Below are 57,180 nucleotides of genomic sequence, written 5' to 3' on the forward strand. Positions count from 1 at the left end.
CCGGCCTCCCGACCGGCCTCCCGACCGGCCTGTGGATAACTTTCCGAGGCAGTCCCGCGCGGGGTCGACAATGGCAGCGCACGACGAGCGAACCTGGGCCTCCGAGCTTGCCCTTTGGGCAGTGCCCCGAGGCCGGGCTTCTGGGCTGGGCCGGGTTTCCTGTCCGCTTCTTGGAGGCGGTGGGGCTTCGTCTCGCGTGTGGCCGGGAGTTCGCCTCAGGTCAGGGGCAGGCGGACTACGGCGGTGAGGCCGGGGGAGGCGTCGGTGAGGTGGATGGTGCCGCCGTGGGCGTGGAGGGTGGTGCGGACGATGGCCAGGCCCAGGCCCGCGCCGCCGTCGTCGCGGCTGCGGGCGGTGTCCAGGCGGGTGAAGCGGTCGAAAACGCGTTCGCGGTCGGCCGCGGGGATGCCGGGGCCATCGTCGGTGACGGTGATCTCGGCGATGCGGGGGTTCTGGGGATCGGCGCGGGTTGGGGCGATGGCGGTTAGGGCGACGGCGACCTTTGCGGTGCGGTGGCGTACCGCGTTGTCGATCAGGTTGGTGAGGACGCGGCCGAGGTCCATGGCGTCGCCGGTGACGGTCAAGGTGGCGGCGGGGAGGTCGGCGATGATGCCGTATCGGTCGGCGGTGCGGGAGACGAGTTCGTTGAGATCGACGGGTTCGCGGCGGGATGGGCGGCCTTCGTCCATGCGGGCCAGCGCGAGCAGGTCCTCGGCCAGGCGGGCCAGGCGCAGGGTGTCCTCGAGCGCGCCTTCGGCGGTTTCCCGCCAGTCTTGGCCCTCGGGGTGGTTGAGGGCCACTTCCAGCTGGAGGCGGATGCTGGCCAGGGGACTGCGGAGTTCGTGGGCGGCGTCCGAGACCAGGGCGCGCTGCCGGGCGCCGGCGTCCTCGAGCCGGGCCAGCATGTCGTTCAGTGTCATCGCCAGCGAGTGGACCTCGTCGTGCGCTTCCGGCACCGGCAGGCGTCGCGACCGCGCGGTGCCGGTGATCTCGGTGGCGCCCCGGCGCAGCGCGTCGATGGGGCGTAGCGTCCGGCCGATGACCAGCCAGGACGCGGCGGCCAGCAGGACCATGAGCAGTGGAGTGCCGATCAGCAGGACGTGGCCGGCGGCCCGGATGCTGCCCTGCACCTCCGCGAACGAGCGGGCCGCGATCACCGTCGTGCCGCTGTCGGCGCTCAGCACGGTCACTCGAAGCACCCCGGGGATCCCGTACGGGCGGCTGTCCAGGAAGCGTCCGCCGCCCTCGGCGAGGGCGGCGGCGCGGGACTCCGCCGACAGCAGGGGGACCAGCCGATCGGTGTTGCCGGTGGCGCCGATGATCCGGCCGTCCCGCGAGATCACCTGCACGATCGTGTTGTCGGTGGTCACGATCGGCCCGTCCAGCCGGTGCGCGTCCGAGAGCGCGACGGCTTCGCGGGCCCGCTGGTGTATGCCCTCGTCGATGGTCGCCACCAGCGCCCGGGTCAGCACGTCCACGAACACCCACGCCGAGAGTGCCAGCCCGAGCGCGAGCACGGCCGCCGCCACGACGGTCAGCCGGACCCGCAGGCTCCGCCGCCGCCACCACCCGGTCGCCCCCCGCCACCGCTCCGGAACGCCGGCAGGAGGGGGATCAGCCGCCATCGCTGACCAGACGGTAACCGGCGCCTCGCACGGTCTGCACGGCGGTGCGGCCGAACGGCGCGTCGATCTTGCGGCGCAGGTAGCCGACGTAGACCTCGACCACGTTCGGGTCGGTGTCGTAGGTGTCCCAGACATGTTCCAGGATCTCGACCTTGGACACGACCTCGTCGTGGTGGCGCATCAGGTATTCGAGCAGGGCGAACTCGCGGGGAGTCAGCTCGATCGAGGCCGAGCCGCGGGACACCAGGCGGCGGGCCGGGTCCAGGGTGAGGTCCCCGGCGCGCAGCACCGACGGGCGGCGGCCGCCGCCGCGGCGCAGCAGGGCACGGAGGCGGGCCACCAGCACGACGTAGGAGAAGGGCTTGGTGAGGTAGTCGTCGGCGCCCAGGTCGAGGCCGTCGGCCAGGTCGTACTCGCCGTCCTTGGCGGAGAGCATGAGGATCGGCACCCAGTTCTCCTCCGCCCGCAGCCGTTTGCAGACGTTGTAGCCGGACAGCCTCGGCAGCATGATGTCGAGCACGACCACGTCGTAGTCGCCGACCTGGGCGAGGTGCAGCCCTTCCTCGCCGTCGTGGGCCAGGTCCACGGCGAACCCCTCGGCCCGCAGGCCGCGCTGCAGCGCCGCCGCCATCCGCCGCTCATCTTCCACCACCAGAACCCGCATGACCCCCATTTTGGCCCTTACCTGCTGAGACCTGGCTGAGAGGGACGGCAGAGCGGGACCTGCGGAGCTGAGAGGGATCTCAGCGCCTCTCAGCTTCGGCACAGGGTGGAGCGCGCAGGGTGGGGCCGTATCCATCAGATTGGAGAGGTGAAATGCCCAAGAGAGCACGCGCCGTGAGGTGGGGGGTGCCGGTCGCCGCCATCGCCGTGGTGGCCGGAGCCGTCGGAGCGGGCCCTGTGATCGCCGCGGTCCAGGGGGATCCGGTGCTGCCCGAGCTCACCGCCCAGCAGCTGCTGGCCGACGTCGGCACCCGCTGGCAGTCCGGAAAGCTGCCGCCCATGTCCGGGACGATCATCGAAACCGCGTCCCTCGGCGTGCCCGGCCTGTCCTCGCTGGCCGGTGAGGGGAACACGCCGCTCGGCCTGCTGGCCGGATCCCACCAGGTCAAGATCTGGTACGGCTCCGAGTCGCAGGTCAGGATCGCGCTGCCCGGCCACATGAGCGAGCACGACCTGATCGTCAACGGGGCTCAGACCTGGTGGTGGGACAGCGCCGCCAACACGGCGACCAGGATCAAGACGCCGCCCGCGCCGGCCGCGCCGACCCTGCCGCCCAGCGTGGTCACGCCGCAGCAGGCGGCCGAGCGGGCGCTGGCGGCGGCCGACGGCGACACCGCGGTCAGCGTCGGCAACGACGCCGTCGTGGCCGGGCGGGCCGCGTACGAGCTGGTGCTCACGCCCACCACGCCCGCTTCGCTGATCAAGGACATCCGCGTGGCCATCGACGGTGAGACCCTCATCCCGCTCCGGGTGCAGGTCTACGCGAAGGGCGCCGCCGAACCCGCCTTCGAGGTGGGCTTCGACTCGGTGACCTTCTCCCGCCCGGCTCCGGAGAACTTCGCGTTCACCCCGCCGGCGGGAGCGAAGGTCCAGGACGGGGAGCTGCCCGCCCTGGGCGAGGGACGCGCCGCGCGCCCCGACCACACCGGCGGGGACGCGAAGGTGATCGGGTCCGGCTGGTCCACCGTGGTCGTCATGCCGATGCCCGACGGCGCGCTCACCGAAGGCGCCCTCACCGGGGGCGAGGACGAGCGGGGAATGGGCGCCGGGGCGCAGATGGGCTCGCTCGTCGACGGCGTGTTCAAGGCCGCGACACCGGTCAGCGGCACCTGGGGGAGCGGCCGGTTGATCAAGACCAAGCTGGTGTCCGTGCTGCTCACCGATGACGGGCGCGTCGTCGCCGGGGCGGTCACGCCCGAGGTTCTGTACGAGGCGGCCGGCCGGAAATGACCATGACGATCGATGCGGCGGGGGGCGCGCTCATGGCGTCCCCCGCCGAGGGGGCCGCGATCGTCACCCGCGGCCTGACCAAACGTTTCCGCGGCGGCCAGCTCGCCGTGGACCAGCTGGACCTCACGGTCCCCCGCGGCGCCGTGTTCGGCTTTCTCGGCCCCAACGGCTCCGGCAAGACGACCACCATCAGGATGCTGCTCGGCCTGGTCGCGCCGACCGCCGGGACCAGTTCCATCCTGGGATCCGGGTCGCCGCGCCAGGCGCTGACCAAGGTCGGGGCGCTGGTGGAGGGCCCGGCGTTCTATCCGTACCTGTCCGGGGCCGCCAACCTGCGGCGCTTCGACGCCGCCGACCCCAGCGCCGATCCGCGTACGGTCGAACGGCGGGTCGCGGAGGCGCTCGACCGGGTGGGGCTGGCGGCCGCCGCCAAGAAGCGTTACCGGGCCTACTCCCTGGGCATGCGCCAGCGCCTGGCCATCGCCGCCACCCTGCTCGGGCCCCGCGAGCTCCTCGTCCTGGACGAACCCACCAACGGTCTGGACCCGCAGGGCACCCGCGAGGTCCGCAATCTGATCAAGGACGTGGCCGCCGGCGGCACCACCGTCTTCGTCTCCTCGCATCTGCTCGCCGAGGTCGAGCAGATGTGCACGCACATCGGCGTCATGCGCACCGGCCGCCTGGTGGCCGAAGGACCGCTCGCCGAACTCCGCTCGGCCAACGTCCCGCGCATCCGCGTCGAAACCCCCGACGTCGCCCAGGCCGCCGCCGTGCTGGCCACCTTGGGCCTCACCGACGTCAGCCCCGGCTCCGGCGAACTCTCCGCCGAACTCGGCCACGCCCTTCCCGAACATGTCACCGCCGCCCTCGTCCGCGAGGGCGTCGCCGTCCGCGGCATCCACGTGGTCCGCCCCACCCTGGAGGACCTTTTCGTCGATCTCACCGGGGAGGGATTCGATGTCGAAGCATGACCAACTCACCAAGCCCGCGCAGGAGGTCCCCGAGGCTTCGCGATCGGAGACGACGGCCGGTGATGGCACCGAACTCACCCGGTCGGAGGAATCCCGCATGGACGTGGCCAGCGAGGGGTCCAGGATGAATGCCGCCGGACAGACTCCGTTGGGCGGGTCCAGGGCGGACGACGATGGTGGGAGGCCCAGGATAGGTCCCGCCGGCCATGAATCCAGCATGGATGCCGTCAGGCACCCTCCGTTGGAGGACTCCAGGGTGGACTCCGTTGGTGGGAGGTCATTGATGGGCCCCGCCAGCCATGAATCCAGGAGGGATGCCGCGGGACTCGCCCCGCTGGAGGATTCCAGGATGGACGGCGTCGATGGGCGAACCAGGATGGACTCCGTCGCCGAGAAATCGATGGGGAACCGTGTCGCGGAGGAACTGACGGGGAACCATGTCGCAACCGCTGCGGGGCATGGGGTGGAGTCCTTCTCGATGTCGGGGACTCGGGCCGTGGTCCGGTTGCTGAGGTCGGAGATCGGGCTGACCTTCCGGAGGCCCAGGAATCTGGCCCTGCTGGCGGTGCTCGCGGTCGTGCCGGTGCTGATCGGGGTGGCGATCCGGGTGGCGGCCGGTGATGGGGCCGACTTTGTCGGGCAGGTCGCGGGGAACGGGCTGGTGCTGGCCTTCGCCGCGTTCTTCGTGATGGTGCCGCTGGTTCTGCCGCTGGCGGTCGGGGTCGTCGCGGGGGATTCGATCGCGGGCGAGGCGAGCCTGGGCACGCTTCGGTATCTGCTGACCGCTCCGGCGGGACGTACCCGGCTGCTGGTGCTGAAATACCTCAACGTTGTCGTGTTCGCGGTGGCGGCGTGCGGGTTGGTGGCGGTATCCGCGCTGGTCACGGGGCTGTTGTTGTTTCCGGTCGGGCCGGTGACGTTGCTGTCGGGGAGCACCGTCCCGCTTGCCGAAGGGCTGCTGCGCATCGGCTTGGTCGCGCTGTACGCGGCCGCGGGGATGGCCGCGCTGGGGGCGCTCGCGCTGGCGATCTCGACGCTGACCGAGGCGCCCATCGGGGCGATCGCGGCCACGCTCGTGCTGGTCGTCGTGGCGCAGGTGCTGCAGGCGATCCCGCAGCTGGCGGTGATCGAGCCATACCTGCTCACGTCCTGGTGGAACAAGTTCGACGGAGCGCTGCGCGACCCGATCGCCTTCGATCAGATGGGCCAGGGACTGCTGGCCTTCGGGGCGTACATCCTGGTCTTCGGGTCGATCGCCTGGGCGCGGTTCACCAGCCGCGACATCACCGCCTGAGCCTGCGGATCGGCCGTGGCCGTGCGGAGCGCACGGTCACGGCCGGTGGGAGGTCAGGCCGTGGGGCGGCGGCGGAGGGCGACGATCGCGACGCCCACGCCGATGACGCCGATCGCGACGCCGATGCCGGCGATGAGGCGGGCGGTGCCGTCGGAGGCGGCGGCCGAGGCGGTCTCGGATTGGGCGTTGTTCACCGCGACCACGGAGGGGATGGCGGAGGCGGTGGGGGAGGCCATCGCGGCGGCGCCGTGGGCGTCGTCGCCGGTCGGGGCGATCAGCTTCAGGGTCGGGGCCGGGTGCTCGGCCTCGGTGCCGTCGGCCTTGGGCTCGTCGGCCCACTTGACGACCTCGCCGCTGGAGTATGTCTGGGTGGTCGGGAAAACGAGCTGGTCGACGTTGTCGGGCATGGCGCCCATCGACACCTCGAACTCCTGGAACTGCCCGGCCTCGACCTTCCCGCCGGACCAGGTGATCTTCGTGACGGCCTCGGTGATCTCGCCGTACTTGGACTGCACGGGGGCGGGCAGCTTGCTCTCGGTGACCTTGACGTCCCAGCCCGGCACGGGTCGTACGGATACGAACGGGAGCGGGTGGTCGACCGGCAGGGAGACCTCGATCTTGGTGGTCGAGGCGTCGTCGCGCTCGTTGGGCACCCGGAAGGCGACCTTGGCGAAGCCGCCCTTCTCGGCCGATCCGGGGTTGACGGTGACGTGGGCGAGCGCGGGGAGGGCGAGGCCGAAGGTGAGAGCGGTGGCACCGGCGGTGACGGCGATGGCGCGACGGAGGATGGACATGAGGTTCTCCACTGGCGATGTCGGAAGCATGAAATGCCGGGCGTGCGACTGGAGCACGCTCGACTGAACCGCGCTCACCGGAGATCGAAGGGGATCTCATCTAGCGATACGCAGCCCACAGGGGAAATGTCAGAAATGCGGTCCAGGACGGAGCGATGTCCACAACGGGACTAGGCCCCTGACCGGCGTCCCTGTAGCAGGAGTTCCCCGTGACAGGGGTCAACTCGCGACAGAGGGCGACGGATCAAGGGATCAGACGCCGTGGCAGTATCCGGTTCCGCGACAAGGGTCAGCGGGGATCAGGATCCGTGGCTGGTCAGCTGGGCAGTGGAGGGCCCCGTCTGACCACGATGTAGCGAAGTGGCTCGTTTATTCTCGGCAGCCCCAGGTGGCGCCATCCATGCGCGACTCGGCGGAGTGCCACCTGAGCGGTCGTGTCGGCAGGCGCGAACAGCCTGAGCAGCACCTGGACCGCGGCGATTCCGATTCGCCGGAGGACCGACCACAAGGCGGTCTCGCCTCGGGCCACCCACCACGCGGTGACCAGCGCCGCGGTGATGTGCGCGATCAGCATCCCCAGCGAGATGCCCAGCCCGTGCGCCTGGTGATCGCCCGCTGCGGCCGGAACGCTCGCCCACAGCCGCGACGCCAGGATCGCCTTGACCGTCGCGCCATGGTTGAACAGCTCATGCAGCCCACCCTGCGCCACCAGCAGCATGCTCGTGATCAGCACCGGCGACCGTTCGCACCCGGCAAGGGTGGCGGCTCCCGCGAAGACACCCGCCGCCGCGACGATCAGCGTCCACGCCGTGGGCTCGTCCCCACCGGCCAGCTGGTGCGCCATCGCCGCGAGCAACACACAAACCGCCGCGAATGCCGCAGACCTCACCAGCCGGAACGGAAGATCCGCCGTCCCGTGGGAACGTTTCCCGGCTGAGTCACGGCCGGAAAGCAACGGAAGATCCGCCGTCTCGTGGGAACGTTTCCCGGCTGAGTCACGGCCGGAAAGCAACGGAAGATCCGCCGCCTCACGGGAACGCATAGCTGCCGAGTCATGGCCGGAAAACACTCGAGGAGTCACGTGCTTCGCAGGGCGAGGGAAAGTGCTCGTCCGGGTGTCCGGCGTCCCCGAAAGCCGCACTGCCGCGAGGGCCGGGCGGGTGAGCTGGGGGAGGCGGGGCACCACGGTTGCAAATCTTCTCATGCCCATGGGGTGGTCTTGAAGGTGTGGCCCCGTTGAAGATCTATCCCGTGCGGGCGCGTGCCTTTTTTAGAGGTTTGTCGCTAATGTGGCCGCGAACCGCACGAACGCCTCCACCCTCTGGGCGTTCTCACACGAGGTGGTGATCATGCGGCACATATTCGGGCTGCTCGTCGGCGTCGTCGTCGCCGCTGCCCTGCTGTTCGGTGGAGGCTGGGCCTCCCGGGAGTCGCTCCGGGGCATGGTTGCGAACATCGACCCGCTCAGGGACACCCGGATGCTGATCGCCCTGGGCATCATGCTCGTGCTCGGCCTGCTGGTGGGCCTGGTGCTGGCCGGCCGCATCTCGCCCGTCGCCACCTTCATCCCGTCCATGATCCTGCTGGCCTGGACGGTCGTCTACATCATCGACGTCAGCCGCGCCGCCGCCCTGGCCCCGGTCGGCGCCTCGGTGCAGAAGGAGATCTCCGAAGCGGGCGAGGGCATGCTCACCCTGCTCGGCAACGGCGTGTACGGCATGCTGGGCATCGCCCTCTTCGTCCCCGTCCTCATGCCATCCCGCTGGGCGGGCCGCCCGCAGGAGGAAGAGGACGAATACGAGGAAACCCAGCCGGAGTACTACTGACATAAAGCCGCGTCACCACATCCTCGATCGACGTCTCCTCGGGCGCCAGCGCGCGCAGGCCCGCCACGCTCCCGTCGAAGGCCAGCCGCCCGTGGTCGATCAGCAGCACCCGCCGGCAGAGCTTCTCGATGTCACCCAGGTCGTGCGTGGTCAGCAGCACCGTGGTCCCGCGTTCCGCGTTCATCCGCAGCAGGAACTCCCGGACCCCGGCCTTGCTGACCACGTCGAGCCCGATCGTCGGCTCGTCCAGCACCAGCAGGTCCGGATCGTGCAGCAACGCGGCGGCCATGTCGCCGCGCATGCGCTGCCCGAGGCTGAGCTGCCGCACCGGCGTCTTCAGGAAGCTCCCCAGGTCGAGGATGGCGCACATCTCGTCCAGCCGCTCCCGGAAACGAACCCGATCTACTTTGTAAAGGAGCCGGATCAGTTCGAAACTGTCCCGGAGCGGCAGATCCCACCACAACGTGGTCCGCTGGCCGAAGACGACGCCGATCCGCCGCGCCAGCGCCTTCCGCTTCCTGGCCGGATCGAGCCCGGCCACCAGCACCCGCCCCGCGGACGGCGCCAGAATCCCGGTCAGCATCTTGATCGTCGTGGATTTGCCCGCCCCGTTGGGCCCCAGGCACCCCACGAACTCCCCGGGCCCGACCGTGAACGACAGGTCCCGCACCGCGTGCACGACCGCCCGCCGGACCTTGAACGTCCGCCCCAGCTCTTCGGCTTCGATCATTCAGGATCCTGTCGATCGATAACGTCGCAGTCCGGCGCGCCAGGCCAGCGCGGCGGCCCCGCCCAGGACGAGGGCCGCGACCGGCGAGGCGAATCGCAGCCAGCCGGGCAGTCCGAGCGGATCGTCCCGGTCCAGCACGTAAAGCGAGGGCTGCCAGTTGACGAAGGCCAGCGGCAGCACGAAGGTCACCCCGCGGACGAGCTGCTCGCCGTACACGCTGAGCGGGTACTGGGTGAGTTGTGAGCCGCCGTAGGTGAAGGCGTTGGCCACCTCGGGGGCGTCGGTGAGCAGGAACTGCAGCGCGCCGCCGAGCGCGAAGACGGCGGCGAAGATGGCCGTGCCGCACAGGATCATCAGGGGGATCATCCAGGCCCGGGAGCCGGGCACGGTCAGCTGGGCGAGGGCGATCGCGAGCACGGCCACCGCCTGGGCGGCCCGCCCGAGCCGGTGCAGGCCGAACCGGTCGGCGGCCATCTGGACGAACGGGCTGACCGGGCGGATCAGCATGGTGTCGAAGGTGCCCGCCCTGATGTGCTGGCTGAGCCGGTCGACGTTGCCGAACAGCAGGTCGGCGAGGGCGAAGGAGACGCCGGCGGTGCCGTACAGGAACATGACCTCGGGGAGGGTGAAGCCGGCCAGGGTCGGGGTGTGGGCGAAGATGACCCAGATGGCGGCGATGTCCAGGCCGTTGATGACGAACGAGCCGAGGGTGAGCAGGACGAGCGACGCCGGGTACTGCGCGGAGGCGCGCAGCCAGGTCCAGGCGAGCAGGACGTAGGCCCTAACCACCCTGGATCACCACTTTGCGGCGGGCCCGCCGGGTGAGCAGGGCGCCCGCGCCGAGCAGGACGGCCGCCCAGAACGCCTGGAACGCCAGGCCGCCGGCCGGGGACCGGGCGCCGAGGTAGATGTCTGCGGGGACCTGGACCATCGCGGCGAACGGGGAGGCGTTGGCCAGGGTGCCGAGCCAGCCGGGGAACAGGGTCAGCGGCAGGATCATGCCGCTGAAGAAGATGGTCAGCACCGACGACAGGGTCTGGGTGCCCTTGTCGTCGATGATCCAGCAGGCCGAGAGCGCGACCAGGTAGCGCCAGGCGAAGCTGACGCTCACGCCGAGCGCGAAGGACAGCGCGAAGAAGCCAGGCAGGGCGGGGGCGACGAGGCCGAACAGGAACGCGCCGATGATCGTCGGGGGCAGGCTGCGCAGCAGCGTCAGGTATGCGGCCCTGCCGAGATCGTCGGCCATCGTCCAGGCCAGCAGGGAAGCCGGTCTGACCAGGTCGAACGCGATGTCTCCTGTCCTGATCCGCTCGCTGATCGCCAGGCCGCCGCCGAACATCTGCATCGGCCCGATGAAGGCCTGGCTGAGGAAGCAGAACGTGATCGCGTCGGCGACGGTGTAGCCGCCGAGTCCCGGTCGGGCGTCCCAGAGGGCGATCAGGACGTAGGCCCGCAAAATGCCGAAAACGGTGTTCGTGAAGGCTCCGGCGATGGCGGCGGCCCGGTAGGCGCTGTGCCGGCGAAAGCCGTACCAGGCAATGCGGGCGTAAAGCGGGAAGGCGGCACCTCCGAAGCGTCGTCGGCCCTGATCGTACGCCTAGCGGTCGGCCAGGCGGTAGACGAAGCGTAACCCCGACCAGGTGGCGTCCACGGCGCAGACCTTGTTGTCGACGAGTTTTCGGGCCAGACCGTAGTCCCGGATGGGGTTTTCGGACAGGTCGGTGGGCACCCTGCTCGACTTCTTCGGCCAGCACACCCACAGCCCGCCGTTCTTGGCCAGCCGGGCCGCCGCCGGCGGGAATCCGGCGTGCAGCGCGGCCTGGTCCAGGCAAAACAGCAGGATCACGTCGTACGGCTCCGCCGCGCCGTCGTCGGCCTCATCCCCGAGAACCCCGTCGCCGGCCAGCGTGCCTGGCGCGCCCAGCAGCAGAACCCGATGGTCCTGCTTGATTCCGAGCTTTTTCGGCAACGGTGTACCAGAGTATCCGGACATCCTTTATGCTCCTTTTGTGAAGCCACCGTAAGCGTACGGTTACCTACCCGGGAGTAGGAATGGCTGTTTGGGGGAAATGTCCTGATAGGGAGGTCTGCATGCACGACGAGATCAACGTAGACGTTCACCCTACGTACCCCATCAGCTGGCAGGCCGCCGCGTGCAACGGACTGTTGCGCGGCACGATGAAACCCATCTCCACGGTTCTCCTGCGGAACACGGCGAGCCTGATGCTGACCCAGCGGCTGATCGCTCTGGGCGGGCGGGTGCCGGGGCTGCTCCCGGGCATGATGCCCCCCAAGGCCACCATCGTGGCAGAGGAGCTCGGCAGCTGCTCCGGCGAGTGGGTCCGCGGCGACGAGGGCCTGGACGAGGGTAAAGTCGTGCTCTACCTGCATGGGGGTGGCTATTTCGTCTGCTCCCCGGTAACCCATCGCCCGATCACCTGGCGGCTCTCGATGGTCACCGGCCGTCCGGTGCTGGCCCTGGACTACCGGCAGGGCCCGGTGAACACGCTGGCCGACTCGCTGGCGGACTCGGTGGCCGCCTACACGGGATTGCTCGATCGCGGTTTCAAACCCGAGAACATCATCCTGGCCGGGGACTCCGCGGGCGGGCACCTGACCCTCGCCACCCTGCTCGCCCTCCGCGACCGCGATCTGCCCGCCCCCTCGGCCGGGATCTGCCTGTCCCCGTGGACCGACCTGAGCGATGTGCAGCGCAGCGCCAACCGCTGGGCCGACCCGATGCTCTCCGCGGGCCGGATGGACTGGCTGGCCAGGCAGTGGACCGCCGGACTCGACTCTACCGACCCCCTCGTATCCCCTGTTTTCGGTGATTACACCGACATTCCTCCGCTGATGATCGTGACCGGTTCCACCGAGGTGCTCCGCGACGAGGCCCACCGGGTCGCGCTGCGCGCCCGCTCCGACGGGGTGGCCGTGCGCTTCGAGGAATGGACCCGAATGCCACACGTCTTCGCCATATTGGCCGATATCGTGCCGGAAGCCCGGATGGTCTTCCGGCACATTCAGACCTTCGTCCAGGCCGTCGAGGCCCGCGAGCCGGACGCGGCGGCGGCATAGCTCTGTGATTATTGGGGCCACTGCGACCTGCGGATTCTTACCTGCGGGTGCCAGTGGCCTTACCTGTTCATGCCGACTGTGACTAGTTAGCGGCATAGCGCGTTCCATCCGACCACAGTGGCCTTTGCGAGCACTTTGAGTCGGAGGGGTAGTTCCGGATGGCGCGAGACGGGACAGGGCTCCAGAGCGGCATGCCTCCGGGCGTCCGGCCGCTCACCGTGGGGGACCCGGTGATCATCGGGCGGTATCTGCTGCTCGGCCGTCTCGGCACCGGCGGGATGGGGGTGGTGTATCTCGCCGAGCGGCCCGAGGGCGGCCTGGTGGCCCTGAAGACGCCGCACGCGGTCCACCTCGGCGACCGCACGCTGCGGGCCAGGTTCGAGGAGGAGGTCGCCTTCTCCCGGCGCGTCGTCCCGTTCTGTACGGCCGCGGTGATCGAGGACGGGCTCGACCGGGACCGCCCCTTCCTGGTCACCGAGTACATCCCCGGCCCCGCCCTCTCCCAGGTGGTCGCCGCCCGCGGCGCCCTGACCCCCGATCTCGCGTACGGCGTCGCCCTCGGCACCGCCGCCGCCCTGCTGGCCACGCACGAGGCCGGGCTGGTGCACCGCGACCTCAAACCCGGAAACGTCCTGCTCTCTCCGCGCGGGCCTTTCGTGATCGACTTCGGCATCGCCAGGGATCTGGACACGGCCGCCGCCCACACCCAGGCCGGGCAGGTCATGGGCAGCCCCGGCTGGGTCGCCCCGGAACGCCTCACCGGCGGCCACGCCCTGCCCTCCTCGGACATCTTCTCCTGGGGCTGCCTGGTCGCGTTCGCGTCGACCGGGCACCACCCGTTCGGGTCCGGCGAGCCCGAGGTGATCATGCGGCGGATCCTGGTGGAGCAGCCGCGGGTCTCCGCCGTGCCGAAACTGCTGTGGGACACCGTGGCCGCTGCGCTGCGCAAGGAGCCCCTGGACCGCCCGGACGCGGCCGAACTGCTGTCGGCGCTGCTCGCCGCCGGGGGGATCGGGCTGCCGGTGGACAACCGGCAGGCGGTGGCGTCGGTGTTCACGGAGATCTGGCAGCCGGTGCCGTACCCGCCGATTCCGCGCGAGCCGGACTCGATGGAGTTCCCGCCGGTCGAGGAGGAGCCGGCGCCCAAGCGCCGCCGCAGGGAGCGGCCCGGCGTGCACGCCTCGCACGCGGGGTTCGCGGCGCTGGCCACGGCCGCCATCGCGGCGATCACCGTGGCGACCGCCGCGCAGACCCCGGCGCAGGTGGAGAAGGTGGCCGAGCCGCCGATCGCGTTCCCGATGCTGGTGCCGGGGGTGGACCGGACGGTCGGGCCCGGCCAGGTGCTCGGCACGGCCCGGCCGCCGACGGCTCCGGGAGCGACGGCGGGCGGGCCGGTGACGGTCACCACCACGCAAACCGTCGACCCGACCGGGGAGGCGCCGGAGGATCCGTGGACGTCGGCGCTGCCGTCCCCGCCGCCCGTGACGAGCCCGCCGCCGACGGCCACGGGAGCGCCGTCGACCCCGCCGGGTGGCACGCCGACCCCGACCGGGGGGATCAGCACCGAGCCGCAGTGGGGCGACGAGGAGTCCCCCCAGCCCAGCCCGTCCCCGTCGCCGTCACCGAGCCCGTCCCCGTCGCCCAGTCCGTCGCCGTGAGCTATTCGATGGCTCTCAGGTCGACGACGATGAGTTTGCCCTTGAGCTCGTAGGCGTACAGGTCGGAGCTGGGACGTGCGAAATCGTGGTAGGAGAAGCTGCCGTCGGCGTTCGGCCTGAGGCCCAGGTCCGCCATCTCGCCGCTGACCAGGTCGGTCAGAACCATGCCCACCGTGCCTGCGGCCGGATCGTCGATCGTGAGGAAGGTGAACCGGTCCATGGTGATCACGGCGTGCCCGCCCGCGTTCAGCGGCGGGAAGGTCCGCTGCTCCGAGCCGTCCCTGAGGCGGGTGACCGCCAGCCGCGGGGGACGCGCCCCATCGGATTCGCCCGGTAGATCGCCCACGCACCGGGTCAGACCGCAGGTCCAGGACGACTCGTCCTCCTTCACCACCGCGGTGCGGGTTTCCCCGGTCTGGACGTTGAGCAACTCCGTGTAGGTGGTTGTGCCGTATTCGTCGGGTTTGCCCACCCAGGGATAGTCGAACATGTGGTAACCCTCGGTGCCGGGCACCGCCGCCGGAGGCGAGCCTCCGGTGAGCGGCAACCGCCAGACTCCGCCGGTCCCGCCGGTGGACCAGTAGACGGCGTCGCCGGCCACGCTCAACCCGCGCACCGGCCCGCCTTCGGCCTCCTTCACGTCGTTGATCGAGCCGAGCACGCTCGCCTCGCCGCCCGTGACGGGCGCGGTCCAGATCTCGGCGATCAACTGCTCTCCGGCCCGGCGCGAGGTGGTCCAGGCGATCACCCCGGACCCGGCGGTGAACTCGCTGGCGAACAGCTCCGCGTTCGCGGGGGTGATGACGCGGACGAGGTCCAACGCCTCGCCGGTGGCCAGGTCGTAGGACGCGAGCATGTCGGTCTTCTCGAAGCTCGACTCGGTGCTGACCAGGATCGTGCCCGCGTCAAGGAAGAACAAAGGCCGAAATTTCCTGCCATTGGGGAGCTTCGTGGGAATCTCGTGAATCGCCTTCGGCCAGACCTCCTGGAGCGAGGGCGGGAACTCCACGCCGGAGAGATCCGGCGAACTCGACGGGGTCGCGTCCATGACCGCCGGGCGCACCGGTGCGGGATCGAGGAAGACGACGGGGGCCGCGACAGCCGCAACGACGGCGATCGCGGCGGCGGCCACGGTGAGGATCTGGGCGCGCCGGTCGCGCCGCCGGGCGGCCACCCTCCTGGTCAGGTCGACGGGGGAGTACGGCGCCTGCTCCGCGGCGGTCCTCAGCGTGCGCCGCAGCCGGTCTTCGAGGTCGTTCATCGCATGCTCCCCAGCGGCTGGAGGGTCCTGAGCTTGTCGAGCGCCCGTGAGGCCTGGCTCCGCACCGTGCCCCGGGAGATCTTCAGCGTGGCGGCGATCTCCTCGTCGGAGAGATCCTCGTAGTAGCGCAGCACCAGCACCGCCCGCTGGCGGGGCGGCAGCGTGGCCAGCGCCGACCACAGCGCGCCGTCGTCGGGGGAGTCGAAGACGGGCCGGTCAGGCGGCTGCCAGGCGAGCCGTTCGTGGCGGCGGGCGCGCCAGATGCTGATGTGCAGCCGGGACATCGTGGTCCTGACGTACGCCTCGGGGTTGCCCTTGCGGCGGACTCGTGGCCAGGCGGCGCGGAGCCGTACCAGAGCCTCCTGGACGAGGTCGGCGGCGTCGTGCGGATTCCCGCTGAGCACGTAGCCGAAGCGCGTCAGCGCGTCGGCGCGATCCGCCGCGAACTTCGCGTAGTCGTCGTCATCTTCCACATCCACACCCGCTCAGACGGTTCTGAACGGTCAACTGTTGCATGCGGCGGCCCCGCCATTGTGCCGTCAGGTCCTGGAGGGTGACCTGCGATGGCGGGGCCGCGCGATCAGGGGGGATCAAGAGGGGTCAGAACTGGGCTTCCTCCGTGGAGCCCTTCAGGGCGGTGGTCGCCGAGTCCGGCGCGATGGCCGTGCTCACCAGGTCGAAGTAGCCGGTGCCGACCTCACGCTGGTGCTTGGTGGCGGTGTAGCCGCGGGACTCGGCCGCGAACTCCCGCTCCTGGAGCTCGACGTAGGCGGTCATGCCGTCCTCGGCGTAGCCGCTGGCCAGGTCGAACATCGAGTAGTTGAGCGAGTGGAAGCCGGCCAGGGTGATGAACTGGAACTTGTATCCCATGTGGCCGAGCTCGCGCTGGAACTTGGCGATCGCCGAGTCGTCCAGGTGCTGCTTCCAGTTGAACGACGGGGAGCAGTTGTAGGCGAGCATCTGCTCCGGGTATTCGGCCTTGATGGCCTCGGCGAACCGGCGGGCCACGTCCAGGTCCGGCGTGGCGGTCTCCATCCAGAGCAGATCGGAGTACGGCGCGTACGCCAGGCCGCGGGCGATGCACGGCTGCAGCCCCTCGCGCACCCGGTAGAAGCCCTCCGCGGTCCGCTCACCGGTGGTGAACGGCTGGTCCCGGGGGTCGACGTCGCTGGTCAGCAGGGTCGCCGCCTGCGCGTCGGTGCGTGCGATGATCACCGTGGGCACGCCACAGACGTCGGCCGCCAGCCGGGCCGCGTTCAGGGTCTTGATGTGCTGCCCGGTCGGGATGAGGACCTTGCCGCCGAGGTGGCCGCACTTCTTCTCCGAGGCCAGCTGGTCCTCCCAGTGCACGCCCGCGGCGCCGGACGCGATCATGGCGCGCATCAGCTCGAAGGCGTTGAGCACGCCGCCGAACCCGGCCTCGGCGTCGGCCACGATCGGGGCCATCCACTGCGGCGGGTCGTCGACGCCGTTGTGGAACGACTCGGCCCAGGTGATCTGGTCGGCCCGCAGCAGCGCGTTGTTGATCCGGCGGACCACGGACGGGACCGAGTTGGCCGGGTAGAGGCTCTGGTCCGGGTAGGTCTGCCCGCTCAGGTTGGCGTCGGCGGCGACCTGCCAGCCGGACAGGTAGATGGCCTTCAGGCCCGCCTTCACCTGCTGCACGGCCTGGTTGCCGGTGAGCGCGCCGAGCGAGCTCACGTAGTCCTCGGTGTGCAGGAGGTCCCACAGGCGCTTGGCGCCGAGGCGGGCGAGGGTGAACTGTTCCTGCACGGAACCGCGCAGTTTCACCACGTCCTCAGGGGCGTACGTCCGCTCGGTGCCGGACCAACGGGGATTGCTCTCCCAGTCGTGCCGCAGTTGGGCGGCGGCGGATCTGAGGCGTTCGACCATCATCTTTTCACTCCCTTGTTGCGTGCTCGTCCGCGGCCCGGGGGCTCGCCGACGGCGGTGTCGTCACCTGGGTGCTTGGTCCGAGTTTGTGTCGACGTCAAGAGATCCGGCAAGCCAGGGAAGCTCGAAAGAAGGCCAAATTTTCTTGTGACAAAATACTGACGGGTATTCGCAGGAGAAGAATCGACGACTTTTCTCTTTGGACTAGACCAATCCGTGTGAGGTGGGTCACACGAACCTGGGTCGTTTTGTCTTGATATATGGTGTTTTACCCGGATTTCTTGGGTTGATGAGGGGTGGTGGTGTGGGGTGGCTCACACAGGGGTGGAAGAAGGCGTGAAATTCTGCCTAGGATCGCTGCATGCCCTCCTTGCTCGGTGAAGAACCGCTGTCTTTGACGCAGGAGCTCGATCTTCTGGCCTTCGGCCAGCGGCTGAAGCACCTGCGGCGGCAGCGCGGGCTCACCCTGTCCGAGCTCGGCGAACGGGTCGGGCGGGCGCCGAGCCAGCTGTCGCTGCTGGAGAACGGCAAGCGGGAGCCGAAGCTGTCGCTGCTGAAATCGCTGGCCGGGGCGCTGAACGTGCCGGTCGAGGAGCTGCTGCGGCGGCAGGCGCCGAACCGGCGGGCGCAGCTGGAGATCGCCCTGGAGGAGGCCCAGCGCGATCCGCTCTACGCCGACCTCGGTCTTTCCCGGCTGAAGGTGTCCGCCCGGGTCCCCAACGACGTGCTCGAACACATCCTGGCCCTGTTCGAGGAGCTCAAGGCGCGGCAGGCGAAGGGCACCGCCACCCCGGAGGAGGCCCGCGCCGCCAACGCCGAGCTCCGGCGCAAGCAGAGCGAGCTGGGCAACTACTTCGAGGACATCGAGCGGGCCGCCGCCGAGGCGCTGGCGGCCGTCGGGTACCGGAGCGGCGCCCTGTCGCAGAGCACGGTGCAGGCGCTGGTCGCGCATTTCGGGTTCACCGTGCACACCGCCCCGGACCTCCCGCGATCCGCGCGTTCCGTGACCGATCTCCGCAACCGGCGGATCTATCTCAAGCGCGAGCAGCTCGGGATGCACACGCCGCGGACCATCCTGCTCCAGACCATCGGGCACTTCGCCCTCGCCCACCACAAGCCGCGGGACTTCGCGGATTTCCTGCGCCAGCGGGTGGAGGCCAATTACTTCGCCGCGGCGGTCCTGGTGCCGGAGGCCGCGGCGGCGCCGTACCTGCTGGAGGCCAAGCGGGATAGGGCGCTGTCGGTGGAGGATCTGCGGGACGTGTTCGCGGTGTCGTACGAGATGGCGGCCCACCGCTTCACGAACCTGGCGACCCACCATCTGGACCTGGTGTGCCACTTCGTGCGGAACGACGCGGGCGGGATCATCTACAAGGCGTACGAGAACGACGGGATCATCTTTCCCGCCGATGAGCAGGGGGCCATCGAGGGGCAGCGGCTGTGCCAGCAGTGGTCGGGGCGGCAGGTCTTCCAGGCCAGGGATCGATTCTCGCCGTACCACCAGTATTCGGACTCGCCGACGGGCACCCATTTCTGCGTGGCGCACGTGGATCCGTCCCAGGAGAAGGATTTCGCGATCACCCTGGGGGTGCCCTTCCGGGAGTCGCGCTGGTTCCGGGGGCGGGAGACGACGGTGCGGAAGAAGTCGAACTGCCCCGCGGGCGAGTGCTGCCGCCGCCCGCCGTCGGAGCTGTCCCAGCGCTGGGACGGGTACGCCTGGCCGTCGGCGCGCGCGCACTCCCATGTGCTGGCGGCGCTTCCGCCCGGTTCGTTCCCCGGCGTGGACGAGGCCGACGTGTACGCCTTCCTCGAACGCCACGCCATCACAGGCTGACACCCGCATGTACGGGCAGGGTTTCCGGTACAAACCGGATATGGGATCTGAGATCGGCAGGGTAATGAAGCTGGGAGCCCGGACGTTCGACTTCTCGCGGCAGGTCGCGGTGATGGCCATCATCAACCGCACGCCTGACTCCTTCCACGACCGGGGCCGCACCTTCGCCCTGGACCGGGCGGTCGAGGCCGCGCTCACCGCGGTCTCCGACGGCGCCGACTGGCTGGACATCGGCGGCGTGCCGTTCGGGCCCGACGGCCCTCAGGTCGAGGCGGCCGAGGAGATCGACCGCGTGGTCCCGCTGATCGAGGCCGTGCGCGCCGCCACCGACGCCGTCATCTCCGTCGACACGCACCGCGGCGTCGTGGCCGAGGCCGCCCTCAAGGCCGGCGCCGACGTCGTCAACGACACCAGCGGCGTCAGCGACCCCGCCCTCGCCACGGAGGTGGCCACCGCCAACGCCGGCCTGGTGGTCACCCACAGCCTCTCCGGGCCCCGCGTCCGCCACCCCCGCCCCACCTACGACGACGTGACCGCGGAGGTCGTCACCTTCCTCCGTGACCGCGTCGCCTTCGCCCGCCACTCCGGCGTCGCCTCCGACAAGATCATCATCGATCCCGGTCACGACCTCAACAAGAACACCCTCCACACCCTGGCCCTGACCCGCCGCCTCCCCGAGATCGCCGCCCTGGGCCATCCGCTCCTGGTCGCCCTCTCCAACAAGGACTTCATCGGCGAAACCCTCAGCAGGGCCCAGCACGACCGGCTTCCCGGCTCCCTCGCCGCCGCCGTCTTCTGCATCCTCAACGGCGCCCGCATCATCCGCGTCCACGACGTCCGCGCCTCCGTGGACGCCGTCCGCATGACGGAGACCCTCCTCGGCTGGCACAGCCCCGACAACCTCCGTCACAACATGTGAGACCGGATCCGGTGCTGTTCGAGGTGGGCCAGGATCGTGTGGTTCGCGATCCAGCCGTCGGGGAACTTGATCGGCACGTTGAGCTGGATGCGGGGGCTGGAGGGGTGGTGGTCGAGCAGGGCGGGGATGCCCGCGCGGGCCACGACGACGCAGGCGTGGCGGTGGCGGGAGGTGAGGACGCAGAGGCGGCCGGATTCGAGGTGGAAGGCGGTGGCGTCGCGACGGCCGGAGAGCGGGTGCCAGACGAGGGTGATGTCGTATTCGCGGCCTTGGAGGCGGTTGGCGGTGTCGACGGTGACGCCCTGCGGGACGCCCGCGGCGCGGACGGCGGCCACCTGGTCGTTGTGGGCGCAGCCGATGGCGATGCGGTCGGGGGTGACGGGATGGGAGCCGTGCTCGTCGTGGGCGACGGTGCCGCGTTCCAGGATCCTGCGCGCCAGGGCGGCGAGCGCGTGGGCCACCTCGGGGTCGGTGCGGACGGTGTGGCGGTCGGGGAGTTCGTGCAGGGCCCAGCCGGAGACGGCGGCTTCCTCGATGGTGGGGTCGCGCGGGCCGGGGACGGTGAGTTCGAGGCGGCGGTCGCCGGGGGCGGTGCCGGGGGAGAAGCCCGCGGCGGGGTAGAAGGCGCGGGAGACGATCGGGGCCGCGCTGGCGGGGAGCCGCCAGGAGACGGGGAGCTGGTGGACCTTGAGGTTGTTGATGCGCTGGGTCACCGCGACGGCGCTCTGCAGGGGATCCCAGGCCATGCCGGTCCAGCGGTCGCTCTCGATCACCGAGAACGGGTCGAGCTGGCCGGGGTCGCCGACGAACAGGGTGTGGCCGGCGGCGAAGAGCGGGGCGACGGCGAGGAGCTTGTCCGACCGCATCTGGTAGGCCTCGTCCACGATCGCCCACTCCCAGGCGCGCCCGGAAATGTACGCCCATTTGTCGGCGGTGGCCACGACGACCTGACAGTTCTCCACATTTTCGATCTTGTTGTGGAGGGTGACTCCGGGGTGGCGGGTGACGCGGTCAGGGGGTTCGAAACCCTCGGCGTGCAGGCGGCCGATGGAGGCGCCGGGCGCGTTGCTCGCGAGCTTGTCGACCAGGTCGTCGACCTGCTCGTTGGTCTGGGCGACGATCATCAGCCGCTGGTCGGCTTTGACCAGTTCGATGGTGGCCGACACGACCAGGGTGGTCTTGCCCGCCCCGGGCGGGGAGTCGACGACCAGCCCGCGATGGGCGCCGCTGGTGTAGTCGGTGAGGATTTCGGCGGTGGTGGCCCTGGCTCGTTCCTGGGGTGTCATGACCACGCCTCCTGCGCGTCCTCGTCGGTCGGTACGTACGCGGGGGGCGGGCCGCCGTGGGTCCAGGGGGTTTCCGCCACGTCGGGGAGCGTTGGCCGCCGGGCGCCCGCGGGGTCGAGTTCGGTGTAGCAGACGATCTCGCCGGGCGCGGGCAGGGTCGCGTCCTTGGTCATGCCGCTGTTGACCTGGAGGGTCACGATATCGGCGTCCACGGACATGAGGACGGTGCCCTGTTTCGGGCGTGCGGGGGACAGGAGTTTCCGGCCAGGCGGGAGCCGTACCGGATCGCTGGTTTGGACGCTTACCAGCGGGCGGGCCACCATGCGCTTCTTGCCGGGCGGGATGATCTTCCGGTCGGCGTCGACGGCGATCACCCGCCCGGCGAAGGCGGCGCCCTCGGCCCGGTGGTCGGCCATCACCAGCGGGTCGTCGAACGCCTTGCTCGCCTCGTAGCTCTGCCGCGCGCCCTCCAGCGCGGACAGCCGCCGCGCCGCCGCGACCGCGCTGTCCCACCGCCCCGGCGGCGGCCCGCCTTCGGCGATCGACGCGCTCTGCCTGGCCAGCGCCGCACGATCCCGTTCCCACCGCCCCGCCGCGCTTTCCGCTTCGGGTACGGCACGCAGCAGATCGACCGCACGCCACATCAGGTTCCAGGTGGGTTCGAGCTGCCCCCGCAGCGCCTCGTGGAGCCGGGCCGGGGATCCGTGGATGAGCGGTTGCAGGACATGCCGGTCGAAACCCGGATCGGTGTCGGGCCCGGCCGGGGGTGAGCGCAGCGGATCCTCCGCGAGGAGCGCGGCCTGCGGGCCTGTGCTGCCCTCGGGCGGATCGATCCAGGCCAGCTGCGCGGCCAGGTTGCCGTTCTCGGCGGCGCTCAGGCCGGTGACCCAGTGTTCGGCGAGGACGTCGGTCATGGCGAGCAGCATGGCCGAACCGGCGAACTCGGCGCGTTCGTGGAGGAAGGTCAGCCAGCGGCCCAGCAGGGGGACCGGCGGCGGGACCGCGTGCGGGCCCTCGGTCGCGCGGAACCGGGTGGACCGCCCGATCAGCCGGGTGAAGGCGATCCCGCCGGGGTTGGGGACCAGGATCTGCGGGGCGTCCAGGCAGCGCTCGTACGCGCTCTTGGTATCCGAAATTTCCACCTGCGCGGCATATTTCTGGATATAGGGCACTACGAGTTCGGCGAGTTCGGCCATGAAGGCGAAACGCTGGTCGCGGTCGCGGGGGTTCGCGACGACCAGGAGCCTAGGGGCGGCGCGGTCGGTGCCGAGCACCGCGGCCAGCGGCGCGGCGGCCTCGCCGGCCATCCGCAGCGGGATGAACACCAGCGGCTCCGCCGACAGGTGGGCGTGGCGCACGGTCGCGGCCGGCTGGGCCCGCCCGTCCCGGACGGCTCGCACGGTCAGGAACGATCGCAGCAGGCTCACGCGACCGCCTCGTCGAGGATCCTCCGCACGAAACCCAGCCGTTCGGCGATGGCCGCGTGCTCGGTCGGGACGTTTTCGCCCCCCATGAGCTCGATCGCCATGTCCAGCGACTCGATGCCGCCGAGATCGTCGCGTACGGACCGTCCCAGGGCTTCCAGCGAGCCGCACGCGCGGGCTTCGTCCCGGCAGAAGTAGGCCATCTCACACGCGGCCAGGCACTCGGGGGCGTACCTCGCCGGAATGGCGGACAGGGCCGCGCCGAGCTCGGCCGCCGGGCGGGTCGGCGTCTCGCCGGCCAGCCGCAGGTCGAGGCTGAGGTCGGGGGGCAGCCGGTCGAGGATCGTGTCGATCCGGGCCAGGCGCGCCAGTTGCCGCTTGAGCGCTTCGAGCTGGAGGCGCACGTCGACCAGGCAGGCGGTCGGGAAGTTCATGAAATCCTTGGGGCAGATCAGGATGACATCGTGGGACACGCGTTCGGGGTCCAGCCCGAACAGCTCCCGCATCGCGTGCACGTAGACGGCCGCTTCGCGGGCGGCGGCGGACACCTTCCCCGGGTCGGCCTGGCCGTCGATGATCGGGAACGACTTGATGGCCACCACGTGGAGGCGGTGGTCGGCCTGGAAGGCGATGACGTCCGGTTCCAGGTAGACCTCGTAGCCCGCCACGCCGAGCTTGACCAGCGGGTGGTCGACGAGGGTGGCCGTCTCGGGTGCCGCCGCGCCGAGCACGTCCATGGTGTGCCGGTGCCGCGCTTCTTGGCCGCTGGCATGACCGACGTCGTGATATTCCGCCTCTTTCACCGGAAGGTCCAGCAGCTCGCGCAGCAGCCGCAGCACGTGCGCGCCCTCGTCGGCCTTGACGATCGCCTTGAACTCCCGGGTCCGCGTGATCGCGAACGGCGACTGGCCGAACCGTGCGGGGAACCCGAGATGCTCCACGATTGTGCTTTTGTCGATCCCGGCGCCGTCCAGGACGGCCCGCCGATCGCACGCGGGGTTGGCGGCCAGCGCGGCGATGGCGCGCGCGTTGTGGGCGACCGGCAGGCTGCTCCCGCGTATCGCGTCCAGTCGGCTCACGCGCTCGCCGCCGCCGTCAGGCCGCGGAACTCGGTGATGTTGATCCTCATGGATCAGGAGTTTGCCACCATGAGGGCCGCGCAGTGTTCACCGATCATCATGCTGGGGGCGTTCGTGTTGCCGCCGACGATGCTCGGCATGATCGACGCGTCGGCGACGCGGAGCCCTTCGACGCCCCGGACCCGGAGGGCGGGATCGACGACGGCGCGTTCGTCGGAGCCCATCCGGCAGGTGCCCACCGGGTGGTAGACGGTGGTCGCGCGGTTGGCCACCTCGTCCTCGAGGGCGGCGCGGTCCGGGTAGTCCGGGCCGGGGGAGATCTCCCCGCCGACACCATCAGCGATGATCTTGTTGGCCATGACCTCGCGGATCAGCTCGATCCCGTCCAGGAGCAGCCTGCGGTCGTCGGGGTCGTGCAGGTAGGCCGGGTCGATGATCGGCGCGGCGGCCGGATCGGCGGAGGCCAGCCGGAGCGTGCCCCGGCTCTTGGGGTAGATCAGCGTGGCCAGCAGCGTGAGGGACGGGCGCGGGTCCACCTTGTGCCGGATGGGCGCGTCCTGGTTCGGGCCGGGATACCCCCAGGGAAGCGCGTGAATCTGGAGATCCGGCACATCCCCGGCCTGCGAGCTGCGGACGAATCCGACGCCTTCGAAGACGCTGCGGCTCACCCACGTCCCGCCGCGCAGCGTCTCTTTGATCATCCCCGCCGCGAAGTACGGCGCCGTGCCCCGGTTGCGCGCCGACTTCATGAGGAAACTCATCGGCACGAACATGTGATCGTGCAGGTTGTCCCCGACGGGAAGATCGGCGACCACCTCGATCCCGTGCTCCCGCAGATGCGCGGCCGGTCCGACCCCGGAGAGCATCAGCAGCTGCGCCGAACCGAAGGCGCCCGCCGTGAGGATCACCTCCCGGGTGGCCCGGATCATCCCCGTTCCGGACTTCCCGGCGACCTCCACCCCTGTCGCCCGGCCGTTCACGATCACGATCCGCGTCACCAGGCAGCCCGTGGTGACGGTGAGGTTGGGCAGGCCGTGATCGTCCAGATATCCCACCGACGAGCTGTACCGCAGCCCGCCGTACGCGCTCTGCTGGAACAGCGCCGCGCCCTCCTGCGACTCCCCGTTGTAGTCGTCGTTCCGCTTCACGCCCGCCGTGTCGGCCAGCGCCTCGATGAACGCCTGCGTCGCCGGCGTGATGTCCTTCGCCCGGGTCACCCGGATCGGCCCGCCGCCCCCGCGTAACTCGCTCGCGCCGTCCTCCCAGCTCTCCATCCGCTTGAAACTCGGCAGCACGTCGGCGAAACTCCACCCCGCGCACCCGTCCGCCGCCCAGTCGTCGTAGTTCCGCCTGTTCCCCCGTACGAACACCATGCCGTTGATCGACCCGGACCCGCCGAGCACCCGCCCCCGCGTCTGCGGTATCTCCCGCCCGAGCGCATCCGCCTGCGGCGCGCTGTAATACCCCCAGTCGAGCCGCTTCTTCAACTGCGGAATGCTGTGAAAGACCGCGATCATCCCCGGCTTCCGCACCCACATCGTCCGATCCGACCCACCCGCCTCCAGCAGGACCACCCTCGCCCCACCCTCGGCCAGCCGCCTGGCCAGCACACACCCGGCACTCCCGGCCCCCACCACGACGTAGTCAGCACTCAGATCCATGTCTTCCCTCGCAGCGGAAGCCTACGACCGCGAATCCACAGCCAGCGTGAATGTACTCCACCATGCAAACGCTTGGTCAATACCCAGATCCGCTCGTACGGTCACGATCGGTGTTTGTGGGCATTATCAGGGGGTGGGGTTCGATGTGGGAGAGCGGCATGGTTGATGTGGGGTTCTATCGGGAGAACGGGTATCTGCTCGTCAAGGGGTTGCTGGGGAAGGGGGAGGCGGCGGCGTATCGGGATGAGTGTCATGGGGTGTTGGGGCGGTTGCGGAAGACGGATCCGACGTGGGGGAGTGCGCGGGGGTTGGCGGGTGGGCCGACTGAGTTGCGGCATTGTCATGATGCGCAGTTCTATTCGGCGGCGTTCGCGAAGTTGATGGTGGATCCGCGGTTCACCGATGTGGCGGCGGCGGTGCTGGGGACCGAGAACGTGCAGTTGCATCACACGAAGATCTTCGTGAAGCCGGCGGAGAAGGGGTCGCCGTTTCCCATGCATCAGGACGCCGCTCATTTTCCGCACGCGACGGACGCGGTGGGGGCGGCCATCTTCCACTTCGACGACGCGCCCGAGGAGAAGGGCTGTGTCCGGGTGATGCCGGGGAGTCACAAGCGCGGGATCCTGCCGCATGTGGAGGAGGGCGGCTGGCATCTTCCGCTTGACGAATGGCCGCTCGAAGCCGCGGTTCCCATCGAGGCGGAGGCGGGGGATGTGCTGCTCTTCAGCTACCTCACCGTGCACGGGTCGGGGATCAACTCGGCGGACGAAGCGCGCACCACCTGGCTGGTACAGTTCCGCGACCCGGAAGCGCTGCCCGTCGACGACGTCCATCGTTCCCGGGGACAGGGCATGATGCTGCGCGGTATCGACCCGGCGATGCGACTTACCTGAACGACGATGTCCGGTTGCCCCGGACGGCTCCGACGTCACTGGTGAGAAGGCCCACGGCGAAGGAGAGACCATGAAATACATGATCATGCTGTACGGATCCCAGCAGGACTACGACGCGATGACCGGCCAGAGCACCGACGGGCCCGCCTGGACCCCGGAGGACTTCGGCGCGATGCACGCCTTCATGCAGAAGTGGAACAACGACCTGGTCGAATCCGGCGAATTCGTCGACGCCCAGGGCCTGGCCGCGCCCGTGCACACCCGCCGGGTCTCCCTCCAGAACGGCGTCCCGGTCATGACGGACGGGCCGTACCCGGAGACGCAGGAGGTCCTCGCCGGTTACACGATCGTCGACTGCGCGAGCTTCGACCGGGCGACCGAGATCGCCGCCCAGCTGGCGAACACCCCGCATCCGGCCGACGGGGAGCAGGTGTTCTACGCGGACATCCGGCCCATCGTCGACGGCGCCGGCGAACTGCTGCCCCCGGCGTGACCGAGCACGAGGTCGAGGACCTGCTGCGGCAGTGCGCGCCGCAGGTCCTCGGCGCCCTCGTCCGGCGGTACGGGCATTTCGACACCGCCGAGGACGCGGTGCAGGAAGCCCTCCTGGCCGCCGCCGTCCAGTGGCCCAAGGAGGGACTCCCGGACAACCCGCAGTCCTGGCTGATCACGGTCGCCTCCCGGCGGCTGACCGACCTGCTCCGCGCCCAGCAGGCCCGCCGGCGCCGCGAGGACACCGTCGCCCGCTGGACGCCGCTGGACGCCCCGCCCGCCGACCAGCGGCCGGAGGACTCCGACGACACGCTCATCCTGCTCTTCCTGTGCTGCCATCCGTCGCTGTCGGCGGCCTCCCAGATCGCGCTCACCCTGCGCGCCGTCGGCGGCCTGACCACCGCGGAGATCGCCCGCGCGTTCCTGGTGCCCGAAGCGACGATGACCCGGCGGATCACCCGGGCCAAGCAGCGCATCAAGGACAGCGGCCTGCCGTTCCGCATGCCGTCGGGCCCAGAGCGCGCCGAACGGCTCGCCGTGGTCTTGCACGTGCTCTACCTGATCTTCAACGAGGGATACGCGAGCACGTCAGGCCCGACTCTGCACCGCCGGGAACTCTCCGCCGAGGCCATCCGGCTGGCACGCCTGGTCCACCGGCTGCTGCCCCAGGACGGCGAGGTGACCGGGCTGCTGGCCCTGATGCTGCTCACCGACGCCCGCCGCCCCGCCCGTACCGGCCCTGACGGTTCGCTGATCCCGATGGCCGAGCAAGATCGCGGCCGCTGGAACGCCGACCTCATCGCCGAGGGCGTCCGCCTGATCAGCGACGCCCTCCCACGCGGCGCGACCGGCCCCTACCAGCTGCAGGCGGCCATCGCCGCCGTCCACGACGAGGCCGAGACCGCGGCGGCGACCGACTGGCCCCAGATCATGGCCTTGTACGGCGTGCTCTTGCGCATATCCCCCAACCCCATGGTCGCCCTGAACCACGCCGTCGCGGTGGCCATGGTCCGCGGCCCTCAAGCCGGTCTGACCCTGCTGGCCGGCCTCGACGACCGGCTCGCCGACGACCACCGGCTCCACGCCGTCCGGGCGCACCTGCTGGAGATGGCCGGAGACAGTAGCGGCGCGCGCGACTGTTACCTAGCGGCGGCCCGGCTCACGATGAGCCTGCCCCAGCAGCGGTATCTGCACGCGCGCGCCGCCCGGCTGGCCCGCTAACGGGCGGCCGCCCGCTCAACGGGGATCCAGAGCTCCGAGTCCGCGTGCGCCCCGTCCTGCGACAGCCGCGTGCTCAGGAGCGTGGGCCCCGGCCTGCTCTGGTACGGATTGGACGGGAACCACTGGGTGTACACATCCCGCCACAAGTACTGCACCGAGTGCGGGCTCGGCCCCGAGTCCTCGAAGACCGCCCACGTCCCGGCGGGCACGGTGAGGGACTCCATGTCGTCGGGTGTCGGAGCGGTGGTCGCCGCCGCCTGGTAGTAGTCGAGCTCGGTGCCCTCCGCGCGGCTCTCGTCCGCGTCGTCGGTGACGCTGAGGATGCCGCGCGGCTCCAGGTCGGACAGTGCCGCGATGCGGTCGATGGTCTCCTGGCCGAGGCCCCGGATGAAGGCGACCAGCGCCGGGTTCATCCCCTCGTGCACCAGGGGAATACGGGTCTTCTTCCCGACCACCTTGAATGTCTCCTTCTCCACAAGCCGGTATCGCATGCTGCTGCTCCCTTCGATGACGAGGCGGAAGGACATCCGTGGCTGGGCGTGCAGTGCCGCTCCGGTGCGCCGGGCCTCGCCAGGGCCGACGCCGTGCATGGCGCGGAACGCGCGGGCGAACGCCTCGCCCGAGCCGTAGCCGTACCGCACGGCGATGTCGAGCAGCGTGCGGTCGCCCGCCAGCACCTCGGCCCCGGCGACGGTGAGCCGCCTGCGGCGGATGTACTCCGACAGCGGGAACCCGGCCAGCGCCGAGAACATCCGCCGGAAGTGGTACTCCGAGGTGACCGCGATCCGCGCGAGGTCCGCGATCTCGATCGGCTGATCGAGATGCCGCTCGATGTGGTCCATGGCCTGGTTCAAGCGGTCCAGCACGTTCCGCCCTCCTTCCTTCCGATCTCCACGTTAGGAAGCACCCAGCCTGCCGCACCCGACATCCTGTGCCCGTACGGATCGGGTTCCCCGGCGCGAAAGTTTCAGCGTCCATGGCCGGTCGGGCCTTTGGGTGATCTTGGAGCGTTGACGGGGGGAGTGGAGCGGGCCAATGTGAGCCGAATGAAGTCGATCTCCCAAGCGGCTGTCGTGCTCGCGGTGCTCGTGGGCGCGGTCGTTCCCGCCCCCGCGAGTGCGGTGCCGGTGTTCAGCTGTGAATACGAGTTCGTGGCCTGGTCCGGGGCGTTCAGCGCCGAGCTGAGCATCACCAACAACGGGCCGGCGATCGATTCCTGGCAGGCCAGCTGGACGTTCCCCACCGCGACCGCCAAGTCCGCCGTCTGGCGGGCGAACCTGTCGCAGCGCACGCCGTACGACATGACCGCGAGCAACCTGGCGTGGAACGGCCGGATCGCGACCGGGCAGGTGCGCACGTTCGGCTGGACGGCTTTCGCGGTGGCCACGGAGACGCCGGGCGACATCACCGTCAACGGCGTTCCCTGCTGATCATTCGCTGAGCAGGATCTCGATCCGCTGGGTCTCCGGCACGCCCAACCGGCGGTAGATGTCCGCCGCGACGCGCCAATTCTCCCGGGCCTGCCGGGTGTGACCGCTGTCGTGGAGCACGTGGGCGATGCCGGCGAGGGCCCGCGCGTGCTCGTACTGATCGCCGGTCTCCTCGGTCAGCGCGTGCGCGGCCCGGTGGCGGGCGAGGGCCGAATCCGGCTGTCCCATCGCGCGCAGCGTCTCGCCGAGCGTGTTGAGGGTCTCGGTCTCCAGGCTGCGATCACCCGTCTCGCGGCTGCCGGCCAGCGCCCGGCGCAGGTGGTCGAGGGCTTCCGGGTGACGCCCCAGGCGCAGGTACACCGCGCCCATCGCCGCCAGCGCGCTGCCTTCCCCGCCTGGATCGCCGGATTCGCGGCAGTTCGCCAGGGCTTGCTCCAGGTGGGTGAGCGCTCCCTCGTGCCGCCCGAGCAGGCCGTACAGCGCGCCGAGGTTGCCGAGCGCGTATCCGCGCAAACGCAGATCGCCCACCTCGGCGAAGACGTCGGCGGCTTCGAGCTGGTGCTCGGCCGCGTCCTCGTAACGGCCCAGCCGCCGGTACAGCGCGCCGATGTTGATCAGCTGGGTGCCCGTTCCGTGCCGGTTCCCGGTACGGCGGCAGAGCGCCAGCGCGTCCCCCAGATACCCGAGGGCGCTCGGGAGCTCGCCCAGCCGCTCGGCCACCACCCCGAGGCGGCCCAGCGCCCTGGCCTCCCCCTCGAGATCCCCGGTTTCGCGGGCGGCGGCGAGGGACTGGCGGAACCGCTCCCCGGCCTGCCGGAAGTCGCCCAGCCACCAGTGGATGCCGCCAAGGTTGGCCAGGGCGGCCGCCCGTCCTTCGCCCGCCGCGAGCGCGGCCCGCGCGGCGCTGGTGTGGACGGCGAGCGCCTCCTGGTAGTGGCAGCCGACCTCGAAATGCCGCCAGAGCGCGCGGGAGAGGTCGACGCAGTGCCCGGGCCAGCCGTGGCGGGCCGCGTAGTCGGCGACGGCCACCAGATTCGGTCGTTCCCGGTCAAGCCAGGCCACGACCTCGTCCACCGGCGGCACCGGTGAGCCGGGAACGTCCGGCTCGGGCCGCCCGCGCTCGTAGGGGAACAACACTCCCGCGGCCGAAGCCGCCGTATATCGGTAATAGTTCAGCAATCGGGTCAGCGCCGCGTGCGGGTCTGTCGCGTTCTCGACGGCGAAGGCGCGGAGCAGGTCGTGCATCGTGTATCGGCCCGGTCCCGCCGATTCCAGCAGGTGGCCCCGGGCCAGCTCCTCGACCAGTTCCCGCGCCCGCCCGAGGCCGGCACCCGCCAGGGCCGCGGCGGCATACGCGTCGATGTCCCGCCCCGGATGCAGGCCGAGCAGATCGAACAGCCGCGCCGCGTCCGCGCTGAGCTGCCGATACGACCAGGAGAAGACGGCGCGGACCGCCGTGCGCGGGTCCCCGGCCGCGTCCAGGAGGTCCAGCCGCCGCTGCTCGTCACGCAATCCGGCGACCAACTCCGCCAGCGCCACGCCGGGCCGCGCGACGGCAAGTTCGGCCGCGATCCGCAACGCCAGCGGCAGCCGCGCGCAGTTCTCGGCCAGCTCCGCCGCCTGCGAGGGCGATTTGTCCACCCGTTCCCCGATCAGGGCGCGCAGCAGGGCGATCGCCTCGGGCGTGCTCAGCATGTCCAGCTCTATCCGCCTGGCCCCGTCGCGCGCGACCAGCCCAGCGAGATCCTCCCGGCTGGTCACCACGACGAAGCAGGACGGGCTGCCGGGCAGCAGCGGCCGCACATGATCGGCGCCGCGGGCGTTGTCCAGCACGATGAGCAAACGCCGCCCGGCCACGAGCGTGCGATAGCGAGCCGCACGTTCGGATAGATCGTCGGGTATGTCCTGCCCATCCACGCCGAGGCTCCGCAGGAAGCCCGCCAGCGCGTCGGCCGCCGGCACCGGCCGTTCGGGGTCGTAGCCGCGAAGATCAAGGTAGAGCTGGCCGTCGGGGAAACGTTTCGCCACCTGGTGGGCCCAGTGCACGGCCAGCGCGGTCTTGCCCGCCCCTGCCGTTCCCGCCACCGCGGAGATCACGGCGGTGCGCCGCTCGCCGGGAGCCAGCAGGGCGTGCAGGGTGGCGAGTTGCTCGGTTCGGCCGGTGAAACCGTACACGTCCATGGGGAGTTGCCTGGGCACCGGGGCGGGGAGCGCCTGCCGGCGGTTCTCCTCGACCTGGTCGCGGGCCGTGGCGAGCGCCCCCTGCTCGGCGGGGGTCGCGCCGAGCAGGCCGATCAGCACGTCGAACCGGTCGGTCGGCGGGAGGACCCGCCCGGACAGGTACTCGCCGATGATCCCGTGCGACCATCCTGTCTTCGCCGCCAGCTCGCGGTAGGTCAGCTCGGAGGTTCCCCGGCGCCGCGCGTGCCGCCGCCGCAGCCCGCGCAGCACGCGCGAGAGGTCCGCCAGAGTACGGACCTCCGCCAGCCGCCAACCCGATACGCCGTCGATGGGTGAAGGAAACCACGCGGAAGGATCGTGCGCGACCGGGGCCGCGCACGATCCCGATCTCACCCCGTGCAGGGCAGGCCGTTGAGCGTGAAACCGCTCGGCGGAGTGAACGGAGCAGCCGAACCCGAGAAGCCGACGAACGACTGCACGCCCGGCGCGATCGCCGCGTTGTACACCGCAGGAGTGATCGTCCCGGAACCTCCGCTCCGGCTCATGACCCCGTTGAACGTGCCGCCCGTCGACGCCGTCGCGGGCAGGTCGAAGCCGATCGTCCACCCGTTCGTGGCGGCGGAGGTCGTGTTGACGATCGTGACCGTGGCCTGGAATCCCGGGCTGAACGTGATGACCTGGACCCGGCAGGCCGGCGTGGCGGTGAGCGCCAGCGTGGTGAAACCTCCCGGATCTGAGCGGACCGAGGTGTTCCCCGCGGCGTCGAAGGCGATGACCGCGAACGAGTACGCGCTGCCCGGCGTCAGGCCGCTGACGGTCTGGAAACGCTGATGCGCCGCGACCGTCCGGATCGTGGTCCACGAGCCGCCCACGAGCTGCTGCAGGTGATACCCCGTGACCTGCACATTGTCGGTGGCCTCCCCCCAGGACACGTTCGCCATCGTGGTGGTGACGCTGCTGGACGTCGGCGCCGGCGGCTTCGACGGCGGCGTCGTGTCCGTTCCCGCTCGGGCCGGCGACGCCAGGAACGCCACCGACAGGAGAACGCTGAGAATGGGAATTCGTTTCATGGTCCTTGCACCTTTCACGAGCACCGGGCAGTGCCCGCAATGATCGGCAACCTCCTCCCGATTCCCCCCGAATCCTGGACACCGTTGGACAGCCTCGCTATGTCTGTAACCTGCGGGTCAGACCGGTGTTGCGGCGGCTCCCAAGCTGGCGGACGGCCAGATGCAGGGCCTCGCGCTGGCCGACCAGCACGACCCAGGAGCGGGCCCGGGTGACCAGGGTGTAGAGCAGGCGGCGCCGGAGCATGACGCCGCCCGCCTCGTTCACCAGCGGAGCCACCACGAAGGGGTATTCGCTGCCCTGGGCGCGGTGCACGCTGATCGCGTAGCAGTGGGTCAGGTCGTCGAGCTCGTCGAAGCCGTAGTCGACCGAGCGGCCGTCGTCGGTGGTGAGACGGATCAGGCGATCCTGCGGGAGGACGGCGGCCACCGTGGCGGTCTCCCCGTTGAAGACGTTCTTGTCGTAGTTGTTGCGGATCGGCATGACCCGATCGCCCGGCCGGAAGACCGAGGCGCCCGACCAGTGCTCCGGAATCTCGTCGCGGGCCGGATTGAGACGATCCTGGATGGTACGGCCGATCTCCAGCGTTCCGGTGGTTCCCTTGCGCATCGGGCAGAGCACCTGCACCTTGTCGGGGCTGACGTTCTGCTTGCGGGGGATCGCCACCGTGGCCAGGTGGATCACCCGTTCGGCCACCTTCCCGGGATCGCCGACCTCCTCGAACCAGAAACCGCCACGCCCGGGCAGGGCGGGAAGCTCGCCCGCGCGGATGCGGTGCGCGGCCTGGATGATCCCGCTGCCGGCGGCCTGGCGGAAGACGTGGGTCAGCCGGACCCGCGCGATCTCCTCGACGTTCAGCAGGTCGGCCAGCACGTTGCCGGGGCCGATGCTCGGCAGCTGGTCGCTGTCGCCGACCAGCAGCAGGTGGCTGCCGGTCGGGACCGCCGCGAGCAGCCTGGTCGCCAGGTGCAGGTCCAGCATCGACGCCTCGTCGACCACGATGAGATCGGCCTGGGTGGGACTCAGCTCGGAGAACAGATCGGGCGAATCGTCGGGCTCGGCGCGGGCGAGCATGCGGTGCACGGTCATCGCGGGCAGGCCGGTGAGCTCCGACAGGCGTTTGGCGGCCTTGCCGGTGGGCGCGGTGAGCGTGACCGTGCCGCCCATCGCCCGGACGGCCGCCGCGATCGCCCGGACCGTGTGGCTCTTGCCGCAGCCGGGACCGCCGGTGAGGATGCTCACCGTGCAGGTCAGGGCCAGGGTCATCGCGGCCCGCTGATCGTCGTGCAGCTGTTCATCCTCCTCGTACGCCCGCCCAAGCAGCGTGGATTTGGCCCGCAGCAGCCGGGTCAGCTGGGCGGCCAGGGCCACCTCCCGGCTGTGCTGCTCCTTGAGATACACGACGCTCTGGCCCGACAGGGCTTCGACGACCACCCGGCGCTCGGCGGTGAGCGCGTCCAGCGACCCGCGGATGAGCGCCCGGTCCTGGTCGATCAGCTCGGCGGTCTCCGCGAGCAACGCCGTCAGCGGTAAGAAGCAGTGCCCCGCGCGGACGCCCGCCGATTCGAGCCGGTCCACGATGGCCGCCTTGATCCGTTGCGGGCTCCGCTCGGGCACGCCTGAGCGCAGCGCGATCCGGTCCGCGATGCCGAACGCGATCCCTCTGACCTGGCCGATCAGCTGGTACGGATCGGTGGCGAGAACGTCGGCGGAACGCTCGCCGTACACCTGGTAGATCTTGGCGGCGAGCAGGGGGCTGAGACCGAAACCCTGCAGGACCAGCATCAGCGCGGCGATGGACTTCTGCTCCAGCCAGGCCTGCACGATCTGCGCCTGCCGCCCCGGCCCGATGTTGATGACCTCGCGCAGCCGCTCCGGGTCGGTGTCGATCACGTGCAGCGTGCTCTCGCCGAAATGGCCGACGATCGCGTGCGCCAGCCGGGGGCCGATGCCGCGGATCAGCCCGGAGCCCAGGTAAGCCCGGATGGCCGGGACCGTCGCCGGGGCGACACGCTCGCACGCGGTGACGGTGAAACGGCGGCCGTGGCGGGGATGCTCGCCCCACTCGCCGGTCAGCCGAAGGGTCTCCCCAGGCTGGACCCCCGCGAGGGCGCGCCCGGCCGCGATGAAACCGGGCCCGCCCTCGGCGGTCATCCGGGCGATGGTGAACTCGTCCTCCCGGACGAACACCAGCCGCTCGACCGAAGCCTCCACGCAGCGATCCAATCACCCGGTGGCGGGCACTTCCGCCCGCCACTCGGGGACCCACGTTACGGATCGCCGCCGACAATCGTGAATCAGCGGGTGGCGCGGCGTTTGGTCCAGACGTCGAAGGCCACGGCGGCGAGCAGGACGATGCCCTTGACGAGCATGACGCGCTCGCTGGGGGAGCCGATCAGGGACATGCCGTTGTTGATGACGCCCATGATGAGGCCGCCGGTGATGGCGCCGACGACCTTGCCGACGCCGCCCTGAACCGCGGCGCCGCCGATGAAGGCGGCGGCGATGGCGTCCAGTTCGAAGGCGTTGCCGGCGGTGGGGCCCGCCTGGTTGAGGCGGCCCGCGAAGATCACACCGGCGAGGGCGGACAGCACGCCCATGTTGACGAAGATCCAGAAGACGACCTGTTTGACGTTGATGCCGGAGAGCTGGGCGGCCTGGAGGTTGCCGCCGATGGCGTAGATCTGGCGGCCGAAGACGGCGCGGGTGGTCAGGAGGGAGTAGGCGAGGACCAGGAGGGCAAGCAGGACCAGGACCCAGGGCAGGTTCTTGAAGCGGGCCAGCTGCACGACCACGACGATGATGACCGCGGCCGCGATGAGGAGCTTGAGGAGGAAGACGGGGAGGGGGTCGACGGACTGGTGGTAGCCGAGCCGGGCGGCGCGGGTGCGCCACTGGGCGGTGGCCATGCCGGTGATGACCAGGGCGCCGACGATCAGGCTGAACAGGTCGGCGCCGCCGAGCGGGCCCAGGCCGATGTTGCCCAGGTAGCCGTCGGTGAATCCGTTGGACAGCGTACGGACCGGATCGGGAAAGGGGCCGATGCCCTGGTTGCCCAGGACCGTGAGGGTGAGGGCGCGGAACAGCAGCATCCCGGCGAGGGTGACGATGAAGGCGGGGATGCCGTAGTAGGCGATCCAGTAGCCCTGCCAGGCGCCGATGACGCCGCCCGCGATCAGCGTGAGCAGCAGGGCGAGCGGCCAGGGCAGGCCGTATTCGACCATGAGGACGGCGGCGATGGCGCCGGTGACGGCGACCACAGAACCGACCGACAGGTCGATGTGCCCGGCGATGATGATCAGGATCATGCCGATGGACAGGATGAGGATGTAGGAGTTCTGGACGATGATGTTGGAGATGTTCTGCGGCTGGAGCAGGGCCCCGTCGGTCAGAATCGAGAAGAGCACGACGATCAGGGCGAACGCGATATAAATGCCGCTCTGACGAATGTTCAGCGATCGGCCGAGCCATGAAGCGGTCATCGGGGCTGTTCCTTGGTCATCAGTTGCATGAGGCGTTCCTGGGTGGCGTCGGCGCGCGTGACCTCGCCGGTGACGCGGCCCGCCGACAGGGTGTAGATGCGGTCGCAGAGGCCGAGGAGTTCCGGGAGCTCGGAGGAGATGACCAGCAGGGCCTTTCCGGCGCCGGCCAGCCGGTTGATGATCGAATAGATCTCGTACTTGGCGCCGACGTCGATGCCGCGGGTCGGTTCGTCCAGGATCAGAACGTCCGCGTCCGTGAAGATCCACTTGGACAGCACGACCTTCTGCTGGTTGCCGCCGCTGAGCTTGCCGGTGACGCTGAGCACGCTGGGCGCCTTGATGCCCAGGTCGCGGCGGTACTGCTCGGCGACGCGGTACTCCTCGTTGTCGTCGACCCAGCCCCGCCGGGCCAGCCGGCTCAGGTCGGCGGCGGAGACGTTGCGCTTGATGTCCTCGATCAGGTTGAGGCCGTAACGTTTGCGGTCCTCGGTGGCGTACGCGATGCCGTGCCGGATGGCGTCCCGTACCGTGCGGATCTCCACCTCGCGGCTGTCGCGGTAGATACGGCCGGAGATGTCCGTCCCGTACGCCCGGCCGAAGACGCTCATCGCCAGCTCGGTGCGGCCCGCGCCCATCAGCCCGGCCAGGCCGACGATCTCGCCACGGCAGACCGACAGGGTGGCGCCGGCGACGACGGCCCGGCCGCGCTGGACGGGGCTGTGCACGGTCCAGTCCTCGATGCGCAGGGCCTCGGGGCCGATCTCGGGAACACGTGCCGGAAAACGGTGTTCCAGGTCGCGGCCGACCATGCCGGAGATGATGCGATCCTCGGTGACCTCGTCGGCGGCGAGGTCGAGGGTCTCGATCAACCGGCCGTCGCGCAGGATGGTGATCGAGTCGGCGATCGAGGCGACCTCGTTCAGCTTGTGGGAGATGATCACGCAGGTGACGCCCTCGGCGCGCAGGCCGCGGAGCAGGTCGAGCAGATGCGCGGAGTCCTCGTCGTTGAGCGCCGCGGTCGGCTCGTCCAGGATGAGCAGGCGGACCTCCTTGGCCAGCGCCTTGGCGATCTCGACCAGCTGCTGCTTGCCGACGCCGATGTCGGCCACCATGGTCACCGGGTTCTCCCGCAGCCCGACCCGGTCGAGCAGCCGCGCGGCCTCGTGGTTGGTCCGGTTCCAGTCCACGATCCCGCGCTTCGCCCGCTCGTTGCCGAGGAAGATGTTCTCCGCGATCGACAGCTGCGGGCAGAGCGCGAGCTCCTGGTGGATGATGACGATCCCGCGCCGCTCGCTGTCGCGGATGTCGGAGAACCGGCCGGGCTCGCCGTCGAAGGTGATCTCGCCGTCGTACGAGCCGTGCGGGTACACCCCGGAAAGCACCTTCATCAGCGTGGACTTTCCGGCGCCGTTCTCCCCGCAGATCGCGTGGATCTCGCCCCGGCGCACCGACAGGTTCACATCGTGCAGCGCCCGTACGCCGGGGAAGGTCTTGGTGATCGCGCGCATGCGCAGGATGTCATCGCTCATCCGAGCTGGGCAGCCGTGTAGTAGCCGGTGTCGATCAGCGCCTGCTGGTAGTTGCTCTTGTCCACGATGATCGGTTCGAGCAGGAACGACGGCACGACCTTGTTGCCGTTGTCGTAGTCCTTGGTGTTGTTCACCTCGGGCGTGCCGCCCTTGAGCAGGGCGTCGGTCATCTTCACGGTGACGTCGGCGAGCTGGCGGGTGTCCTTGTAGATCGTCGAGTACTGCTCGTCCGCGATGATCGACTTGACCGAGGCCAGCTCGGCGTCCTGCCCGGTCACGATCGGGTACGGCTGGTCCGAGGTGCCGTAACCATTGCTCTTCAGCGCCGACAGGATCCCGATCGACAGCCCGTCGTACGGCGAGAGCACGCCCGCCACCTGGTCGCCGCCGCTGTAGGTCTTGGTGAGGATGTCCTCCATGCGCTTCTGCGCGGTGGCCGGGTCCCAGCGCAGGATGGCGACGGTCTTGAAGTCGGTCTGCCCGCTCTTGACGACCAGGGTGCCCTTGTCGATGTGCGGCTGGAGTATCGACATCGCGCCGTTGAAGAAGAAGGTGGCGTTGTTGTCGTCGGGGGAGCCGGCGAACAGTTCCACGTTGAACGGGCCCTTCGCGTCGCCCGCGGAGCCGTCGGCGTTGACCACCTTGAGGCCGGTGAGCAGGGAAGTGGCCTGCTGCACACCCACCTTGAAGTTGTCGAAAGTGGAGTAGTAGTCCACGTTCGGGCTGTTGCGGATCAACCGGTCGTAGGCGATGACCGGGATCTTCTTGTCCGCGGCCTCCTGCAGCTGGGTGGTGATGGCCGTGCCGTCGATGGAGGCGATGATCAGGAGCTTGGCGCCCTTGGTGATCTGATTCTCGATCTGGTTGACCTGGGTGGGGATGTCGTTCTCCGCGTACTGCAGATCGACCTGGTAGCCGAGCTTCTCCAGCCCGGCCTTGACGTTGTCGCCGTCGTGGATCCAGCGTTCGGAGGACTTGGTGGGCATGGTGACGCCGACCAGGGCGCCCGCGTTTCCGGCCGAGGCGGCGGCGGAGGCTTCCTGGTCCACGGTCTTCTCGCTGGAACCGCAGGCGGCGAGGCCGAGAGCCAGGATGACGATGGTGACCATACGTGTCAGGGAAGAGGGGTCCATCATGGTCAAGACTGTTATCGCTAACATTTGGGATGTCAACAGCTTGCGATAACGTGCTCGTAACAGACGCGGAACGCCGATCTGACCTGGGAATCCGGTCAGATCGGCGGTTGTCATGCCCGCGGTTGCGCTCTCATCCCGCGGTCGTCGTGAATCAGGGGGTGACCAGGTCGAACTGCTCCCACCCGCCGATCGCGGCCCGGTTGGCGATCAGCGGCTGAGCGCCCGCCCCCTCGGCGCAGACGTACTGGTTGTTGGCCTGGGCGCGCAGGGTGATCGTGCCGTTGGGGTTGGTGATGAGCGCGAACGTCTCCCACGGGCCGATCGCCGCCCGGTTGGCGATCAGCGGCTGTGCGCCCGCGGCCTCCGCGCAGACGTACTGGTTGTTCGACCGGGCGCGCAGGGCGATGGTTCCGTTGCCCAGGTTGACGCGCTCGAACTGCTGCGCCGTCCCGGCCGAGGCGCCGTTGGCGATCAGCGCCGCGCCGTTCGCGGCCGTGACGAAGAGGTTGTTGGCCCGGGAGCGCAGCGCGACGAACGCGGTCGCCGCCGGGGTGGTCACGTTGACCGTGTTCGACGGGGCGGAGATGTTCCCGGCCGCGTCCCGCGCGGTCACGTTGAAGCTGTAGGCGGTGGACGGGGACAGGCCGGTGACCGTGAACGGCGAGCCCGCCGGGGAGGCCACCACCGTGGTGCCGCGCCGCACCTGGTAGCCCGCCACGCCGACATTGTCCGACGCGGCCGACCACGACAGCGTCACGCTGGTCGACGTCGTGGCGGTGACCTGCAGGTTTCCGGGCGCTGTGGGCGGCTGGTTGTCGCCTCCGCCGCCCGCCACCGGGGGTGTGGGCCGGATCGCGGTGAGCGCGATCTGGCCTTTCAACATGCGCCCGCCGTCGCCGGTGAGGCGCAGGTAGTAGTCCGAGGAGCAGAACGTGCCGTCCTCGTCCAGGGCGAGCAGGCCCGAGTTGGCGGGCACGGTCGCCAGCGTTTCGGTGGTCTTGGCGATCTGGTTGCCCTCGTTGAACTCGTCGAACATCGAGATGTAGATGCCCTGGCAGCCCGCCCGGATGACGTTGTAGAACTGCCGCCACATGAAGTCGCCGTGCCGGCGGTGGCGGCGGGTCACCTCGCCCGGCAGCACGCACGGCTGGTAGTCGATGCCGCGGGCGTTGCATTCGGCCTGGTCGGGGACGGTGAGGTTGGTGTAGAAGTTGTCGGCGTCCTGGAGGGTGCTGATCCGGCCGACCATCCATGGCGAGATCATGTTGAACGCGCGGTAGACGTCGCCGAAGCCGGCGCGGGAGTCGTTGATGCCCTGCCGCCAGTACGTGGGGACGCCGCCGATCACGTAACAGCCCTGGGCCTTGAACCAGTTGACCACGTCGAGGCAGGGGGCGGGGGTGAACGGGCGGCTGGGCTCGCTGAAGCCGAACCCCCAGATGCACACGACCGGCTTGCCGTTCTGCTTGGCGTACATGGGGGAGGCGACATGGGCCGACATCTTGTTCAGCCAGTCGGTCTTGATCTCCGCCTGCATGTTCAGCCAGTCGGTGACGTCGTACATGATGTACCACTTGCGCCCGTTGGCCTCGGCCGCGGCGCGCACCTTCACCGTCATGGCGTCACGGGTGGGACCTTCCCCGCCATTGGGGTTGAACCGCTGCAACGCGGCGGTGTCGATGTTGTTCTCCCGCATCCACCGGAAATGCGTGTCCACCACCTGCTGGTCCCAGCTGGAGAACAATGTGGCGGGCTGCCCGTTGTTCAGGTTCGAGTACGCGGTGACGTAGCTCTTGGTGAACTCCCGCATGTCCGGCCACGCCACGATCGTGTTGTTGCTCGGCGACGGCGGCACCTGGTTGTTGGCCCCGCTCCAGTGCCACCACGCGTTGATCGGCGCCCCGTCCCCCTTACAGGCGAACCACCCCTGATAACCCACCGTGATCTTCCCGACCACGTCCCCCGGCGGGCTCGCCGCGTTCGCCGCGCTGGACAGCGCCGACAACATCGTCGTGGACGACGCGGCGGCGAGAGCGGATCCGGTCACTGCGGAGGCCAAGAACCCCCGGCGCGAGACGGTCACGTGCAACTCCTTCGTGTTGGAGGGATCGTTCACGCACGTCGCGCCCACTGGCGGAGGTCGAGTCGGCGAAAATGGAATCAGGGCTTCATGCCAACAGACACACCACCAGGAGACACGAAGCGGATCCTGTTATCGCCGCGTAACATCGGACCGCTGGCGTCATCTTGGCAGGACCCGACACCTAAACGCAACACTCAAAAAATGCAGAGGAAACTTCTGTACGACCAGCACGCAAGAGCTTGCGCTACCTGGATCGCTCCACCTGGACCCTGCCGACCGGCTCGATATTCATCGGACCTATGTTTCCGGGTCGCAGAGGCGTTCCAGGACGGGGACCGCGTTCAGGAGGGCGGTCAGCTCGTCGGGGGAGAGGCGGTCGAGGTGGCCTGAGAGCCAGACCTCACGGCTGCGGAGGATGCGGGCGCGTTCCAGCATGCCGGCGTTGGTCAGGCGGATCAGGGTGGCCCGGCGGTCGACGGAGTCCTGTTCGCGGGAGATGAGGCCGAGTTCGAACAGGCGGTTGAGGGAGCGGGTCACCGATGGAGGGCTGACGCCCTCACTGACGGCCAGGTCGCCGGCGGTGGTGGGCTGGTTGCGGGCCACGTTGAAGAGCAGGGATATCAACGCGTACGACAGGCCCTCGTCGTTCTGCTGTCTGAGCACCCGGCCGAGGCGGCCGAGCGCCATGCGCAGCCGGGTGAGTTCCTCGTGGCTGACGTGGATGTCACCGGGGGATGCCGCCGTCGTCATTCCGCTCCCGGAGGTGGAGGGATTGCGTTGTGAATAATGGTAACCCATTTCGTGGCATACGCATGATTCCGAAATAGCATCGCGAATTGCTTTGCGGTGGTCGCTTAAATGAGCGGAGGGTGCTGGTGGACATCCGGCGAGAAGGGGTTATCGACCCTGCACGCCGGGCGGGCACTGGCCGGGCTGCTCGGTGTCGAGGCGGGTACTGCGGGTGAGCCGGGCGACCGCCGGGGGCTTGCCGATGGGCGAACATCGGTTCGTTTTCGGCGTCGATCCGGTGGTGTTGTTCCGGTTCTCGGCGCTCACGTATAACGCGCATCGTATTCACTTTGACCACCGCTTCGCCGCCGCCGAGGGATACGCCGATCTCGTAGTGCACGGACCATTGCAGATTGTCCTCATGGCGGAGCTTTTCCGGCGTTATGGGCGGGATTTGGTTGGACCGGAATTCCGATATCGGCTGCTTGTGCTCGCCGTCGGGCCGCAGCGGCTGACCGTGGCCACGGCCGGGCCCGACGCGGCCGAGGTTTACGACGGCGAACGCCGCCGGGTGGCGGAGGGTTCTGCCAGTCGCAGTTGATAGAAGGTGTTGCCATGCGACGCCTGCTTGAACAAGTACTCCGCCCGTTCGTACGACAAGCGGCGGCGGCCTGTCTCTGGGCATATGTCGCGGGAGGGCGGCATGCGCGCCGGGGCGGGTCTGCGGTCGGCGAGGAATACGGGTCCGCGGTGGCGACCGGCGATGAGCTGGGGGAGCAGCGCGGCCGTCCTGGGTCCCCAGCGCACGCCGCGGGCGTGCCCGCCGTCGAGATCCAGGTCCTCGATGTCGAGGGACAGGGCCAGGGTCGCTCCGGCTGCGCTCTCGTAGAGCATCGCCCAGAGGGCGCGCTCGCGCAGGGCGAGGCCGGGCCGGGTGAGCAGGGTTTCCACGTGGGCCGGGTCCATGCCCCGGGTCCTGCCGCGCGGTTCGGGGCGCCGGTCGAGCCCGGCGGCCAGGTCGGCGGCGGTCCAGCCCCGGTCGCTTCGTGCCCACGCGGTGAAGGAGCGGACGGCGGCGCGATGCCGGTTCCAGGTCGCTGCGGCGGCCCTGCCCCACCCGGCCGCGAAGGCCGCCGCGATTCGCTCGGCCGTGAGATCGGGCAGCGCCACCTCCCCGCCGACCTGCCTGACCAGGCGGTTCATCGTCTGGCCGTAGGCGCGCAGGGTCGCGGGATCCAGGTCGTCGCGGGCCAGGAAGGCGGCGACCGCGTGCGAGAGGGTGACCGCGTCGGCTCGCTCCTCGCAGGCGGCCGCGCGTTTCAGCAGGGTCGCGCGTTCGGGCGCGTTCTGGGTGAGCGCGGCGGCGCGTTCGAACTCGGCGCGTGCCTCCGTGTTGCGGCCGAGCCTGGCCAGCAGGTCGCCGCGTACGCCGGGCAGCAGGTGGTAGCCACGCATCGACGGTTCGGCGAGCAGCGGATCGGCCAGGGCCAGGCCGGCCTCTGGCCCGTGCGCCATCGCGACCGCGACCGCCCGGTTGAGCCGCACGACCGGGGTGGGCAGCACCCGGGACAACGCCTCGTAGAGCGCCGCGATCCGCGCCCAGTCGGTTTCCTCCGCGGTGAGGGCCTGGGCGTGGCAGACCGCGATGGCGGCCTGGAGCATGTACGGGCCGAGCGGGCCACCGGCGGCCCTGGCCGCCAGGAGCGCCGTCATGCCCCGGCGGATGAGCAGCCGATCCCAGCGCCCCCGGTTCTGCTCGTGCAGCGGGATCGGCTCGCCCTCGGGACCGGTGCGGGCCTCGGCGCGCGACGCCTGAAGCTCCATCAACGCGACAAGGCCATGCACCTCGGCCTCGCCGGGCGTGAGCCGGGCCAGCAACCGGCCGAGCCGCAGCGCCTCCAGGCACAGTCCGGGCCGCATCAGGTCCTCGCCCGCGGTGGCCGCGTATCCTTCGTTGAACACCAGGTAGATGACCTCGAGCACCGAGGAGAGCCGGGCCTCGCGGTCCCGCTCCGCGGGCACCTCGAACGGGATCCGCCGGGCGGCCAGCGTGCGCTTGGCCCGCACGATCCGCTGCGCGACCACGGCCTCCGACACCAGGAACGCCCGCGCGATCTCCTCGGTCCGCAGCCCGCCGACGAGCCGCAACGTCAGCGCCACCCGCGCCCTGGTGGACAGGGCCGGATGGCAGGAGATGAACATCAGCCGCAGAACGTCGTCGCCGACCCCGCCATCGAGATCGTCCAGCGCCGCGTCCAGGTCGTCCGCGCCGGGGTCCGGCCGGACCGCGAGCTCGTGGGCCAGCTTCTCGTTCCCACGGTCCAGCCGCCCGGCACGGCGCAGATGGTCGACGGCCCTGCGCTTGGCGATGGCCATCAGCCAGGCACCCGGATTATCCGGGACACCTGACTCCGGCCACCGCTCCAGCGCAGCCAGGAGCGCATCCTGCGCGAACTCCTCAGCCAGGCTGACATCCCCCGCAAGCCGAACGAGCCCGGCGATAATCCTCGCGGACTCCAACTTCCAGACTCCGTCAACCGCAGCGTGCGCATCCCACGTCGTCATGATCGGATCACCGGCATCATCCGCTTCAGCTTCCAGACTCCGCCGATCGCGGTGCGCACGTTGCACGACGTCGTGATTGGATCATCGCTTCAGCTTCCAGATTCCGTCGAATGCGAGGTGGGCGTCCCACGACGTCGTGATCGGATCACCGTGATCACGCCTCGGCTTCCGACTCCGACGACCGCGGCGTGCGCGTCCCACGTCCGGATCATTGGAATCATTGCTCCTCGCCACGTTCGGTGTGTCTATTCGGGGCCGAACACCTGCTGCATGTCGCCTACGCCGTCGCCGATGATCTTCCAGAAGCGGCGGCTGAGTTCGATGGCCTCCTCCTTGGAGCGCACCTCGAGCAGTGCGAAGCTGACGATCGCCTCGCGTGCCTCGGCGAAAGGGCCGTCGGTGATGGTGATGTCGCCGCCGGAGGCGGTGATGCGGGTGCCTGCGGGGTCCAGGCCTCCGGTTGCCAGAAGCACGCCGGCCTTGGTCATCTCCTCGACGAATTTGCCCATCTCGGCGTACAGCGCCTCGTCCGGAGCCGGTCCGCCGCCCTTCATGGTCATCAGGAATCGCATGGTCTTCTCCTTGTTCGATCGCTTCGTGCTGTCAGTCACGCGTCGTACGACCGGCACCGAAATCGACCGACTCTCGCCTGACCTGGGATTAGCCGGGATGTGACAGGTAATGCAGCCCTCAACATAGGACAGGTAATGCTGAAGTATCCAGATAACCCCTGGTCGGCGGGGAGCTCAGGCCGGTGGTCGATTGCGGCGGTGATCTTCCTGGCGGGCGAGGTCTGGGCGATCTCGGGCGGGTACACGGGCGCGCTCACCCTTGGCCTCGGGGCGCTGGTGGCTGTCTCCTGGCTCACCGTCGTCGCCCTGGACAAGCGTGCCGGACTCCGCTGACCCGGTTCGAACCCATCTCGGTGCCCATCTCGTCATTGTTGCGAGGTGGGCACACCCATGCCGAGTACGATCGATCAATGACCGAAATGACCGAAACCGCACCTGGTTGGCTGGCTCCGGAGGAGTTGGAGGCCATCCGGGGGCGGATGCCGATCCTGTACGTCGACGCCGTCCCCGTCCGGGTCGACGAGTCGGGCGTGGTGACCCACGTCGGCCTGCTGCTGCGCATCGGCACGGACGGACAGGTCAGCCGCGCCCTGGTCTCCGGCCGGGTGCTCTACCGGGAACGGGTCCGCGACGCGCTCATGCGCCACCTGGAGAAGGACCTCGGCCCGGTGGCCCTGCCCCGCATCCCGGCCTCGCCGCAGCCGTTCACGGTGGCCGAGTACTTCCCGGCCCAGGACGTCACGCCCTACCACGACCCCCGCCAGCACGCGGTGTCGCTGGCCTACATCGTGCCGGTCGCGGGCGACTGCCGCCCCCGGCAGGACGCGCTCGATCTGGAGTGGTTCACCCCGGCCGAGGCCGCCTCCCCGCTGGTGCAGCAGGAGATGACGGGCGGCCAGGGCGTGCTGCTGAAGCAGGCCCTGGCCCACGTAGGCCGCCTGCCCTGATCATGGCAGGCATGCGGGAGCTCACGAAGCCGGCGGATCTGCGCGCGATGCAGGGCCTGACCCAGCGCCTGTGGTCGCCCCGGAGCGCCCATCATGTGGGGGATCTGGCCTGGGGAAGGCTGATGTATCCGCCGGAGCTCACGCGGTGGCCGATCGGCCTGTGGGAGGACGGCGGCCGCGTGGTCGCCTGGGGCTGGGCCAACTTACCGTGGGATTTCCGCTTACTGGTGGATCCGGGGTATCCAGAGCTGACCGGCGAGGTTCTCCGCTGGTTCACGGATCTCGCCGACGGGCAGCCGGTGACGGTCCCGGCCCTCGACGTGGAGAAGGGCCTCCAGTCAGAACTGGACAGATACGGATATTTCCGGGACTCGAAGCAGAAGGCGTTCTTTGCCTACCACCGGCGCTCGCTGAAACAGCTGCCGGATCCCGTGGTGCCGGACGGGTTCCTCGTGCGGGCCGTCTCAGGCGAAGCCGATCTCGTCCGCCGCGCGGCCGTGCACCGCCGATCCTGGAATTCGACCAAGGTGACCGAAGAGTCCTACCGAGCCCTGATGGCGGCATGGCCGTACCGCGCTGATCTGGACTGGGTGGCGGAAGGCCCCGATGGGGAGTTCGCCGCGAGCTGCCTCATCTGGCTGGACGACCTGCACGGCGTCGGCCTGATCGAGCCCGTCGGGACGGTCCCGGAATTCCGGCGCATGGGCCTGTCCCGGGCAGTCTGCCTGGCCGCCCTCCACGCCCTCCGCGACACGGGCGCGACCACCGCGATCGTCTACCCCCGGGGCGACTCCGGTTACCCGATCCCGCAGGTGCTCTACCGCGGCATGGGCTTCCGGCGTTACGCCCGGACCATCCCCTACCGAAGTCCCTGATCAGCCCAGCCGCGCCCGCACCACCAGATCGTGCAGCGCGTCCGCCGCCGTGGCCGCGCCCGGCAGCGTCGATTCATCCCTGGCCAGCTCCAGGGCGGCGGTCAGCGTGTCGACATCCCCCGCCAGCACGTCGAGGGCCGGAGCACCACCGGGCAGGCCGCCGTGCTCGCCCGCCTTCTTGGCGCCCACCAGCTCCTTGAGGTACGGCGGTCCGCCCCCGTACAGCCGGGTGAGATCGGCGACGAGCTCCCCGGTCCTGACCAGGTGGATGCCGGTCAGCAGCACCCGGAAGGTGTACAGCAGCGGCTTCAGCTCGCGCGCCTTCTCGAACAGTTTCCACTGCGTCCGGGCGAACCCCAGATAGTGGTAGGCGTGAAACCGCGTCACGCACCCCGGCGCGATCGCCACCAGCTCCTGGTGCACCGGCGAACTCGCCACCACCAGCGGCGACAGCAGCTGCTCCAGCACGTACCCGTTCCGGTTCAGCAGCAGCCCGCAGAACTTGGCCAGGTCGTGCGTGACCAGATCGACCTCGACCCCGTCCCGCCGCCACGACCGGGTGATCGTCTCCTCGGGCGGGCGTAACCCGACGATGTCCGGCAACGGCAGCAGATGCACCCCGCGCAGGTCCACATCCGAATCCACGGAGGGGAACCCGTACAGATGGGCGCCGCTGACCGTGGCGAAGGCGAGCGGGTACGGCTGCTCGGCCGGGATGTCGGCCAGCCAGCGCGGCAGGGTCGTGGTCACAGCGTCGACTTTCGTACGGCCACCAGGAACTCCTCCACGGCGGCACGGTCAGGGTGCTCGGGCAGGACTCCGGCGTTCGCGCCGAGGTCGGCGGTCAGCTCGTCCCGCCAGGCGCTGAGCTCGGACCAGGCGACTTCCCCGCGCCGGACCGCCAGCAGCCGGTCCCGGTATTCGCCCATGTGGACGAGGGGTTCGCCGTGCCGGACCAGATGGCGTCCCGAGATCAGCAGCCGGATCATGTGCATCGCCTGCTTCCATTTAGGCGATTCGGGGTTGAGCCGCTTGAACTGGGCGCCGGCGTACTCCAGGAAGGTCTGCCTGGCCCGCTGGGACAGGAACGCGCGCCGCAGCGCCAGCAGCTCGGTCCCGATCGGGGTGATCCGCTCCACGATCGGGGACCACAGGCATTCGAGCACGGTCGGGTTGCAGGCCAGAGCCAGGGTGAGGAACCGTTCGATCTCCCAGGAGAACTGCTCGGGCAGCGGACCGTCCAGATGGGTGGGCGGTTTGTCCAGCCGCCAGAACAGCGCCGCCGGAGCCGCGTAGACGCCCCGGCGGTCGGTGTCGGATTCGGCGACCTCCAGGCCGTACGCCCGGGATCCGACCACGACCGAGAGCACGGTGTGATCGGCGATCAGCTCCATAGCGGACAACCCTGCCATAAGATAGGGATACACGAATCGGGCATCTGGCTCGGAGTGGCGTTCTTCGCTAGCCTCCACCCGTGACGATGCAAGCAGACGCGACTCTGCACGAGGATGACGGCGCACCCCCCGCTCACTGGATCCCAGTGCGACCCAGGCTGGTGGTGGCCAGCGCGTTCATGCTCTTCCTGGAGCTCGCGCTGATCCGGTGGACCGGATCCAACATCGTCCACCTGAGCTACTTCACCAACTTCGTGCTGCTCGGGTCCTTCCTGGGCATCGGGCTCGGCTTCCTGCGGGTCGGGCGGAGCAAGCGGCAGCCGTACTACTCGCCGATCCTGCTGGCCGTGCTGGTGCTGGTCGTCAGCTTCTTCCCGGTCGTGGTCAACCGCGAGACCGACGGCATCCTCTACTTCACCAGCCTGACCACCAGCGGCCCCCCGGCCTGGCTGATCCTGCCGGTGATCTTCGTGACGGCGGCGCTGGTCCTGATGGGCCCCGCCGAACTGGTCGGCCGCTGCTTTCCCGAGCTGCCGCGGCTGGAGGCCTACCGCTACGACCTGATCGGCAGCCTGATCGGCATCGGCCTGTTCACGCTGCTGTCCTTCCTCAGCGCGCCGCCCCTGGTGTGGGGGCTGGTCGCCGCCGTCGCGTACGGCGTGCTGCTGCGCCCCAAGACGGCCGGCGCCCACTTCGTCCTGGTGATCGTGCCCTGCGTGGCCGTGGTGACGGCGCTCGCGCTTGAAACGTTCACGGCGGGGGCGCTGTGGTCGCCGTACTACAAGGTGACCGAGAAGAAGTTCGTGCGCGACGGCGTGCCGATCATGCGGATCGACGTGAACGGCATCCCGCACCAGGAGGCCATCGCGGCCGCACAGCGGCTGCAGTTGGAGCCGCAGTACGGCACGCCGTACGACCGGGCCGCCACCAAGACCCTCGACGACGTGCTGATCGTCGGCGCGGGCAGCGGCACCGACGTGGCCATCGCGCTGTCCAAGGGCGCCAAGCACGTCGACGCCGTCGAGATCGACCCCAAGCTGCGCGAGCTCGGCGGCTCGTTCCACCCCGACCGGCCCTACCAGGACCCGCGCGTCACCACCCACATCAACGACGGCCGCGCGTTCCTGGAGCGCACCGACAAGAAATACGACCTGATCCTGTTCGCGCTGCCCGACTCGCTCACCCTCGTCTCCGGGGCGAGCTCGCTGCGGCTGGAGAGCTACCTGTTCACCGAGCAGGCCATGCGCTCGGCCCAGGAGCACCTCAAGCCGGGCGGCGCGTTCGCGATGTACAACTACTACCGCGAGATCTGGCTGATGGACCGGCTCGCATCCACCGCCCAGGCCGCCTTCGGCCACAAGCCGTGCGTGGACGTGGTCGGCTGGGGCCAGCAGGCCGTCATCACCGCCGGGCTCACCGCCGCCGACCAGACCTGCGCCGGCGAGTGGGGCGGCGCGTCGGCCGACACCCCGCCGCCGACCAGCGACGACCGCCCGTTCCTCTACCTGCACGACACCTCCATCCCGATGTTGTACATCGTCGCGCTCGGCCTGATCCTGCTGGTCAGCCTGCTCGCGGTGCGCGCGGTGGCGGGGCCGTTCCGGACCATGCGGCCCTACGCGGACCTGTTCCTGCTGGGGGTCGGCTTCCTGCTGCTGGAGACCAAGAACGTCACCGGCTTCGCGCTGCTGTTCGGCACCACCTGGCTGGTCAACGCGATCGTGTTCGGCGGCGTCCTGGTCGCGGTGCTCGCCGCCGTGGAGACGACCCGCCGCTTCCGCACCCCGTCCCTGCCGGTCATGTACGGCGTGATCCTGGCCGGCCTGGCCATCGGCTGGCTGGTGCCCAACTCCTGGCTGCTGTCGTTGCCGGTGCCGCTGCGCCTGGTCACGGCCGTGGTGATCGCGTTCCTGCCGATCTTCGCGGCCAACGTGGTGTTCGCCAAACGTTTCGCGGAAACCGAGAACGGCACCCTGGCCTTCGGCGCCAACCTGCTCGGCGCGATGGTCGGCGGCTGCCTGGAATACCTGGCCCTGGTGGTCGGCTACAACGCGCTGCTGATCGTGGCCGGGATCCTCTACCTGGGCGCGTTCGCGCTGCTGCCCCGGGCGGCCAGGGGAGCCGTGACCGTCTAGTTCACTCCGCGCGCAGGACGTTCGCGACGCGGATGCGGGCGGCGGTTCTGGCGGGCCACACCGCCAGCGCCGCCGCGGCCAGCAGCGCGGCCGGAGCGATCAGCAGCAGCGTGCCCACCGGCGTCGGCGGCGCGTAGAGCATGGGGGCGCTCTCGGCGACGGTGCGCCACAGCACCCGGCCCAGCGCCAAGCCCAGCGGCACCCCGGCGATCAGGCCGACCAGGGCCAGCACCGTCGCCTGGGTCAGCACGATCCACCGGGACTGGGCGGGGGTCATCCCCAGCGCTCGGAGCACGGCCACCTCCTGCCGTCGCCGCCGGACGGCCGCCCGCAGCGTGTGGCCGGTCGCGGCCAGCGCCAGCAGCGCCAGCAAGCCGCCCAGCACGGCGGGCAGCGCGGGGATGCCTTTGATCTCGATGAGCTGGCGGGGTTCGAAGAAGGGCACGACACCGAGCCTGGCGCCGCCGGTGGCCGCGCTCGCCGCACGGGCGAGCCTGGTCGTGGCCGCCGCCGCGTCGGATCCGGCGCGGAGAGTGACGTCGAGCGTGTCGATCTCGTAGGAGGCGAACAGGGCACGGAAGCCGTCGCCGGTGGTGAGCGCGCCCTCCGCGTAGTTGTTGGCCGGACCTTCAGGGACGAAGCCGACGCCGGTGACGGTGAAGTCCCGGGTCCCCAGCGATCCCGTGAGCGGGACGCGGTCGCCGACGCCCACGCCGAGGGCGTCCGCTGTGCGCGCCGCGAGCACGACCTCGCGGTCGGTGGTGGGCAGCCGTCCGGCCCTGAGCTCCCCGGCCGGGATGGGATGGTCGCCGGGTATGTAGCCGTACACGGCGAAGGTGAGCGGGCCGGAGACGGCCGGGGACATGGGGCGGTCCTCGACGCCCGCCACGTCCGGGTCGCGGGCCAGCGCCGGGATCACCCGGTCGGCCGGCGCGCCCTGGCCGTTGAAGCCGAGAAAGACGATGAGCTGGTGGGTCTGGCCGTACCTGGCCGGGTTGGTGGCCGCGTCGTGCACTCCGGCGGCGAAGGTGAAGGCGGCCAGCACGCCCAGCACGCCCGCCACGGTCCCGGTCAACGCGGAGCCGATCGGAAGGGTGCCGAGACCCTTTCCGCGTTCCAGGGCGAAGCGAAGGCCCGTCTGGATCGGCACCGGCCAGCCCTGGCGACCGGCGAGCGTGGCGATCACGGAAGGGGTGCCGCGGCGGGGTGAGCGCGCCGCGCCGAGCAGGATCCAGCCGTACCCGGTCGCGCCCAGCGTGATCACGACCGGCACGCCGAGCAGGCCGGGCAGCAGGACGGCCCAGTCCAGGTCGAATCCGGGGCGCGGCTCGTACGCGGCGGCGGAGCCGATCGGCATCCACGGGGACGCGGCGGCGGCCCCCGCCACGCCGAGCGCCGCGCCGAGCACCCCGGCCAGCGCGGGGCCGAGAGCGGCGGCGATCACCGCCTGGCCGGGGGTGAGACCGGAGGCGCGCAGGCGCTGCAGCTCGGGTATCGCGGCGCCGGTCAGCCGGGCCGTGAACTGGGCGACGATGAGCGCCGCGGCGGCCAGCGCGGCCAGGCCGAGGGCGATCAGCACGGTGGCCTCGTAGCCGAGCAGCCGGTTGGCGTCGCGGCGGATTTCCGCGAGGCTATCGATCTTGACGACCGGGCGGTCCGTCAGCGCCGCGAAGGCCTCACGAAAGGCCGGCAGCCCCGCCTCGCCGTCGGTCAGCCGGACGAGCGCGATGGTGAAGCCGCCACGCCGATCCACGCCCATGAAATTTTCTTCGTACGTCAGGAACAGCCCAGGCGACGGAAGGAGCGTTCCCCTGCCCCCGCTGGGGTCGACGAAGTAGGGCGATCGGATCACGCCCACGATCCGTGCCACGATCTTCGGCCCATGCCCGCCGGGGGACCCGGCCGAATCCCCGACCAGGTCGACTTCCTCCGGGGTGCTCAGCTGGATCACCACCGTGTCGCCGACGCCCTTGCCGTATATCTCCACGAAACGGGGAAGTACCACCACCTCGTCGGCTCGGGCCGGGTCGGGAAGCCGCCCGGCCAGCACCACCGGGCGTTCGATGGACCGCCAGATCTCGGCGCCGGCCGGCGGTGCCGAGTCCCACCACAGCTGGACGCCCTGGACGGTCAGCGCGGACACCGCCAGCGGTGCGACCGCGGCCACCCCTGGCATGGCCCGGACCCGGTCCCAGTCGAAATCCGGTATCTGACTCTGCACCAGGATGTCGGCGGGCAGGGCGTCGATCCGCAGCCGTTCCTGCGCGGACGCGCCGCGCCGCGCGCCCGCCGCCGCGGCCAGAACCGTGGCCAGCGCGCACGCGATGAGCACGATCAGGGCGACATGCGCCCGCCACGTCGGGGCGACGACGATCGCCAACCAGGCACGGGAGAACCTCATCGCGACCTCTCCACCGACGACATGCTGACAGTGCCGAATATCCGCCGCGGCGGGGTGAGCCGCCAGCGGGCTAGCCCTCGTGTTGACCGTCCGAGCGGCCGTGGTTAGCATCCGGATGCGCTCCCTCGAAATTTTCGTACGGCAATGAAAACTTTCGGTCCCGAGAAGCGAGGAGGGGGCGACGGGTGTACGCCGACTTCGGTGGCGGCCGGTCCGGGCAGGCTCCGCTGACCTGGGGGCAGCGGGGGATCTGGGACGCGATGGCGCGCAATCCGCCGGGTCATTTCAACATCGGGCGGGTGCTGATGGTGCCCAGGCGCGGTGGCGCGGCGGCCGCGGAGGTGGCCAGGGCGGTCGGCTCGCTGGCCGAGCGGCACGAGGCGCTGCGCACCCAGGTGATCGTCAGCGCGGGTGAGCCGCGGCAGGTGGTCCACGCGTCGGGACGCATCCCGCTGACGGTCGTGGAGGCCGAGCCGGGCGCCGCCGTGGGCATCGCCGCCTCGCTCATGGCGGAGTTCTCGGCGGCGGACTTCGATCACGCCAGGGACTGGCCGTTGCGGGTGGGCCTGGTCGCCTCGGGCGGCCTGGTGCGCTGGGTGGTGCTCGTGCTGTCCCATCTGGCGGCCGACGGGCACGCCGTCGAGATCGTGCTCAGGGATCTGCGCGTGCTGCTGCGCCAGGGCTCGATCGGCGGGCCGCCGCCCGCGCAGCCCCTGGACCTGGCCCGCGACCAGCGGGACGGGGGTGAGCGCCGCACCCGCGCCGCCATCGCGTTCTGGACCGGACAGTACGAGCGCGTCCCCCCGGTCATGTTCACCCCCGGACACCCCGGCTCACGGCCCCGGCACCGCCGGGTCAGGCTGACCTCCGAGGCGCTCGCGGCGGCCGCCAGGAAGGTCGCGGACCGGCACGAGGTGAGCTCCTCCACCGTGCTGCTGGCCGCCACCGCCGTGCTCGTCGGCGCGCGCACGGGGCACGAGTCGGTGGCGCTGTCCACGATCGTGGGCAACCGTTTCTCCGGCGACCTGCGCGGCATGGTCACCACGCTCGACCAGCTCGGCCTGTTCACACTCGACGTCGGCGCGGACTTCGACGAGCTGGTGCCCCGGGCGTGGCGGGCCGCGCTGGCCGCCTACCGGCACGCTTACTACGACCAGCCCGCCCTGGACGCGGCGCTGGCCCGGCTGGGGGAGGAGCGCGGGGCCGAGCTGAATCCGTACTGCTGCTTCAACGACGTGCGGCAGGCCGCCGGCCGGGCCCCGGCCGGTCCGGACGCCAAGTCTCGGCTGGACTGGCTGCCCGACCCGGACGGCATCCGCTGCCGGTTCTGCCTGCTGGTCCTGGACGCGCGGGACGGCGGCCTGGTTCTCCAGCTGACGGCGGACACGCGCTGCCTGACGAACGAGCAGATCGCGCGTTTCCTGCCGGAACTGGAGAACCTCGTCCTGGACGCCGCCTGATCAGGCCTCGCCGGCGAGCAGGCGTTCGGCCTCCTCTTCCGACATGTCCGACAATTCGGCGGTCAGCCTCTCCTCCAGCGCGATGGCCAGGTCGGCCACCGTCCGCCGGGTGAACATGGTGAGGATCGGCAGCTCCACGCCGGTGATGGCGAGGATGCGCGCGGCCACCCGGACCGCCAGCAGGGACTGGCCGCCGAGGCGGAAGAAGTCGTCGTGCGCGCCCACGCGCGGCACCCCGAGCACCTCGGTCCAGACGTCGGCGACCAGCGACTCCGCGTCGGTCCTCGGCGGGGTGAACTCGGCGCGCTGCGCCGCCGGGCTGGGCAGCGCGGCCCGGTCCACCTTGCCGTTCGGGGTCATCGGCAGGGCGGCGATCCGGATGAAACGGGCGGGCACCAGGTACGCCGGGAGGGTGGCGGCCAGCGCCCGGGAGAGCGCGCCCAGGCTGACCTCGCCGACGACGTAGGCGATCAGGCTCTCCTCGTGCACGGCGGCGACCGCCTGGAGCACGCCGGGGAACGCCTCGCAGGCCGCCTCCACCTCGCCCAGCTCGATCCGGTGGCCGCGCACCTTGACCTGGTTGTCGGTCCGGCCCAGGAACTCCAGCTCGCCCACGCGCCGCCAGCGGACCATGTCGCCGGTGCGGTAGAGGCGGGCGCCGGGCTCGCCGTACGGGTCGGGGACGAAACGTTCGGCGGTCAGGGCCGGGCGGCCGAGGTAGCCGTGGGCGACCCCCGCGCCGCCGATGAGCAGCTCGCCGGGGACGCCGGTGCGGACCGGGCCGAGGTGCTCGCCGAGCACGTAGACCTGGGTGCCGCCGATGGGGGAGCCGATCCTGACCGCCGCGGGTTCGGCGGGGACCTCCCAGAAGGTGGACCAGATGGTCGTCTCGGTGGGGCCGTAGACGTTGACCAGCCGCCCTGCCGAGGCTCGCAGGCGGCGGGCCAGCTCCGGGCTGAGCGCCTCGCCGCCGGCCAGGGCGGTCAGCGCGGAGTCGAGGAAGCCGGAGTCCAGCAGCATGCGCCAGCCGGACGGGGTGGCCTGCACGTGGGTTACGCCCGCCTCCTTGATCAGCCGCGCCTGGGCGAAGCCGTCCGCGGCGGTGGCCGTGCCGGCGATCTCGACCCGGCCGCCGGTGATGAGCGGCAGGTAGAGCTCCAGCGCGGAGATGTCGAAGGAGAGCGAGGTGAGGCCGAGCCAGACGTGGTCAGGCGCGGCGTCCAGCAGCGCCGCCATCGAGGCCAGCAGGTTGGCGAGGGCGGCGTGCGGGACCGGCACGCCCTTGGGTTTGCCGGTCGAACCGGAGGTGTAGAGGACGTAGGCGGTGTCCACGCCCCGGGTCCCGGCGCGGGTGAAGCCGTCGCGCGCGGGCGGCGGGTTGTCGATGAGCACGGTCGGGACCGGATGTTCCGGCAGGGCTTTGACGGTTTCCTCGCTCGCCAGGACCAGGGCGGCGGCGCAGTCGTCCAGGACGAAGGCCAGGCGGGCGGGCGGGAAGGCGGGATCGATCGGCACGTACGCCGCGCCGGTCCGCTGGACGGCGAGCAGCGCCACCAGGGCTTCGGGGGTCCTGGGCAGGCAGACGGCCACCAGCTCGCCGGGGCGTACGGGAAGGCGGGCGGCCAGGTCGTCGGCGCGGCGGTCGAGGTCGGCGTAGCTCAGGCGGGTGTCGCCCGCGCTGACGGCGATCGCGTCCGGGCGGAGGCGGACCTGGCGGTCGAACAGCTCGGGGAGCAGGTCGGCGGCGGGCGGCGCGGTCCGGTTCCATTCGCGGATGAGACGGTCGTGTTCCGCGCCGGTGGGGGCGGTCAGCTCGGACAGGCGCAGGCCGGGGTCCGCGGCGACGCGGGCCATCAGGGTTTCGAAGTCATGGGCGTACCCGAGGATGGTCTCCTCGTCGAAGAGGCCGGTGTTGTAGACGAGCAGCAGCTGCCAGACGCCGCTCAGGCCGAAGATGTCGGCCTTCAGGTCGTAGGGCATGTGGCCGAACCCGGCGTCGGCGCGCTCCGACGTCACGCCCTCCAGCTGGAGGCCGGGGCCGCCGGTCTGGTGGTGCATGCCGAACATGGTCTGGAAGAGGGGGGCGCGGCTCAGGTCGCGTTCGATGTCCAGCGCGGGCAGCAGCCGCTCGAACGGCACCTTCTGGTGGCGGTACCCGGCCAGCAGGCGGGTACGGGTGCGCCGCAGCACCTCACGGAACGCCGGATCGCCGGATAAGTCGGCACGCGCGACGACGGTGTTGGAGAAGTATCCGACCAGGCCTTCCAGCTCCTCCCGGTCCCGGCCCGCCGTCGGGAAGCCCACGCAGAAGTCGCTCTGGCCGCTGCGCCCCGACAGCAGCACCTGGTACACCGCCATCAGCGCCATGAAAAGTGTGCACCGTTCCCGGTTCGCGAGCGCCGCGAATGGGCCGGTCACCTCCGGCGGCAGCGGGTGCAGCAGGTGCGCGCTCGCCGTCTCCGCCACCGCCGGTCGCGGCCGGTCGGTGACCGGCTCCAGCGCCGCCGCCCCCGCCAGCGCCTCGGTCCAGTACGCCAGCGACTCCGCGCTCTCCTCCGCCACCTCCACGACCTCGGAATACCGTACGGGGAGGGGCTCGAGCGGCGCCCCGGCGTAGCGCGCGGTCAGCTCGTCGGCGATGATGCCGATCGACCGGCCGTCGCAGACGATGTGGTGCGCCACCACGCACAGGATGTGCTCGTCCGGCCCGCACTCGATCAACCAGGCCCGCAGCAGCCGCCCGGCGGCCAGGTCGAACGGCCGCTCGATCAGCGCGTTGACCATGGCTTCGGCCGGGCCCGCCAGCGGCAACCGCGTCAGCTCGAACTCCCACGGCGGGTCGATGACCTGCACCGGACCGCCGTCCCTGGCCGGGAACCTGGCCCGCAGCGCCTCGTGCCTGGCGACGATCTCCCCGAACGCGCGGACCAGCCGCGCCGGGTCGACCGGGCCGGTCAGCCGGGTGGTCTGGGAGAGATGGTAGGAGGCGTCCTGCGGATCCACCTGCTGGAGGAACCAGACACGTTCCTGGGCGGCCGTGAGCGGCAGCTCGATCATGGGGGGTGCTCCCTGGGAGTACGGCGAACTACGGTCGTACGGTACTCAGTGGGAGCGTTCCCGCCGACACTATGATCACTCAGATCCATCGTCAATTGGGTAGTAGGCTACTCACGCGCCGCGACCTCCCTATGACCGACCGTGAGAAGACAGGACACTCTCACGGAGGGGAAGGCACATGGCCTTACGAAGGTGGTGGATCGCGGCATCCGCGGCGATCCTGCTCGTGGCGGCGCTGCTGCCG

49 protein-coding genes (1 of these 49 running past the window's edge) are annotated in these 57,180 nt (G+C 70.3%); 19 read left to right on the forward strand and 30 right to left on the reverse strand.

Annotated features, from left to right (window positions below):
• Nucleotides 1-215 precede the first annotated feature (215 nt).
• Both Aple_RS28370 and Aple_RS28375 read right to left on the reverse strand, forming a co-directional pair.
• Nucleotides 216-1,625, reverse strand: a complete 1,410-nt coding sequence (locus tag Aple_RS28370) for a sensor histidine kinase (protein ID WP_155347785.1) — start codon at nt 1,623-1,625, stop codon at nt 216-218.
• Entirely contained in the window at nt 1,615-2,289 is a 675-nt protein-coding gene (locus Aple_RS28375; RefSeq protein ID WP_155347786.1) for a response regulator transcription factor, read from the reverse strand. The genes Aple_RS28370 and Aple_RS28375 overlap by 11 nt, the downstream gene beginning before the upstream one ends.
• 152 nt (nt 2,290-2,441) lie before the next feature.
• On the opposite strand from Aple_RS28375, the gene Aple_RS28380 reads away from it, so the two are divergent.
• The 3 genes from Aple_RS28380 (at nt 2,442) to Aple_RS28390 (ending at nt 5,843) form a co-directional block, all read left to right on the forward strand.
• On the forward strand, nt 2,442-3,578 hold the full coding sequence (locus Aple_RS28380) for a LolA family protein (RefSeq protein ID WP_155347787.1): 1,137 nt from the start codon (nt 2,442-2,444) through the stop codon (nt 3,576-3,578).
• A 2-nt stretch (nt 3,579-3,580) separates the two neighbouring features.
• On the forward strand, nt 3,581-4,549 hold the full coding sequence (locus tag Aple_RS28385; RefSeq protein WP_246264838.1) for an ABC transporter ATP-binding protein: 969 nt from the start codon (nt 3,581-3,583) through the stop codon (nt 4,547-4,549).
• A 349-nt stretch (nt 4,550-4,898) separates the two neighbouring features.
• Nucleotides 4,899-5,843, forward strand: coding sequence for an ABC transporter permease (locus Aple_RS28390; protein ID WP_246264839.1), 945 nt, complete (start codon nt 4,899-4,901; stop codon nt 5,841-5,843).
• Between the two features lie 53 nt (nt 5,844-5,896).
• Here the strand turns inward: Aple_RS28390 and Aple_RS55680 are convergent, their stop codons facing one another.
• Complete coding sequence (locus Aple_RS55680) at nt 5,897-6,637, reverse strand: YcnI family copper-binding membrane protein (protein WP_155347789.1); 741 nt, start codon at nt 6,635-6,637, stop codon at nt 5,897-5,899.
• A gap of 316 nt (nt 6,638-6,953) precedes the next feature.
• A complete protein-coding gene (locus tag Aple_RS28400; RefSeq protein ID WP_155347790.1) occupies nt 6,954-7,526 on the reverse strand; it encodes an MFS transporter in 573 nt (190 codons plus the stop codon).
• Between the two features lie 400 nt (nt 7,527-7,926).
• On the opposite strand from Aple_RS28400, the gene Aple_RS28405 reads away from it, so the two are divergent.
• Nucleotides 7,927-8,463, forward strand: coding sequence for a hypothetical protein (locus Aple_RS28405; protein WP_246264840.1), 537 nt, complete (start codon nt 7,927-7,929; stop codon nt 8,461-8,463).
• Here Aple_RS28405 and Aple_RS28410 read toward each other — a convergent pair.
• The 4 genes from Aple_RS28410 to Aple_RS28425 all read right to left on the reverse strand — a co-directional run bounded on the left by Aple_RS28410 (nt 8,387) and on the right by Aple_RS28425 (nt 11,186).
• Complete coding sequence (locus tag Aple_RS28410; protein WP_155347791.1) at nt 8,387-9,193, reverse strand: ABC transporter ATP-binding protein; 807 nt, start codon at nt 9,191-9,193, stop codon at nt 8,387-8,389. The two genes, Aple_RS28405 and Aple_RS28410, sit on opposite strands and share 77 nt — an antisense overlap.
• A complete protein-coding gene (locus Aple_RS28415; protein WP_155347792.1) occupies nt 9,194-9,982 on the reverse strand; it encodes an ABC transporter permease in 789 nt (262 codons plus the stop codon). It abuts the gene before it with no gap.
• Nucleotides 9,975-10,649: an ABC transporter permease gene (locus Aple_RS28420; RefSeq protein WP_246264841.1), complete on the reverse strand. Its 675-nt coding sequence runs from the start codon at nt 10,647-10,649 to the stop codon at nt 9,975-9,977. Before Aple_RS28420 ends, Aple_RS28415 begins: the two co-directional genes overlap by 8 nt.
• Before the next feature lie 141 nt (nt 10,650-10,790).
• Nucleotides 10,791-11,186 (reverse strand): DUF3052 domain-containing protein, encoded by a 396-nt coding sequence (locus Aple_RS28425; RefSeq protein WP_155347794.1) that lies wholly within the window; start codon nt 11,184-11,186, stop codon nt 10,791-10,793.
• Between the two features lie 98 nt (nt 11,187-11,284).
• Here Aple_RS28425 and Aple_RS28430 point away from each other — a divergent pair, with 98 nt between their 5' ends.
• Together Aple_RS28430 and Aple_RS28435 are read left to right on the forward strand one after the other, a co-directional pair.
• Nucleotides 11,285-12,271, forward strand: a complete 987-nt coding sequence (locus Aple_RS28430; RefSeq protein ID WP_155347795.1) for an alpha/beta hydrolase — start codon at nt 11,285-11,287, stop codon at nt 12,269-12,271.
• Nucleotides 12,272-12,429: 158 nt separating this feature from the next.
• On the forward strand, nt 12,430-13,929 hold the full coding sequence (locus Aple_RS28435) for a serine/threonine-protein kinase (RefSeq protein ID WP_155347796.1): 1,500 nt from the start codon (nt 12,430-12,432) through the stop codon (nt 13,927-13,929).
• A gap of 1 nt (nt 13,930) precedes the next feature.
• Here Aple_RS28435 and Aple_RS28440 read toward each other — a convergent pair whose 3' ends face one another.
• The 3 genes from Aple_RS28440 to aceA form a co-directional block, all read right to left on the reverse strand.
• On the reverse strand, nt 13,931-15,190 hold the full coding sequence (locus Aple_RS28440) for a hypothetical protein (RefSeq protein WP_155347797.1): 1,260 nt from the start codon (nt 15,188-15,190) through the stop codon (nt 13,931-13,933).
• Nucleotides 15,187-15,663 (reverse strand): SigE family RNA polymerase sigma factor, encoded by a 477-nt coding sequence (locus Aple_RS28445; protein ID WP_155347798.1) that lies wholly within the window; start codon nt 15,661-15,663, stop codon nt 15,187-15,189. Before Aple_RS28445 ends, Aple_RS28440 begins: the two co-directional genes overlap by 4 nt.
• A gap of 127 nt (nt 15,664-15,790) precedes the next feature.
• Nucleotides 15,791-17,083: an isocitrate lyase gene (gene aceA / locus Aple_RS28450; RefSeq protein ID WP_155347867.1), complete on the reverse strand. Its 1,293-nt coding sequence runs from the start codon at nt 17,081-17,083 to the stop codon at nt 15,791-15,793.
• Nucleotides 17,084-17,444: 361 nt separating this feature from the next.
• Here aceA and Aple_RS28455 point away from each other — a divergent pair, with 361 nt between their 5' ends.
• Nucleotides 17,445-18,917, forward strand: a complete 1,473-nt coding sequence (locus Aple_RS28455; protein ID WP_246264842.1) for an XRE family transcriptional regulator — start codon at nt 17,445-17,447, stop codon at nt 18,915-18,917.
• 64 nt (nt 18,918-18,981) lie between these two features.
• Entirely contained in the window at nt 18,982-19,836 is an 855-nt protein-coding gene (gene folP / locus Aple_RS28460) for a dihydropteroate synthase (protein WP_246264843.1), read from the forward strand.
• On the opposite strand, the gene Aple_RS28465 is transcribed toward folP, so the two are convergent.
• From Aple_RS28465 to Aple_RS28480, 4 genes are read right to left on the reverse strand one after another with little or no spacing between them, the layout of a single operon-like run.
• Nucleotides 19,824-21,122: an AAA family ATPase gene (locus Aple_RS28465; protein ID WP_155347800.1), complete on the reverse strand. Its 1,299-nt coding sequence runs from the start codon at nt 21,120-21,122 to the stop codon at nt 19,824-19,826. The two genes, folP and Aple_RS28465, sit on opposite strands and share 13 nt — an antisense overlap.
• Nucleotides 21,119-22,549: a serine/threonine-protein kinase gene (locus Aple_RS28470; RefSeq protein ID WP_155347801.1), complete on the reverse strand. Its 1,431-nt coding sequence runs from the start codon at nt 22,547-22,549 to the stop codon at nt 21,119-21,121. Before Aple_RS28470 ends, Aple_RS28465 begins: the two co-directional genes overlap by 4 nt.
• Complete coding sequence (locus Aple_RS28475; protein ID WP_155347802.1) at nt 22,546-23,625, reverse strand: hypothetical protein; 1,080 nt, start codon at nt 23,623-23,625, stop codon at nt 22,546-22,548. The genes Aple_RS28470 and Aple_RS28475 overlap by 4 nt, the downstream gene beginning before the upstream one ends.
• A 53-nt stretch (nt 23,626-23,678) precedes the next feature.
• Nucleotides 23,679-25,286, reverse strand: coding sequence for a GMC family oxidoreductase (locus Aple_RS28480; RefSeq protein WP_155347803.1), 1,608 nt, complete (start codon nt 25,284-25,286; stop codon nt 23,679-23,681).
• Nucleotides 25,287-25,444: 158 nt separating this feature from the next.
• On the opposite strand from Aple_RS28480, the gene Aple_RS28485 reads away from it, so the two are divergent.
• From Aple_RS28485 to Aple_RS28495, 3 genes are all read left to right on the forward strand, one after another.
• Complete coding sequence (locus Aple_RS28485; RefSeq protein WP_155347804.1) at nt 25,445-26,179, forward strand: phytanoyl-CoA dioxygenase family protein; 735 nt, start codon at nt 25,445-25,447, stop codon at nt 26,177-26,179.
• Between the two features lie 70 nt (nt 26,180-26,249).
• Entirely contained in the window at nt 26,250-26,672 is a 423-nt protein-coding gene (locus Aple_RS28490) for a YciI family protein (RefSeq protein WP_155347805.1), read from the forward strand.
• A complete protein-coding gene (locus Aple_RS28495) occupies nt 26,669-27,892 on the forward strand; it encodes an RNA polymerase sigma factor (RefSeq protein WP_155347806.1) in 1,224 nt (407 codons plus the stop codon). The genes Aple_RS28490 and Aple_RS28495 overlap by 4 nt, the downstream gene beginning before the upstream one ends.
• Here the strand turns inward: Aple_RS28495 and Aple_RS28500 are convergent.
• Nucleotides 27,889-28,758, reverse strand: a complete 870-nt coding sequence (locus tag Aple_RS28500) for an AraC family transcriptional regulator (RefSeq protein WP_155347807.1) — start codon at nt 28,756-28,758, stop codon at nt 27,889-27,891. The two genes, Aple_RS28495 and Aple_RS28500, sit on opposite strands and share 4 nt — an antisense overlap.
• Nucleotides 28,759-28,938: 180 nt before the next feature.
• Here Aple_RS28500 and Aple_RS52230 point away from each other — a divergent pair, with 180 nt between their 5' ends.
• Entirely contained in the window at nt 28,939-29,322 is a 384-nt protein-coding gene (locus tag Aple_RS52230; RefSeq protein WP_246264852.1) for a cellulose binding domain-containing protein, read from the forward strand.
• On the opposite strand, the gene Aple_RS28510 is transcribed toward Aple_RS52230, so the two are convergent.
• The 8 genes from Aple_RS28510 to Aple_RS28545 form a co-directional block, all read right to left on the reverse strand.
• Nucleotides 29,323-31,896 carry an ATP-binding protein gene (locus Aple_RS28510; protein WP_155347809.1) on the reverse strand — a complete coding sequence of 858 codons (2,574 nt, stop codon included), beginning with the start codon at nt 31,894-31,896 and terminating at the stop codon, nt 29,323-29,325.
• Nucleotides 31,893-32,573 (reverse strand): cellulose binding domain-containing protein, encoded by a 681-nt coding sequence (locus Aple_RS28515; protein ID WP_155347810.1) that lies wholly within the window; start codon nt 32,571-32,573, stop codon nt 31,893-31,895. The genes Aple_RS28510 and Aple_RS28515 overlap by 4 nt, the downstream gene beginning before the upstream one ends.
• A gap of 97 nt (nt 32,574-32,670) precedes the next feature.
• Nucleotides 32,671-34,785 carry an SF1B family DNA helicase RecD2 gene (recD2, locus tag Aple_RS28520; RefSeq protein ID WP_246264844.1) on the reverse strand — a complete coding sequence of 705 codons (2,115 nt, stop codon included), beginning with the start codon at nt 34,783-34,785 and terminating at the stop codon, nt 32,671-32,673.
• Nucleotides 34,786-34,868: 83 nt separating this feature from the next.
• Entirely contained in the window at nt 34,869-36,053 is a 1,185-nt protein-coding gene (mmsB, locus tag Aple_RS28525; RefSeq protein WP_155347811.1) for a multiple monosaccharide ABC transporter permease, read from the reverse strand.
• Nucleotides 36,050-37,582, reverse strand: a complete 1,533-nt coding sequence (gene mmsA, locus Aple_RS28530; RefSeq protein ID WP_155347812.1) for a multiple monosaccharide ABC transporter ATP-binding protein — start codon at nt 37,580-37,582, stop codon at nt 36,050-36,052. Before mmsA ends, mmsB begins: the two co-directional genes overlap by 4 nt.
• Nucleotides 37,579-38,691: a multiple monosaccharide ABC transporter substrate-binding protein gene (gene chvE, locus Aple_RS28535; protein ID WP_174889891.1), complete on the reverse strand. Its 1,113-nt coding sequence runs from the start codon at nt 38,689-38,691 to the stop codon at nt 37,579-37,581. Before chvE ends, mmsA begins: the two co-directional genes overlap by 4 nt.
• A gap of 178 nt (nt 38,692-38,869) precedes the next feature.
• Complete coding sequence (locus tag Aple_RS54745) at nt 38,870-40,801, reverse strand: fibronectin type III domain-containing protein (RefSeq protein WP_246264845.1); 1,932 nt, start codon at nt 40,799-40,801, stop codon at nt 38,870-38,872.
• Between the two features lie 297 nt (nt 40,802-41,098).
• Nucleotides 41,099-41,551, reverse strand: coding sequence for a MarR family winged helix-turn-helix transcriptional regulator (locus Aple_RS28545; RefSeq protein WP_170321701.1), 453 nt, complete (start codon nt 41,549-41,551; stop codon nt 41,099-41,101).
• 241 nt (nt 41,552-41,792) lie between these two features.
• Between Aple_RS28545 and Aple_RS28550 the strand changes: the two genes are divergently transcribed.
• Complete coding sequence (locus tag Aple_RS28550) at nt 41,793-42,131, forward strand: HTD2 family dehydratase (protein ID WP_155347814.1); 339 nt, start codon at nt 41,793-41,795, stop codon at nt 42,129-42,131.
• Here the strand turns inward: Aple_RS28550 and Aple_RS28555 are convergent.
• Both Aple_RS28555 and Aple_RS28560 read right to left on the reverse strand, forming a co-directional pair.
• The gene (locus Aple_RS28555; RefSeq protein ID WP_155347815.1) at nt 42,080-44,095 is read right to left on the reverse strand and encodes a DUF6596 domain-containing protein; all 2,016 of its coding nucleotides are present in this window, start codon (nt 44,093-44,095) and stop codon (nt 42,080-42,082) included. The two genes, Aple_RS28550 and Aple_RS28555, sit on opposite strands and share 52 nt — an antisense overlap.
• A gap of 245 nt (nt 44,096-44,340) precedes the next feature.
• Entirely contained in the window at nt 44,341-44,667 is a 327-nt protein-coding gene (locus Aple_RS28560; protein ID WP_155347816.1) for a YciI family protein, read from the reverse strand.
• A gap of 135 nt (nt 44,668-44,802) precedes the next feature.
• Between Aple_RS28560 and Aple_RS28565 the strand changes: the two genes are divergently transcribed.
• The 3 genes from Aple_RS28565 to Aple_RS28575 all read left to right on the forward strand — a co-directional run bounded on the left by Aple_RS28565 (nt 44,803) and on the right by Aple_RS28575 (nt 46,489).
• Entirely contained in the window at nt 44,803-45,000 is a 198-nt protein-coding gene (locus tag Aple_RS28565; RefSeq protein ID WP_155347817.1) for a hypothetical protein, read from the forward strand.
• Between the two features lie 77 nt (nt 45,001-45,077).
• Nucleotides 45,078-45,614, forward strand: a complete 537-nt coding sequence (locus Aple_RS28570) for an NUDIX hydrolase family protein (RefSeq protein WP_218038542.1) — start codon at nt 45,078-45,080, stop codon at nt 45,612-45,614.
• Between the two features lie 11 nt (nt 45,615-45,625).
• Nucleotides 45,626-46,489 (forward strand): GNAT family N-acetyltransferase, encoded by an 864-nt coding sequence (locus Aple_RS28575; RefSeq protein ID WP_155347818.1) that lies wholly within the window; start codon nt 45,626-45,628, stop codon nt 46,487-46,489.
• Here the strand turns inward: Aple_RS28575 and Aple_RS28580 are convergent, their stop codons facing one another.
• On the reverse strand, nt 46,490-47,239 hold the full coding sequence (locus tag Aple_RS28580) for a nucleotidyltransferase domain-containing protein (RefSeq protein ID WP_155347819.1): 750 nt from the start codon (nt 47,237-47,239) through the stop codon (nt 46,490-46,492).
• Nucleotides 47,236-47,901, reverse strand: a complete 666-nt coding sequence (locus Aple_RS28585; RefSeq protein ID WP_246264846.1) for a nucleotidyltransferase domain-containing protein — start codon at nt 47,899-47,901, stop codon at nt 47,236-47,238. The genes Aple_RS28580 and Aple_RS28585 overlap by 4 nt, the downstream gene beginning before the upstream one ends.
• 68 nt (nt 47,902-47,969) lie before the next feature.
• Here Aple_RS28585 and Aple_RS28590 point away from each other — a divergent pair, with 68 nt between their 5' ends.
• Nucleotides 47,970-50,018 carry a spermine/spermidine synthase domain-containing protein gene (locus Aple_RS28590; RefSeq protein WP_155347874.1) on the forward strand — a complete coding sequence of 683 codons (2,049 nt, stop codon included), beginning with the start codon at nt 47,970-47,972 and terminating at the stop codon, nt 50,016-50,018.
• Nucleotide 50,019: 1 nt separating this feature from the next.
• Here the strand turns inward: Aple_RS28590 and Aple_RS28595 are convergent, their stop codons facing one another.
• The gene (locus tag Aple_RS28595; RefSeq protein ID WP_155347820.1) at nt 50,020-52,419 is read right to left on the reverse strand and encodes an ABC transporter permease; all 2,400 of its coding nucleotides are present in this window, start codon (nt 52,417-52,419) and stop codon (nt 50,020-50,022) included.
• A 185-nt stretch (nt 52,420-52,604) separates the two neighbouring features.
• Here Aple_RS28595 and Aple_RS28600 point away from each other — a divergent pair, with 185 nt between their 5' ends.
• Nucleotides 52,605-53,879, forward strand: coding sequence for a condensation domain-containing protein (locus tag Aple_RS28600; RefSeq protein WP_155347821.1), 1,275 nt, complete (start codon nt 52,605-52,607; stop codon nt 53,877-53,879).
• On the opposite strand, the gene Aple_RS28605 is transcribed toward Aple_RS28600, so the two are convergent.
• A complete protein-coding gene (locus Aple_RS28605; protein ID WP_155347822.1) occupies nt 53,880-56,936 on the reverse strand; it encodes a non-ribosomal peptide synthetase in 3,057 nt (1,018 codons plus the stop codon).
• A 178-nt stretch (nt 56,937-57,114) separates the two neighbouring features.
• On the opposite strand from Aple_RS28605, the gene Aple_RS28610 reads away from it, so the two are divergent.
• On the forward strand, nt 57,115-57,180 hold the start of the coding sequence (locus tag Aple_RS28610; RefSeq protein ID WP_155347823.1) for a DUF11 domain-containing protein. Its footprint extends 2,952 nt past the window's final position; 66 of the gene's 3,018 nt are visible here — the first part of the coding sequence; the start codon lies at nt 57,115-57,117; its stop codon lies off the right edge, out of view.

The organism is Acrocarpospora pleiomorpha (assembly GCF_009687885.1).
In the GTDB taxonomy this organism is placed as follows: domain Bacteria; phylum Actinomycetota; class Actinomycetes; order Streptosporangiales; family Streptosporangiaceae; genus Acrocarpospora; species Acrocarpospora pleiomorpha.

Excerpts from the sequence above, each read along its gene's own strand:
- Aple_RS28370 (WP_155347785.1), bottom strand. The coding sequence starts at position 1,625 with ATGGCGGCTGATCCCCCTCCTGCCGGCGTTCCGGAGCGGTGGCGGGGG.
- Aple_RS28375 (WP_155347786.1), bottom strand. The coding sequence starts at position 2,289 with ATGCGGGTTCTGGTGGTGGAAGATGAGCGGCGGATGGCGGCGGCGCTG.
- Aple_RS28380 (WP_155347787.1), top strand. The coding sequence starts at position 2,442 with ATGCCCAAGAGAGCACGCGCCGTGAGGTGGGGGGTGCCGGTCGCCGCC.
- Aple_RS28385 (WP_246264838.1), top strand. The coding sequence starts at position 3,581 with ATGACGATCGATGCGGCGGGGGGCGCGCTCATGGCGTCCCCCGCCGAG.
- Aple_RS28390 (WP_246264839.1), top strand. The coding sequence starts at position 4,899 with ATGGACGGCGTCGATGGGCGAACCAGGATGGACTCCGTCGCCGAGAAA.
- Aple_RS55680 (WP_155347789.1), bottom strand. The coding sequence starts at position 6,637 with ATGTCCATCCTCCGTCGCGCCATCGCCGTCACCGCCGGTGCCACCGCT.
- Aple_RS28410 (WP_155347791.1), bottom strand. The coding sequence starts at position 9,193 with ATGATCGAAGCCGAAGAGCTGGGGCGGACGTTCAAGGTCCGGCGGGCG.
- Aple_RS28425 (WP_155347794.1), bottom strand. The coding sequence starts at position 11,186 with ATGTCCGGATACTCTGGTACACCGTTGCCGAAAAAGCTCGGAATCAAG.
- Aple_RS28430 (WP_155347795.1), top strand. The coding sequence starts at position 11,285 with ATGCACGACGAGATCAACGTAGACGTTCACCCTACGTACCCCATCAGC.
- Aple_RS28435 (WP_155347796.1), top strand. The coding sequence starts at position 12,430 with ATGGCGCGAGACGGGACAGGGCTCCAGAGCGGCATGCCTCCGGGCGTC.
- Aple_RS28440 (WP_155347797.1), bottom strand. The coding sequence starts at position 15,190 with ATGAACGACCTCGAAGACCGGCTGCGGCGCACGCTGAGGACCGCCGCG.
- aceA (WP_155347867.1), bottom strand. The coding sequence starts at position 17,083 with ATGGTCGAACGCCTCAGATCCGCCGCCGCCCAACTGCGGCACGACTGG.
- Aple_RS28455 (WP_246264842.1), top strand. The coding sequence starts at position 17,445 with ATGCCCTCCTTGCTCGGTGAAGAACCGCTGTCTTTGACGCAGGAGCTC.
- folP (WP_246264843.1), top strand. The coding sequence starts at position 18,982 with ATGAAGCTGGGAGCCCGGACGTTCGACTTCTCGCGGCAGGTCGCGGTG.
- Aple_RS28465 (WP_155347800.1), bottom strand. The coding sequence starts at position 21,122 with ATGACACCCCAGGAACGAGCCAGGGCCACCACCGCCGAAATCCTCACC.
- Aple_RS28480 (WP_155347803.1), bottom strand. The coding sequence starts at position 25,286 with ATGGATCTGAGTGCTGACTACGTCGTGGTGGGGGCCGGGAGTGCCGGG.
- Aple_RS28485 (WP_155347804.1), top strand. The coding sequence starts at position 25,445 with ATGGTTGATGTGGGGTTCTATCGGGAGAACGGGTATCTGCTCGTCAAG.
- Aple_RS28490 (WP_155347805.1), top strand. The coding sequence starts at position 26,250 with ATGAAATACATGATCATGCTGTACGGATCCCAGCAGGACTACGACGCG.
- Aple_RS52230 (WP_246264852.1), top strand. The coding sequence starts at position 28,939 with ATGAAGTCGATCTCCCAAGCGGCTGTCGTGCTCGCGGTGCTCGTGGGC.
- Aple_RS28515 (WP_155347810.1), bottom strand. The coding sequence starts at position 32,573 with ATGAAACGAATTCCCATTCTCAGCGTTCTCCTGTCGGTGGCGTTCCTG.
- mmsB (WP_155347811.1), bottom strand. The coding sequence starts at position 36,053 with ATGACCGCTTCATGGCTCGGCCGATCGCTGAACATTCGTCAGAGCGGC.
- mmsA (WP_155347812.1), bottom strand. The coding sequence starts at position 37,582 with ATGAGCGATGACATCCTGCGCATGCGCGCGATCACCAAGACCTTCCCC.
- chvE (WP_174889891.1), bottom strand. The coding sequence starts at position 38,691 with ATGGTCACCATCGTCATCCTGGCTCTCGGCCTCGCCGCCTGCGGTTCC.
- Aple_RS28545 (WP_170321701.1), bottom strand. The coding sequence starts at position 41,551 with ATGACGACGGCGGCATCCCCCGGTGACATCCACGTCAGCCACGAGGAA.
- Aple_RS28550 (WP_155347814.1), top strand. The coding sequence starts at position 41,793 with ATGGGCGAACATCGGTTCGTTTTCGGCGTCGATCCGGTGGTGTTGTTC.
- Aple_RS28555 (WP_155347815.1), bottom strand. The coding sequence starts at position 44,095 with ATGACGACGTGGGATGCGCACGCTGCGGTTGACGGAGTCTGGAAGTTG.
- Aple_RS28560 (WP_155347816.1), bottom strand. The coding sequence starts at position 44,667 with ATGCGATTCCTGATGACCATGAAGGGCGGCGGACCGGCTCCGGACGAG.
- Aple_RS28565 (WP_155347817.1), top strand. The coding sequence starts at position 44,803 with ATGCTGAAGTATCCAGATAACCCCTGGTCGGCGGGGAGCTCAGGCCGG.
- Aple_RS28570 (WP_218038542.1), top strand. The coding sequence starts at position 45,078 with ATGACCGAAATGACCGAAACCGCACCTGGTTGGCTGGCTCCGGAGGAG.
- Aple_RS28575 (WP_155347818.1), top strand. The coding sequence starts at position 45,626 with ATGCGGGAGCTCACGAAGCCGGCGGATCTGCGCGCGATGCAGGGCCTG.
- Aple_RS28585 (WP_246264846.1), bottom strand. The coding sequence starts at position 47,901 with ATGGCAGGGTTGTCCGCTATGGAGCTGATCGCCGATCACACCGTGCTC.
- Aple_RS28590 (WP_155347874.1), top strand. The coding sequence starts at position 47,970 with ATGCAAGCAGACGCGACTCTGCACGAGGATGACGGCGCACCCCCCGCT.
- Aple_RS28595 (WP_155347820.1), bottom strand. The coding sequence starts at position 52,419 with ATGAGGTTCTCCCGTGCCTGGTTGGCGATCGTCGTCGCCCCGACGTGG.
- Aple_RS28605 (WP_155347822.1), bottom strand. The coding sequence starts at position 56,936 with ATGATCGAGCTGCCGCTCACGGCCGCCCAGGAACGTGTCTGGTTCCTC.